General features: G+C 41.4%; 47 protein-coding genes, 2 tRNA genes and 1 pseudogene (1 of these 50 only partly in view). 22 read left to right on the top strand and 28 right to left on the bottom strand.

Going from position 1 to position 48773, the window contains the following annotated elements:
• Positions 1-219: 219 nt before the first annotated feature.
• The 16 genes from ACM2FC_RS17825 to ACM2FC_RS17750 all read right to left on the bottom strand — a co-directional run bounded on the left by ACM2FC_RS17825 (position 220) and on the right by ACM2FC_RS17750 (position 17307).
• Positions 220-1353: a flagellin gene (locus ACM2FC_RS17825; protein ID WP_498482326.1), complete on the bottom strand. Its 1134-nt coding sequence runs from the start codon at positions 1351-1353 to the stop codon at positions 220-222.
• Positions 1354-1754: 401 nt separating this feature from the next.
• On the bottom strand, positions 1755-2357 hold the full coding sequence (locus tag ACM2FC_RS17820) for a helix-turn-helix transcriptional regulator (RefSeq protein WP_498482325.1): 603 nt from the start codon (positions 2355-2357) through the stop codon (positions 1755-1757).
• Between the two features lie 661 nt (positions 2358-3018).
• Positions 3019-4158 carry a flagellin gene (locus ACM2FC_RS17815; protein WP_498482324.1) on the bottom strand — a complete coding sequence of 380 codons (1140 nt, stop codon included), beginning with the start codon at positions 4156-4158 and terminating at the stop codon, positions 3019-3021.
• A 417-nt stretch (positions 4159-4575) separates the two neighbouring features.
• The gene (flgL, locus tag ACM2FC_RS17810; RefSeq protein ID WP_498482322.1) at positions 4576-5769 is read right to left on the bottom strand and encodes a flagellar hook-associated protein FlgL; all 1194 of its coding nucleotides are present in this window, start codon (positions 5767-5769) and stop codon (positions 4576-4578) included.
• An 11-nt stretch (positions 5770-5780) separates the two neighbouring features.
• Positions 5781-7655, bottom strand: coding sequence for a flagellar hook-associated protein FlgK (flgK, locus tag ACM2FC_RS17805; RefSeq protein WP_498482320.1), 1875 nt, complete (start codon positions 7653-7655; stop codon positions 5781-5783).
• A gap of 152 nt (positions 7656-7807) precedes the next feature.
• Complete coding sequence (flgJ, locus tag ACM2FC_RS17800; RefSeq protein ID WP_498482318.1) at positions 7808-8728, bottom strand: flagellar assembly peptidoglycan hydrolase FlgJ; 921 nt, start codon at positions 8726-8728, stop codon at positions 7808-7810.
• Positions 8729-8739: 11 nt separating this feature from the next.
• On the bottom strand, positions 8740-9846 hold the full coding sequence (locus ACM2FC_RS17795; RefSeq protein WP_498482317.1) for a flagellar basal body P-ring protein FlgI: 1107 nt from the start codon (positions 9844-9846) through the stop codon (positions 8740-8742).
• 52 nt (positions 9847-9898) lie between these two features.
• Positions 9899-10681 carry a flagellar basal body L-ring protein FlgH gene (flgH, locus tag ACM2FC_RS17790; protein WP_498482316.1) on the bottom strand — a complete coding sequence of 261 codons (783 nt, stop codon included), beginning with the start codon at positions 10679-10681 and terminating at the stop codon, positions 9899-9901.
• A 20-nt stretch (positions 10682-10701) separates the two neighbouring features.
• On the bottom strand, positions 10702-11490 hold the full coding sequence (flgG, locus tag ACM2FC_RS17785; RefSeq protein ID WP_498482315.1) for a flagellar basal-body rod protein FlgG: 789 nt from the start codon (positions 11488-11490) through the stop codon (positions 10702-10704).
• Positions 11491-11512: 22 nt separating this feature from the next.
• Complete coding sequence (flgF, locus tag ACM2FC_RS17780) at positions 11513-12262, bottom strand: flagellar basal-body rod protein FlgF (protein ID WP_498482314.1); 750 nt, start codon at positions 12260-12262, stop codon at positions 11513-11515.
• Positions 12263-12467: 205 nt separating this feature from the next.
• Entirely contained in the window at positions 12468-13772 is a 1305-nt protein-coding gene (gene flgE, locus ACM2FC_RS17775) for a flagellar hook protein FlgE (RefSeq protein WP_498482313.1), read from the bottom strand.
• A 28-nt stretch (positions 13773-13800) separates the two neighbouring features.
• Positions 13801-14508 (bottom strand): flagellar hook assembly protein FlgD, encoded by a 708-nt coding sequence (flgD, locus tag ACM2FC_RS17770; protein ID WP_498482312.1) that lies wholly within the window; start codon positions 14506-14508, stop codon positions 13801-13803.
• A 12-nt stretch (positions 14509-14520) separates the two neighbouring features.
• Positions 14521-14937, bottom strand: coding sequence for a flagellar basal body rod protein FlgC (flgC, locus tag ACM2FC_RS17765; protein ID WP_498482311.1), 417 nt, complete (start codon positions 14935-14937; stop codon positions 14521-14523).
• Between the two features lie 4 nt (positions 14938-14941).
• Positions 14942-15337, bottom strand: coding sequence for a flagellar basal body rod protein FlgB (flgB, locus tag ACM2FC_RS17760; protein ID WP_498482310.1), 396 nt, complete (start codon positions 15335-15337; stop codon positions 14942-14944).
• 205 nt (positions 15338-15542) lie between these two features.
• Positions 15543-16370 (bottom strand): protein-glutamate O-methyltransferase, encoded by an 828-nt coding sequence (locus tag ACM2FC_RS17755; protein ID WP_498482309.1) that lies wholly within the window; start codon positions 16368-16370, stop codon positions 15543-15545.
• A 10-nt stretch (positions 16371-16380) separates the two neighbouring features.
• A complete protein-coding gene (locus tag ACM2FC_RS17750) occupies positions 16381-17307 on the bottom strand; it encodes a chemotaxis protein (protein WP_498482308.1) in 927 nt (308 codons plus the stop codon).
• Between the two features lie 78 nt (positions 17308-17385).
• Between ACM2FC_RS17750 and flgA the strand changes: the two genes are divergently transcribed.
• The 3 genes from flgA to ACM2FC_RS17735 all read left to right on the top strand — a co-directional run bounded on the left by flgA (position 17386) and on the right by ACM2FC_RS17735 (position 19020).
• Positions 17386-18132, top strand: a complete 747-nt coding sequence (gene flgA / locus ACM2FC_RS17745) for a flagellar basal body P-ring formation chaperone FlgA (protein ID WP_498482307.1) — start codon at positions 17386-17388, stop codon at positions 18130-18132.
• Positions 18133-18248: 116 nt separating this feature from the next.
• The gene (gene flgM / locus ACM2FC_RS17740; RefSeq protein ID WP_498482335.1) at positions 18249-18587 is read left to right on the top strand and encodes a flagellar biosynthesis anti-sigma factor FlgM; all 339 of its coding nucleotides are present in this window, start codon (positions 18249-18251) and stop codon (positions 18585-18587) included.
• 7 nt (positions 18588-18594) lie between these two features.
• Positions 18595-19020, top strand: a complete 426-nt coding sequence (locus tag ACM2FC_RS17735; RefSeq protein WP_498482306.1) for a flagella synthesis protein FlgN — start codon at positions 18595-18597, stop codon at positions 19018-19020.
• Positions 19021-19143: 123 nt separating this feature from the next.
• Here ACM2FC_RS17735 and flgP read toward each other — a convergent pair whose 3' ends face one another.
• Both flgP and ACM2FC_RS17725 read right to left on the bottom strand, forming a co-directional pair.
• Entirely contained in the window at positions 19144-19575 is a 432-nt protein-coding gene (flgP, locus tag ACM2FC_RS17730) for a flagellar assembly lipoprotein FlgP (RefSeq protein ID WP_498482305.1), read from the bottom strand.
• A gap of 11 nt (positions 19576-19586) precedes the next feature.
• Positions 19587-20222 carry a FlgO family outer membrane protein gene (locus tag ACM2FC_RS17725; RefSeq protein WP_498482304.1) on the bottom strand — a complete coding sequence of 212 codons (636 nt, stop codon included), beginning with the start codon at positions 20220-20222 and terminating at the stop codon, positions 19587-19589.
• A gap of 155 nt (positions 20223-20377) precedes the next feature.
• Here ACM2FC_RS17725 and ACM2FC_RS17720 point away from each other — a divergent pair, with 155 nt between their 5' ends.
• The 6 genes from ACM2FC_RS17720 to ACM2FC_RS17695 all read left to right on the top strand — a co-directional run bounded on the left by ACM2FC_RS17720 (position 20378) and on the right by ACM2FC_RS17695 (position 25192).
• Entirely contained in the window at positions 20378-21511 is a 1134-nt protein-coding gene (locus ACM2FC_RS17720; RefSeq protein WP_498482303.1) for a flagellar assembly protein FlgT, read from the top strand.
• 53 nt (positions 21512-21564) lie between these two features.
• Positions 21565-21641, top strand: a tRNA-Arg gene (locus ACM2FC_RS17715).
• Between the two features lie 220 nt (positions 21642-21861).
• Complete coding sequence (locus ACM2FC_RS17710; protein WP_498482302.1) at positions 21862-22170, top strand: transposase; 309 nt, start codon at positions 21862-21864, stop codon at positions 22168-22170.
• Between the two features lie 11 nt (positions 22171-22181).
• Complete coding sequence (locus ACM2FC_RS17705; RefSeq protein WP_498482301.1) at positions 22182-22358, top strand: hypothetical protein; 177 nt, start codon at positions 22182-22184, stop codon at positions 22356-22358.
• A 143-nt stretch (positions 22359-22501) separates the two neighbouring features.
• Positions 22502-23008: an IS3 family transposase gene (locus tag ACM2FC_RS17700; protein ID WP_498482334.1), complete on the top strand. Its 507-nt coding sequence runs from the start codon at positions 22502-22504 to the stop codon at positions 23006-23008.
• Between the two features lie 924 nt (positions 23009-23932).
• Positions 23933-25192 (top strand): S53 family peptidase, encoded by a 1260-nt coding sequence (locus ACM2FC_RS17695; protein ID WP_498482300.1) that lies wholly within the window; start codon positions 23933-23935, stop codon positions 25190-25192.
• Between the two features lie 187 nt (positions 25193-25379).
• Here ACM2FC_RS17695 and ACM2FC_RS17690 read toward each other — a convergent pair whose 3' ends face one another.
• A complete protein-coding gene (locus ACM2FC_RS17690; protein WP_498482299.1) occupies positions 25380-25589 on the bottom strand; it encodes a substrate-binding domain-containing protein in 210 nt (69 codons plus the stop codon).
• Between the two features lie 177 nt (positions 25590-25766).
• Here ACM2FC_RS17690 and ACM2FC_RS17685 point away from each other — a divergent pair.
• Positions 25767-26126, top strand: a pseudogene (locus tag ACM2FC_RS17685) (IS701 family transposase); the annotation flags it as partial.
• Here ACM2FC_RS17685 and ACM2FC_RS17680 read toward each other — a convergent pair.
• A complete protein-coding gene (locus ACM2FC_RS17680) occupies positions 26074-26358 on the bottom strand; it encodes a hypothetical protein (RefSeq protein WP_498482336.1) in 285 nt (94 codons plus the stop codon). The pseudogene ACM2FC_RS17685 and the gene ACM2FC_RS17680 overlap by 53 nt on opposite strands.
• Positions 26359-26743: 385 nt before the next feature.
• The gene (locus ACM2FC_RS17675; protein ID WP_498482298.1) at positions 26744-27340 is read right to left on the bottom strand and encodes a hypothetical protein; all 597 of its coding nucleotides are present in this window, start codon (positions 27338-27340) and stop codon (positions 26744-26746) included.
• A gap of 307 nt (positions 27341-27647) precedes the next feature.
• Here ACM2FC_RS17675 and ACM2FC_RS17670 point away from each other — a divergent pair, with 307 nt between their 5' ends.
• Entirely contained in the window at positions 27648-28424 is a 777-nt protein-coding gene (locus ACM2FC_RS17670) for a hypothetical protein (protein ID WP_498482297.1), read from the top strand.
• 241 nt (positions 28425-28665) lie between these two features.
• On the opposite strand, the gene ACM2FC_RS17665 is transcribed toward ACM2FC_RS17670, so the two are convergent.
• Positions 28666-30705, bottom strand: coding sequence for a S8 family serine peptidase (locus ACM2FC_RS17665; RefSeq protein ID WP_498482296.1), 2040 nt, complete (start codon positions 30703-30705; stop codon positions 28666-28668).
• A 394-nt stretch (positions 30706-31099) separates the two neighbouring features.
• Between ACM2FC_RS17665 and ACM2FC_RS17660 the strand changes: the two genes are divergently transcribed.
• From ACM2FC_RS17660 to ACM2FC_RS17650, 3 genes are all read left to right on the top strand, one after another.
• Positions 31100-31642 (top strand): YcxB family protein, encoded by a 543-nt coding sequence (locus ACM2FC_RS17660; protein WP_498482295.1) that lies wholly within the window; start codon positions 31100-31102, stop codon positions 31640-31642.
• A gap of 303 nt (positions 31643-31945) precedes the next feature.
• On the top strand, positions 31946-32557 hold the full coding sequence (locus tag ACM2FC_RS17655; RefSeq protein WP_498482294.1) for a hypothetical protein: 612 nt from the start codon (positions 31946-31948) through the stop codon (positions 32555-32557).
• A gap of 282 nt (positions 32558-32839) precedes the next feature.
• Positions 32840-34792, top strand: a complete 1953-nt coding sequence (locus ACM2FC_RS17650; protein ID WP_498482292.1) for a tetratricopeptide repeat protein — start codon at positions 32840-32842, stop codon at positions 34790-34792.
• A gap of 91 nt (positions 34793-34883) precedes the next feature.
• Here the strand turns inward: ACM2FC_RS17650 and ACM2FC_RS17645 are convergent, their stop codons facing one another.
• Positions 34884-36443, bottom strand: coding sequence for a methyl-accepting chemotaxis protein (locus ACM2FC_RS17645; RefSeq protein WP_498482291.1), 1560 nt, complete (start codon positions 36441-36443; stop codon positions 34884-34886).
• Between the two features lie 452 nt (positions 36444-36895).
• On the opposite strand from ACM2FC_RS17645, the gene ACM2FC_RS17640 reads away from it, so the two are divergent.
• Complete coding sequence (locus tag ACM2FC_RS17640; protein WP_498482290.1) at positions 36896-37684, top strand: substrate-binding periplasmic protein; 789 nt, start codon at positions 36896-36898, stop codon at positions 37682-37684.
• 824 nt (positions 37685-38508) lie between these two features.
• Positions 38509-39738 carry an aromatic amino acid transport family protein gene (locus tag ACM2FC_RS17635; protein WP_498482289.1) on the top strand — a complete coding sequence of 410 codons (1230 nt, stop codon included), beginning with the start codon at positions 38509-38511 and terminating at the stop codon, positions 39736-39738.
• Positions 39739-39793: 55 nt separating this feature from the next.
• Here ACM2FC_RS17635 and ACM2FC_RS17630 read toward each other — a convergent pair whose 3' ends face one another.
• Both ACM2FC_RS17630 and ACM2FC_RS17625 read right to left on the bottom strand, forming a co-directional pair.
• Positions 39794-40318, bottom strand: a complete 525-nt coding sequence (locus ACM2FC_RS17630; protein WP_498482288.1) for a TonB C-terminal domain-containing protein — start codon at positions 40316-40318, stop codon at positions 39794-39796.
• A 96-nt stretch (positions 40319-40414) separates the two neighbouring features.
• On the bottom strand, positions 40415-41584 hold the full coding sequence (locus ACM2FC_RS17625; RefSeq protein WP_498482287.1) for an MFS transporter: 1170 nt from the start codon (positions 41582-41584) through the stop codon (positions 40415-40417).
• Positions 41585-41678: 94 nt separating this feature from the next.
• Between ACM2FC_RS17625 and ACM2FC_RS17620 the strand changes: the two genes are divergently transcribed.
• Together ACM2FC_RS17620 and ACM2FC_RS17615 are read left to right on the top strand one after the other, a co-directional pair.
• Positions 41679-42455, top strand: coding sequence for an AraC family transcriptional regulator (locus ACM2FC_RS17620; protein WP_498482286.1), 777 nt, complete (start codon positions 41679-41681; stop codon positions 42453-42455).
• 144 nt (positions 42456-42599) lie between these two features.
• Positions 42600-43106 (top strand): Fe3+-citrate ABC transporter substrate-binding protein, encoded by a 507-nt coding sequence (locus tag ACM2FC_RS17615; RefSeq protein ID WP_498482284.1) that lies wholly within the window; start codon positions 42600-42602, stop codon positions 43104-43106.
• A gap of 80 nt (positions 43107-43186) precedes the next feature.
• On the opposite strand, the gene gltX is transcribed toward ACM2FC_RS17615, so the two are convergent.
• The gene (gltX, locus tag ACM2FC_RS17610; protein WP_498482283.1) at positions 43187-44611 is read right to left on the bottom strand and encodes a glutamate--tRNA ligase; all 1425 of its coding nucleotides are present in this window, start codon (positions 44609-44611) and stop codon (positions 43187-43189) included.
• A gap of 175 nt (positions 44612-44786) precedes the next feature.
• On the opposite strand from gltX, the gene ACM2FC_RS17605 reads away from it, so the two are divergent.
• The gene (locus ACM2FC_RS17605) at positions 44787-45647 is read left to right on the top strand and encodes a TraB/GumN family protein (protein ID WP_498482282.1); all 861 of its coding nucleotides are present in this window, start codon (positions 44787-44789) and stop codon (positions 45645-45647) included.
• 271 nt (positions 45648-45918) lie between these two features.
• On the opposite strand, the gene ACM2FC_RS17600 is transcribed toward ACM2FC_RS17605, so the two are convergent.
• Positions 45919-45995, bottom strand: a tRNA-Pro gene (locus ACM2FC_RS17600).
• A 250-nt stretch (positions 45996-46245) separates the two neighbouring features.
• Between ACM2FC_RS17600 and ACM2FC_RS17595 the strand changes: the two genes are divergently transcribed.
• From ACM2FC_RS17595 to rluF, 3 genes are all read left to right on the top strand, one after another.
• A complete protein-coding gene (locus ACM2FC_RS17595) occupies positions 46246-46386 on the top strand; it encodes a DUF3149 domain-containing protein (RefSeq protein WP_498482281.1) in 141 nt (46 codons plus the stop codon).
• A gap of 177 nt (positions 46387-46563) precedes the next feature.
• Positions 46564-47139 carry a DNA endonuclease SmrA gene (gene smrA / locus ACM2FC_RS17590; RefSeq protein ID WP_498482279.1) on the top strand — a complete coding sequence of 192 codons (576 nt, stop codon included), beginning with the start codon at positions 46564-46566 and terminating at the stop codon, positions 47137-47139.
• An 84-nt stretch (positions 47140-47223) separates the two neighbouring features.
• A complete protein-coding gene (gene rluF / locus ACM2FC_RS17585) occupies positions 47224-48234 on the top strand; it encodes a 23S rRNA pseudouridine(2604) synthase RluF (RefSeq protein ID WP_498482278.1) in 1011 nt (336 codons plus the stop codon).
• A gap of 71 nt (positions 48235-48305) precedes the next feature.
• Here rluF and upp read toward each other — a convergent pair whose 3' ends face one another.
• On the bottom strand, positions 48306-48773 hold the 3' portion of the coding sequence (gene upp, locus ACM2FC_RS17580; protein WP_498482277.1) for a uracil phosphoribosyltransferase. The gene runs 159 nt beyond the window's last position; only the last 468 of its 627 coding nucleotides appear in the window; its start codon lies beyond the right edge, outside the window; it ends in the stop codon at positions 48306-48308.

Below are 48773 nucleotides of genomic sequence, written 5' to 3'. Positions count from 1 at the left end.
ACATCACTCATAATGATGGGGTCACAGGTTCGAATCCCGTCGTAGCCACCATTTCCCACACTTCTATTCCCTGCTAATTCCTTCTTGCACTTCAGCTAAATCTTTCGACAACAACTGATTTCCTGTGTCTGATTACTTTACATCAATTCTGCTTTTTAGCTCTGTTATTAGAAATAGAAAAACCCAGCCGAAGCTGGGTTTTTACCTGTTAGCGTCGTTTTACCCCAAGAGCCCTAAAGCTGTTGTGGGCGCTTGCTTTGCCTGCGCAAGTACCGCACTCGATGCTTGAGATAGAATTTGCGATTTGGTAAGAGCTGTCGTCTCTTTCGCGAAGTCGGTATCTCTAATGCGGCTTCTAGATGCATTAACATTTTCGTTAATGTTTTCTAGGTTACTGATCGCATGAGTGAATCGGTTTTGGAAGGCACCCAATTCTGCACGTTTACTATCAACATAGTTAAGCGCTGAATCGATAATACCAACGGCCTCTTGTGCGCCACCTATTGAAGTGATATCAATGTTATCTACGTCAACAGCTTGAGCTTGCTGCATAGACAGCTCACCAGCTAGTGCACCCGAGAAAGCAACCTCTCCAGATACCTTGTTATTACCGGTATAAATCTGAAGTTGGCCATCTTCATTTACAGAGGCGCTCACCATATCGTTCTGACCATTGATGTAAGTCGCCAACTCTTCTATATCGTCACCTGATTTAGCGTTGACTGTGATAGATTGCTGAACTCCATCAACATCAGTAAATGCCATGGTTAGTTCCGTCGCACCTTCTGGCACTCCCCAGTTAGGACCTTTAGCATTTGCTGCTGTATAGCTAAAACCACCCATCATAGAGTTATCAGAACGCATATTCGCCATATCTAGGATAACTGCCTCACCACTGTTTGCACCAATCTGGAAGGACTGAGTTCCATAGGTACCATTCAACAGCCTTGTACCACCAAATGAAGTTGTTTCAGCGATACGGTTGAGCTCTTTATTCAACGCCGTAACTTCTTGTTGCAACGCCACACGCTCAGATTTCGAGTTAGAGCCATTTGAAGATTGTAACGACAGATCCCGCATACGCTGCAAGATACTTGTACTTTCTGCCATTGCCCCTTCTGCTGTCTGGGAAATCGATATCCCGTCATTAGCATTTCGTACGGCTACGTCTAGACCTCGACTTTGAGATGTCAAACGGTTCGAGATTTGCAAACCTGCGGCATCATCCTTTGCGCTATTAATCCGAAAACCGGATGATAAGCGCTCCATTGCTGTCTGCTGTGCCGATTGAGCGTGATTCAAATAACGTTCAGCGGTCATTGCAGAGACATTTGTATTTACATTCACTGCCATAGTGATTTTCTCCTATTGATTCTCCGATAAATCGAAAGTACCACACGGTTTCCGACGTCTCGGAAAACCAATTAGTTCTCTCAAAGTTACCTTTAATAACGACGTAAGTTGAAAATCCTTTAAGGAAAAAGCTTCACTTAAACAGAAATGTTCTAAAAAACATAAGTAATATGACATCTCTAACAGTTTAAGAAAAAACAGCTAAAGTTTATCTCTTAATGGCCGGGTATTATTGAACAATGGCCCGATTCGACAAGGCTCATTTAAATAAAATAAACCTATGATTTATATTGGGTTATTTCAAAGAAGGCAGGTTGCTAGAATAAGATAATAGAAGTAACTATTACAAAATCAGATAATTCAATATATAGGTTTATTTTTGAAGTTATTTAATCAGGGTATTATTGATACGAGCCATCAAAATATCCCCTCAAGCAATCATTGTAATGAATATTCAAATAAGCATTGAGTTCACTTTTACTCTGTAATCCAAATTTATTTCTAATAGAGCTAAGCGCTTTATCCACACTTCTAGGAGAGCGACTAGAAGTTTGAGATATGGTAGGAATGTCCATACCTAAGCCAATCAGTTTCAAATAGGTAGTTTGTATCGCTGTTAGATGAAACTGCTTCGCTAAGCTTTCAAATGGCGTAAACTTAAATGGGGGTTTCTCTCGGCTCTCCCATTCATCAAGAACCATGGATAATTTCATTTCAAAGGGTTTAAACACCCGATAAAAATACAAGCAGACTTGATGAAACGAGTGGTAGATTTTATCCAATTGGATGTCCATATCAGATGAAATAGTGAAACTAAATACATCTTTAGAAACGCCCAAGTCGTACTCCAAAACAACACAGAAGTATCTATCATTGCCTGACAACCGTGGTAATAGCGAATACATTACATCCTTGTAGCGGCTATCTTCGCTAAGCTTTTCATAAATAGGGCGAATTGAGCCCCTATCCAAAGAAACGTCACCACTTATCTTAATTTTTTTCATGAGCTCTCTTACAAGAGAAGGGTTTATCGACACTCCAGTAATATTTGAGTGTTCAAAAAGCCGATAAAAAGTAAAACTGTGAATCTGACACCAAGGAAGAAGAGAGGCAAAAAGCTTCTTAAAAGTAGGCTCCAAATAAGAAACAAGTTCCTTATGTTTTTCTATATCGCTTTGCGAGCTTTTAGAAATAAAATTCTCTTCGTTAATTAGTTTTACTCTATGCATAGATACCTTGAAGCCACCAATTTTCCATACCGACCAATGTACAATTGATAAAATTAATCATACCACCAATTAATTCTACTCGATTAAAAAAAAAATTAATAGATTCGATATTTGTATCCAAGAAAAGACATAAATATATAAAATTTATATCTTATTTACATGCATTAACAACAAAAAGATATTGAATATAAAATCAGGGAAGGCAGAAAAGAAAAAGCCCCTTCCTTTGAGAGAACCGGGGCTATTTGGGTGGTCAGAGCCAATGTGGAGATCAAGAGAAATGAACCATATCTTGCTGACCGAGTGCTCGATTAACGACAATTACAAAACAGTACAACTGTGAGAGAGTTTTATAATCATTGATAACCTCGCCTTGCCAAAAGGTAGCTCTACAATACTTCACGTCTGAAATATAGGCTGTAGAGGATCCCTAAAACTACTGCAACAACGATAATGCAGAGTTTGGCAACTGTTTTGCTTGGGCCAGTATCGAAGTACCAGCTTGCTGCAATATTTGCGACTTGGTAAGTTGCGTTGTTTCTTTCGCAAAATCCGTATCTTTTATTCGACTATTCGACGCTTCTACGTTTTCTTGAATATTGGCTAAGTTATTAATACTGTGGCTTAGCCTGTTTTGTTTCGCACCGAGCTCAGCTCGTTGAGAATCAATATACCTAAGTGCACCATCAATCACTGCAACACCATTTTGCGAACCACCAACCGTCGTAATGTCAATATCTCTCACCGTGGTTAGCTGTCCAGGTCCACCTTCGAGCCCAAGCTCCGTCGCAAGCCCTCCGGAGATGTTTAAGTTGCCTCGAATATTAGGCTCTGCGAAAAATAGCTGCAGTTTGCCTTCTCCATCAACCGATGCTTTAAACAGGTGAGTCTGACCGTTGATGTAAGTAGCGAGCTCTTCTATATCATCACCTGGCTTCGCAGCGATATCGATAGTCTGCTGTTCACCATCTGGTGTTGTGAATTCAAGCTTTAAATCTCTAGCGTTAGGTGGGACTCCCCAACTCTCTCCTTTGCCGTTAGCCGCAACAAAGGATTGCCCCCCCATTTGCGGTTCATCAGCTCGAATACTGGTTAAACTAATGATCATCGCTTCACCGGAGCTGGCACCAATTTGGAAAGCGGACTCCCCAAACGAACCATTCAGTAGTTTCCGCCCACCAAACGAAGTGGTTTCTGCAATACGGTTGAGCTCTGTTTGCAATGCCCGTGACTCTTGATCCAATGCAATACGCTCTGAAGCAGAGTTAGTACCGTTGGCAGATTGTAGTGCCAGGTCCCGCATACGAACGAGTACGTTTGTTGCCTCATTCATTGCCCCTTCCGCTGTTTGAGCGATAGAGATACCGTCGTTGGCGTTACGCATTGCCACATCTAAACCTCTTGACTGAGCAGTCAAACGGTTCGAAATTTGCAAGCCAGCGGCGTCATCTTTCGCGCTGTTAATACGGTTACCCGAAGACAATCGCTCCATCGATGTATTCAGCTCGCCAGTGGCTTTATTTAAGTAACGCTGAGCAGTTAATGCAGAGACGTTAGTATTTACTGTAATGGTCATAAGTTTGCACTCCTAGTGAGTTCGCAACTCCTTGCGAAGCGGCCAGCTTAATCTCATTTGGAGGTACTGACCGTATTGGCAACTTGTTTTGGCTTTAGCGAAATCAATTGCCGTTTTTAATCACTCTAATCTAGACAATCCAATTAGCGTGCCAACTTTCAAACCTAACGGAATATAATTTTTATTTTATTTAAATTCAAAAGGTTAGTGTTTTATTTAAATTTAAAACCTTTCGCATGACGGCGTTGTTACTACGGTTTGCCGTCTCATTGCCGCTTATAAAGCGAGTTACGGCAAAGTCTCTCGACGGTTTTTATGGTAAGGAAGTATCCTTACATTTTCTTTGCACATACGGCATAGCTCATATGGCGACAAAGATCAGAAATACCTATTCAGAAAGCCCTACAACCTTCTGAGCTAGATATAGTTAAAAAGTGTTAGCTCTTTTGTTTTACCAAAAGCCAATTGAGAAGCTTTTAGAGCTCGCTCGTTCTCATTAAACTCGATAACAGCTTGCGCATAATCCAGATCTTCAAAGGTACTTTTGGACTTTTTCAAAGAAAGCTGAAAGTCTTCATGCTGCTGCTCTTGAAAATCAATGGTGGCAAGCCTTGCTCCCACATCAGAGCGAGATTTATTCAAGTGAATAAATGCCGCATGAAATTCTTGAACAAGCTGCTGAAGCTTTGCAGTGTTTGAAGCATCTGACACTGAGCCTGTTGAAAACTCAATCGCGTCTTTAAAGGTATCAAACACACTGAAAGTGGATCTGGGCTCTAGAGACAGTGAATCTCCCGATGTTACTTGCCCTTTTAACTGAATAGTGAGCTCATTGTATTTAATGCCGATTGAAGAATCGTACTCACCGGACTGAACCGTACTGCCATCTTTTTCCAGTTGATAACCAAATTGGCCATTCGGTAAGTCGGTAAATGTTACCGTATATACTGATTTATCATCTGGGTTCAGATTTCTGGCTCTTTCAAGCAGCAGCTCTGAACCTTCTTGTAATTCATATTCAGGCTCATAATCCCCAAAAGGATTATCGATCTCCATAAATACTTTACTACCAGGATCATTGATCGGGACTTCTAAACTATTCGCAATCTTCATTTTGCGCTGATAGTCATCTCCGTTGTACGTGACTCTGCCTTCGTTATCTCTGAAGAACGGTTGTGTCTTTGGCTTAGTACCCGAAAAAATATAGTTACCAGAAGCATCTTGCACATTCGAAAGCACAAGAAAGTTGTCTGCTAATTCCATCAACTCTCGCTTCATCGCTTCTCTATCTTCTGGAGCTAAAGAACCGTTAATCATTTCCATCAGAGTTCGGCGAGCTTCATCTGTGAAACTTTCGGCGTTATCTAAGATAACTTCATGATTTTCTAGTCGGTTCCGGACTAAAACGATTGCATCTAAATACTGGCGTATCTGCTCTGACTGCTGACCAAGCTCTTGAATATAATGTGCCGCCAATGGGTCATCACTAGGTGAAAGCAATTTTTTACCCGAAGCAAGCTGAGCTTGGTTGTGGTGAATTTTTGCCTCTTGCCGCCGAATGTCATTTTGAACTGACTGATAGTTATGGAAGCTAGAAATTCGATTAAGCATGCTCTACCTCCCTACCTCAACTGCAAAATGGTGTTGAAAGTATCATTCGCTGCCTGCATGATTCTGGAAGAAGCCATGTAGGTCTGCTGAAACTTCATCATGTTCGCTGCTTCTTCATCTAAGTTTACACCAGAGATGGAAGCAATCCGCTCTTGCGCAGATTCTTTTTCCAAACGTGATATATCGGTTAACCGAGATGCTGTTGCTGTTCTTAAGCCAATTTCAGAGCTGAGGTTATGATACACATCGATAACCGTAGACTCATTGTTGTTCAAGGTCTTCTCAGTTTGAATACCTAGCATTTTTAGCAAGTTACCGTTGTCACCTTCTGAAGGAACCAAGTTGGCAGTAAACTTATCGTTTGGTAGCGCACCTGCCGTCAACTCAAAAGTCGTGCCCTGCACGGTCACTGGTCCTGAAGGTGGGTAATCTTGAGGCTGAGTCAAAGGCTTACCTTTTGTATCAGTCACAACAAACTGGTCGCCCAGTGGAGACACTAAAACTTCAAACTCCCTTAACTGCCCAGCTTTTAAAATTTTGAATTTTGCGCTGCCCTGAGCAAAGGTTGTTGAAGCTTCATAACTTTGCGCTGCAATAGCCGTCGGGTCGTTGGTTTCCATTTTGATTTGAGCAGCAGCTCGGCGTGTTGGACGAATAAGGACTCTCTCACCTGTTGCCAGATCATTACGGATCTCAACTCTCATTCCATCGATAAGAATTGCTCCGCCAACCACTGGCACAGTCACCATTTCACCTGAAGGACGCGTTATTGTGTAATCACTACCATCATATTTCAGCGAATACTCACCAGATTTAATTTGGCTGGGATCATCAATAAAAGCGGCAAGCTCAGCTTCAGAATCACCGTACGTGATGACACGAGATTTGGCGATTGTCTCCGAGTTGACATCAGTAAAAATTAATCCACCAACATTGCCGCGCAAATCCAAACCTTGAGATTGAAGCTTATTCACCTGATAGGAAAAGATTGCCGCCATCCGGCCCAATTCATCCATGACTGTAGGAATATCTCTGTCGCGCATATCAAGCATTGAACCAAGCTTTCCGTCGATATCAGTACTGGATATCGCTTTTACGCCTTTACCTTCAATCATAGCGAGGCGACGTTTGTGTACATCTGGATAACCATCAATCATTTTCAATTGGCTGGCTTCGGTACCAGATACCAAAGTGTGTCCATTACCAATTAAAATATTGTAACCATCAGCTCCCTTGCGCGGAGTTACGGTTACCTTGGTATACTCGGAGAGTTCGGCAATAAGCTTTTCATGCTCATCCATCAAATCGTTATGAGGGCCAGGCGTTCTCATCATCAAACGTTGTAGATCACGCAATTCAAGACCTAGCTGGTTTACACGTTCGATACCCATTTCTAGTTTGCTATTGGAAACCTCAGATTGACGTCGAACAGTTTCATAAAATTCATTGAGACTCTTACTGATTAGCTCTGCTTTTTCTAATACGATTTTTCGTGCACCAACATCATTTGGGCTGTCCGCTAGGGTTTTAACGGCATCAAAGCATTCGTTGAAATGCTCAGGAATTTTTTTAGAGGCAACAGAAGAGATCATGTTAACTAACATCTGCAGGTTTTCTTCAACATCTTTCTTATTGGCAAAGTTAGTAGTGGATAGGTTCAACTCGTTAACGGCAAACTGATCCCACGAGCGGCGAACTTTTTCCACATGCACACCCATACCGTAGGTCTCGCCTCCGTATCGCCTCGGCATGTTGGTGCCTTGAACGACGGACTGACGGCTATAACCCTCTGTATTCACATTGGAAATATTGTGACCAGTGGTATTAAGCTGTTTCTGAGCAGTGAGGACGCCTTGCAGCCCCACATTCAGAATATCCGATGCCATATTGCCCCCGAAAGTGTTGCAAAAATCAGTATTTACTGAATCTACTTTAAACTAGAGCAAAATACGTGCCATGGAAGTAAAGACGAAAATAAGGAAGGAAAAATCTAATATAAAACAAATATATAAAATAGAAAAACGACTTAATCGTTAGGTTAGTCCATTTTATCTATACGCTGCTTAATTCTTAAGATTTTCTCTGAATACTGCGGGTCTGTAGCGTAGCCTGCTTGATGGATACCTCTAATGAAGCCTTCCGAGTTTTGCTGGCTAGCCAGCGTGTTGGCATAGCGAGGGTTGCTATTTAGGAAGTGGACATAGTCATTGAAACTATCTTGATAGCTATCATAAGAACGAAATGCTGCTTTTTCCACAACAGGCATTCCATCTTGGTATTCTAGCGTTTGAGTAGACACTTTACCGCCTTGCCAACTTCTATCTGCCTTGATATTAAATAGGTTGTTACTGCTACCCAAACTATTTTTTACTACCTTCTGTCCCCAACCAGTTTCTAGTGCCGCTTGAGCTAACAATAGAGAAGAGTCTACACCTAAAGCGCTCGCCGCTTTCTCAGCGTACGGCCTCATAGACGAAATAAAGGATTCTGGAGAAGAGAATGAAACAGGTGCAACTGTTTGAGTTTTCTCAATCGGAGCAGATGGGATATTCGCATCCACTTGCTGATTATATTGATGCACCTTCTTCATGACATCGTCAAAGTTAGATGAGCGAGCCTCTGCACTAGGGTTATCTATTTGCCCTTTACTGAGCTGAGCAACGATCATGTCCGCTAACCCAAGCGACCCTGAAGAACTCAAATCGCTCGCCATTTGTTCATCCAGCATGCTGCGATAAAACTGACCATTTTGGCTATTGGTCATATCTGACTCAAAAGCAGAATTCGCGCTACGCATTGACTTAAATAGCATTGAGGTAAAGATGGCTTCAAACTGCTTAGCTGCTGCTTTCAATGCGGCTTGTTCACTGTCTTTATCGCCACTCACGCCTTGTTGACGTAACTTGTCTAAACTCGCTAAGTCATGAATAAATCCGATATCATTGCCGTTGTCTATCATTGCCATGCCTCTTAAATGATAATCAACTGGCCTTCAATGGCACCAGCTTGTTTCAATGCCTGCAGAATCGCCATAAGATCCGATGGTGCTGCGCCTACTTCATTAACGGCTCGAACTAGCTCGTCTAGCGTTGGACCAGGAGCAAATTTAAACATCTTGCCTTGTTTTTCCTTTACTTGAATATCAGAGTCTGGTGTGACAACCGTCTGCCCGCCTGAGAATTGGTTTGGCTGACTAACGTTTAAGTTTTCCTTGATTGCCACCGTCATTCCACCATGGGTAACAGCTGCAGGTTTTAATCGCACATGACTACCCACAACAATGGTCCCCGTGCGAGAGTTAACAATAATTTTTGCCGCACCATCTGCCGTTTTAAACTCAAGGTTTTCCACTGCGGACAAAAATGCGACGCGCTGGCTAATATCTCTTGGAGCGCGAACTTTTACTGAGGTTGAATCAACAGCAGAGGCCATGTTAGGCCCAAGAAAGTTATTGACAGTATCTGCTAAACGCTGCGCTGTAGTGAAGTCTGGATCAACGAGGTTAAACGTGATGTAGTCACCACGTCCAAATGGCGTTGGCACTTCTTTTTCAACCATTGCTCCACGAGAAATCAAGCCCACTGCTGGGTTATTACCGACCAATTTGGAACCATCGGCACCGGAAGCACTAAATCCGCTCACGACAAGGTTACCTTGAGCTACCGCATAAACATTACCATCAACACCTTTTAAGAAAGTTTGCACTAAAGTACCGCCACGTAAGCTTTTCGCTGAGCCGATAGAAGACACTGTCACATCAACAGTTTGACCTTGTTTTGAAAAAGGAGGTAAATCAGCGGTAACAATTACAGCGGCAACATTTTTAGTTTTGGGTTTCGTCCCCGGAGGCAATTGAATGCCGAATCGTTCCAACATCGCGTTGAAGCTTTGATCGGTAAAGGGAGTCGACTCCCCTGTTCCAGGAAGCCCCGTCACCAAGCCATAACCGATAAGTTGGTTGCTACGAACGCCAGATATTTCCGCAACATCTTTTATCCTAGCTGCGCTTGCTGTTGCCACGACAGTAGCAGAAAGAAAGGCAAGAAATCCTAGTATGAGTAGTTGTATTCTTATCATCGTATATCCCTTACCTTGTATTATTTATTCAATCAATGTCATCAAACCGACACTATAAAGCGACATTAAAGAATCGTGCCAAGAATCCCGGTTCCTGCATATCTTGATTCGTTCCAGTGCCAGAATATTGAATTCGCGCGTTGGAAATTCTATTTGACGCGATGGTGTTGTCGAAAGAGATATCATCTGGACGAATAGTGCCACTTAAACGGATATATTCGTCGCCAGCATTTAAGGTCAGCCACTTTTCCCCGCGGATAACTAAATTGCCGTTCGCTAGTACTTCGATAACTTCAACAGTAATCGAGCCACTGATGCTATTGCTTTGGTTTGCAGCCGCGCTGCCACTGAATTTATTGTCGCTTTTTAAGTTATAGGAAAAGTTATAATCTTGAATTTTTAACTCTTGCCCACCAACGCTAAGCGGGTCCATTGAGTCATCATTACTTTTCGAAAGATCCGCATCGGCACTTTTCGCGGCTTTGGTATTCTCATCTAAGGTAACGGTAATAATATCTCCGACCCCTCTGGGTTTTGAGTCGTCGTACAAGCTATTGGCAGATACTGAGCTAAACAAAGATCCTGTCTCTGCGATATAGTGAGCAGGTTGGTGCTTAGGATGAATAGGAGCCCACGCAGGGTCACCAGCAATAGGGTCAGTTCTACCTCTAAGAGTATCAACAATACCTGACTGGCTCTCTTCTTCCGCTTTATCCCCTTCGACAGCATCAACCGTTGTGGTGCCCGCAACCTGCTCTGGTGTTTCAATAGGCCCGTCGATTAAAGTACAACCAGAAAGTAGAGCAACTGTAATTAAAGCTAATAGGCGAAACATGGTGCTACCTCACTCATTGATTAAAGCTGCTGATTAACAAAGCTAAGCATTTTATCTACGGCAGAGATGACTTTAGAGTTCATCTCGTAAACTCGCTGCGCTTCAATCATGTTAACCAACTCTTCTGTCACGTTTACGTTGGAGGTTTCCAACATGGACTGACGAATGTCACCAAAACCATCCAGTCCCGGTACGCCCTCTTGCGGATCGCCACTCGCTCCTGTTGGTAAATACAAATTTTGCCCAATTGGCTCTAGGCCACCTGGGTTAATAAAGTCTGTTGTGGTAATTTGACCAAGTACTTGGTTATCTTGCTGCCCTCGAACGCGAGCAGACACTTCGCCATCGGTTCCGACCGTTATCGAAATAGCATTATCAGGTACGACAATTTCTGGCTGAAGTGGATAACCACTGCCAGAAGTCACTATCGTCCCCTCGCCATTTAATGTAAATTGGCCGTTTCTGGTGTAACCAATATTGCCGTCTGGCATCAAGATTTGGAAAAAGCCGTCCCCTTCAATCATCATGTCTAGTGAATTAGAGGTGGTTTGCGCGTTACCGTTAGTGTGAACCTTTTGTGTTGCGACTACTTTTGAGCCGGCACCAAGCATCAAACCACTTGGTAGCTCAGTATTTTGCGACGACTGCGCACCCGGCTGGTTAATATTTTGATAAAACAAATCTTCAAATACTGCGCGGCCTTTTTTGAAACCAATAGTCGAGGCGTTCGCCAAGTTATTTGAAATAGTTGAAATATTGGTTTGCTGAGCGTCTAAGCCAGTCTTACTTACCCATAATGCTGGTTGCATAATATTCTCCTTAAAGCGCTAACTAGCCCATCCGCAACAACGTATCGGATGACTTATCCATATCTTCGGCAGTACTCATCATTTTCACTTGCATTTCAAACTGCCTTTGTAAATCTATTAAATTGGTCATCTCACCAACAGCGTTGACATTACTGCCTTCAATGGCACCAGTGAGAAGTTTGATTTGCGCATCGGCTTCATAAACCGCGTTGGGATCTTTAGAGCGAAATAAACCCACACTATCTTTATAAAGCGTGCTGTTATCTATCTTGGTTAGCTTGATACGGTCAACGATTTCTATTGCGTCGGCAGGAGCACCTTGTGGAACTACAGAGATAGTGCCGTCATTACCGATTTCAACTTTACTAACAGGCACAGGTACCGTAATGGGAGCTCCCGTTTCTCCTAAAATGGCGTGACCTCGACTATTTACCAAAAGACCGCTCGGATTGATTTTCAAGTTGCCGTCGCGAGTCAATCCTTCCTTTCCAGTCGCATCTAAAACTGAAATCCAGCCATCACCTTGAACCGTCACGTCAAGATCTCGTCCAGTAGTAATCACACTACCCTGTTCGAAGTTGTGCCCTGGTCTTTCTGTCATGCTAAACACACGAGTCGGCAATCCTTGTCCATAAGCCTGCATAGAACGAGCTTGCTCTAAGTCAGCTCGAAACCCTGTGGTACTTGCGTTTGCGAGGTTATTGGCTCGTAGCTGCATAGCCTGCATATTTTGCTTTGCGCCACTCATTGCCAAATACAATGCACGATCCATAAAACGGCTCTCCCTAGTCCTAATAAACTAAGTAAAGCAATTCACATGCCATATTTTATTTGTGTTTTATTTCAAAAAGTTATGTGAAAATTGAGAAATGATGTGGATTAACATCAATAGAGAAAAGTAGAAAGCGGCAGAGAAACTCAGCAATACTTTGCCTGGGGGATGAGTTTCTCTGCCGCCTTGCGTTAACCTAAATGGGTTAACGGATTTGCAGGATGTTTTGTTGTAGTTGGTTGTGTACTTCGAGTGAGCGAGAGTTCGCTTGGAAGTTTCGCTGCGCGGTAATCAAGTCCACCAGCTCTTGGGTCATATCAATATTAGATTGTTCCAACGTACCACTACTCACCGAACCAAATGAACCTTTATTCGATTCACCCCAAATTTTATGACCAGAGAATTGAGTCGCATCCCATTGAGTACCACTTTTCTTATCTAGCCCTTGGTCATTAGCCACCCGAACTAACGCCAAGCGTCCTAGGATTATGTTCTGACCATTCGAGTAAGTACCCAATACACTACCGTTTTCATCAAAGTCGACTTTGGTTAAGAACCCAGTTGTCGCGCCATCTTGGTCGAACTTAGTTAATTCAAATGGTGCGGCAAATTGTGTCGCTGAATCGAGACCAAATGAGATGGTTTGGGCACCATCAGCACCATTTAGATTAATCGGGTTTGCTCCCTCTCCTAATGGCTCAGTCACTACGTTGTTACCGCTGTTAATACTAGCCAGCGTACCATCATTATTAAATTTCAATGTGTTACCAACCTGACCTAATGCGTTGGTCGCATCACCACCGACGATATTTACTGGCTTTTCACCCTCACTATCTGTAACGGTATAGTATGCCTGCCATGTATTCGCCTGACTCTGGTCTTTCAGGTAATAAGCGGTCAATTTATACGAAGAACCCATTGAGTCGTATATTGTTGAAGAAGTCGAACGGTTATAGGTTTCTGGGTCTGTAAAATCAAATAATTGTGGGTTCTTCAATTCACCGTTTGCTGGGAGGTTAAATCCTGCCTCAATATTTGCCGTTTCTTTTGGCTTACCAAACTCTGCAGGAATACTGAGCGGTGACGGCTCGTAAGACAGTACGTCTCCAGTATCTTTGTTTACTTGATAACCTAATACAAACTCATCGTTCGATGTCACCATGTAGTTGTCTTTGTTCAAGTGGAAAGCACCGTTTCGAGTCAGCTCATTTTGCTGAGGAACCAATCGGTCTTTCGCAACGGCAAAGTAACCTGTACCAGCGATACGCAAATCCATTGGGTTGTTGGTGTAAACACTCGAACCCTCGTGGAACTGCTGAGCAACCTTGTTGGCTTGCACACCTTGACCTGGAGTGGTCTTCGCCTGAGTAAACAGCGAGTTAGAATAAACATCACCAAACTCTGCACGTGACTCCTTAAAGCCGTATGTGTTCGCATTGGCAATATTGTTACTGGTCGTATTCAAATCCAGTTGTGCTGCGGATATCCCGCTTAACGCTACATATGACATATTAAAATCTCCTCTCTAGCTAGCGCGATTACGCTTTGCCAACTTCTAGTACTTCAGCAAGTCGAACTGGTGAATCAAAACCAGCCAGATTGAGCAGTACATTTCCATCACCTTTACCAAGAAGGACGCTGTTGACGTTTGCATACGTCGAGACAGGGAACTCTTGGTTTTCTCCATCGGCCATACCTGAGGCTCTCACCTTGTATTTGCCGGCTGGCAATGGATTACCGTTATCGTCGTTACCATCCCATTCGATTCGATTGTCACCGGTTGGTTTTGAACCCACATCGAATGTTCTTACTAATTGTCCAGCTTCGTTTTCCACTCGAACCATCAAGTTGTTAATGGATTGAGGAAGCTTCACTATTGCCGCCATACCATCGTTAGCTTGTTTTACACCCGCCGCTCCGGGTACTAACACATCGCGGCCAACAAGAGTTGAGGCTTGTAGAGCTTGATTCGACGTCATTGAAGCATTCAAGTTTTCGAACTGAGTGTTCATCTTGCCGATACCATCAACGGTTGCGAATGATGCCATTTGCGCAATCATTTGATCGTTACTCACAGGTTTAAATGGGTCTTGCTGTGACAACTGCTTGGTAAGCAGGGACAAAAAGTCTTCCTGTTTCAGATCTTGTTTACCTGTTGTCTCATCTGGCTTATTTTTGTCCTGAAGAGCCTTCAGTTGATCGATATAGGACAAGCCGCTTTGACCTAGGTTATCAATACCAGCCATATGCTAACTCCTTTACTGTCCCATCTGCAGCGTACGCAACAGCATTTGCTTACTGGCGTCCGCTACCTGAACGTTAGTTTGATACGAGCGAGAGGCAGAAATCATATTCGCCATTTCTTCCATTACATTGACGTTAGACTTATAAATATAGCCTTCCTCGTTCGCAAGTGGATGATCCGGGTTATATTCTGCGCTAAGAGGCTTATTACTTTCTACAATGCCTAGCACTCTTACCGGAACATTATCATCCTTGTTGTATCTCGCTTTATTGAGCTCAGCCCCAAAAACTGCATGGCGAGCTTTATATGTTTCTTTTGCCGAGCTAGACACACTGTCTGCGTTAGCTAGGTTACTAGAAGTAGTGTTTAAACGAACAGACTCAGCGCTCATTGCAGAACCAGTTACATTGAATACATTAAACAAGCTCATCTAACTACTCCCCTTTAATCGCTTTGGTTAAGTTCTTAAACTTACTACCTAAAAATTCTATTGAAGCTTGATGGCGAATTTGATTTTGCATAAACAAGTTACGCTCTAGATCCACATCCACTGTATTGCCGTCTCCAGTATCTGGTTGAGTCGGAACGCGATATAGCTTTTCCCCAGTAACAGTGAAGGAGGCAGGAATGTGCCGACCATCTGTGCGACTTAACGAAATGGACGCGCCAGATGTTGCCGCCTGCAAAGCTCTTCTAAAGTCCATGCCTCTGGCCTTAAATCCCGGCGTATTCGCTTGGGCGATGTTCGTGGATATCACTTCAGCATTGCGTTCACGTACTCCCACCGTGTATTGGTGAATACCTAATGCGTTATCAAAAGAAATAGCCATAAACTGCCTCAACTTAAAATCTTTGCCTACTGGTAAAAAGAAAAGCAATATGTGTACCAACTTTAAAATTCACCAAATATTTTTGTTCACACTCTAGTAAAGCAATTGCTAGGCCAGTATCTACCCAACCCGCACTTTATCGATACAAAAAAACCCAACATCAATGTTGGGTTTTAAACCTTCTAATTTAAAAGTTAATCCATTGTTATAACAACTTATAGATAATTCCAGGATTACAGCGAATCATTTCAAAGCGGTCCGTTAGGCCCGTTAATGACTCTGACGCGCCCAACAGCAAATACCCTCCAGGATTTAAACTACTGGCCATTTGATTGAGAACTTGAGACTTCATATCAGGAGAGAAGTAAATCAGCACATTGCGGCAAAAGATGATGTCAAACTTACCTAGCATATGGTAGCTCTCCATCAAGTTTTGTGGGCGAAAGTTAACTAAACGTTTTACGTTGTCTTTCACCTTCATACGGCCATCACCCGCATCCTCAAAAAATGTTCTACGTCTTTCTGGCGAAAGCCCCCGGCCTAAAGCCAAGTTGTCGTAAACCCCGGCTTTACACATATCAAGCATGCTAGCTGAAATATCCGTCGCCGTGATTGAAGCACTAGAAAACATCCCTGGGCGTTTTTGCTGAGTTTCTAATATGGTCATGGCGATAGAGTATGGCTCTTGCCCAGAAGAACTCGCGGCAGACCAAATTTTTATTGGACGTTTATTTGCCGCCACCTCAGGTAACAGCTTTTCCGCCAATACATTAAATGGGTAGGTATCTCGAAACCAAAGCGTTTCATTGGTTGTCATCGCATCAACAGCAGCAACACGCAATTCCCGGTTTCTCCCAGTCGTCACGTCGCGCAATAGTTCAGATAACGAACCTAAACTAAACTTGCTCACTAAAGGACTAAGACGACTTCGAACTAAATATTGCTTGCTGTCCCCAAGCACAATGCCACACTGGGATTCTAAAAAACGACTAAAATCGCGATACTCCTGATCGCTTATAGTGATCGCTGTCATTAATGTCTCTTTATTCGCTCACTGCGGCTTTAACCGCATTCCCCAATTCATCTGGATTAAATTTCGCTATAAATGAGTTCGCACCCACTCTTTCGACCATCGCTTGGTTAAATACACCACTTAATGAAGAGTGAAGAATAACGTACAAATCTTTTAAGTCAGGATGGCGACGAATTTCCGCAGTTAAGGTATAGCCATCCATTTCTGGCATTTCGATATCTGAAATCACCAAAGAGATTTGATCATATATACTGCCTTCCCCTAGCATTTCAACCAACTTATCGTAAGCTTCTTTTCCGTCTTTAACCGCTATACACTCAAACCCAATTGACGTGATTGCTCTTTCTACTTGACGGCGGGCTACGGTTGAATCATCAGCAATAAGTATTCGACGAACAATTTCCTTTTCCGTTTCAACTTTCGCTATTTCCTCACCAATGGTGCTATCCATTGTTTCATCCAATGGCGCAATTTCGGCAAGTATTTTCTCAACATCGAGAATTTCGACCAATTCATTATCGATATTTGTGACCGCGGTTAAATAATTGGCTTTACCAGCACCTTCTGGAGGCGGCAATATTGCTTCCCAGTGCATGTTGATGATTCTTTCTACTGACGTCACGAGGAAAGCCTGAACAGTTCGGTTGAATTCAGCTATAACGACAAAACACTTTTCTACGTCAGTAGTCTGACGCCCACCTATAGCCATACTCAAATCAATCACAGACACTGTTTGTCCACGAATGTGAGCGACACCTCTCACCAATCGGTGTAAATTTGGCATTGAGGTAAGCTTTGGGCACTGAAGCACTTCCTTGACCTTAAATACGTTGATACCATAGCGCTGAGTACCCATTAGCCGAAACGTTAGTAGCTCCAATCTGTTTTGACCAACAAGTTGTGTACGCTGATTCACCGAATCAAGAATACCCGACATAAGCTCATCTCCATCTGAAAACTTGTATAATAAAAGTGATAGTCTAAATTTTGGCGAAGATAAAACCAGAGAAATAGAATGTTCAACTTAACTATACGTTCATATCCTTTGTCCATATCTAAGTGTAGAGCTTTATTGAAAGTTTTTTACTCTTCTGCTGTGTTTTTCTTCGTTTTATTTAGTGCGAGTAGTTATTCCGCGACAAAACAGCAGGTAATTGAGATACAAAAAGCCGCACAAAACCATGTGTTGAACACTGTAAAAGCCGAGCCTGGAACAAATTTAGAAGTCCATGCTGCGAACATCGATAGTCGAGTGAGGGCATCAGACTGCCCAGAACCATTAGAAACGTCTTCCAACACGACCAACCCATCAGCAAGCAATATCACGGTATTAGTCAAATGCCCAAGTGATAACTGGCGAGTGTATGTTCCCGTTAGATTGGCCTTAACAGGCCCTCAAGTCATTGCGAAACATAGCCTCAACCGCGGTCAAATCATTCACGAAAGTGACGTTTATATCGGAATGGTAGATCTACTAAGACAACGCCGACAAGGTTTTTCTTCTGTGAATGGAATTATAGGCGCAAAAATAAAAAGAAACTTACGAGCTGGAGAAGCCATTGAAAATAGTGATATTTGTGTAGTTTGCCGCAACGAAACAGTGGTAATTAAAGCAATTCATAACGGAATGGCAATAACCACAAAAGGCACAGCTTTAACGGATGGGTCACAAGGTGAACAGATAAAAGTGAAAAATAACAAATCCAACCGTATAATTGTAGGGAGAGTGACTGGAATCGCTGAAGTAACCGTACAGTTTTAGTCTTGATTGGCGTATCTAATTCATATAGATGAATTGTCAAGAAAAAAGTACTAAAGTTATTCCTTTCAATGTCGATACTGACTGTACAGGTTCTGATTTTAGCAAAAGGCTTATTTATGGCAGGTATAGATAACATACGTTCTGGCCAATCAATGACATCATCTTCGACGAGGAATACATCTCGTACAGATGCTAGTTCATCGAAAAATACCGATGAAGCAAAAAAGAGTGCTTCAAGCGGTCGTGACGATGCGGTTTCTCTTAGTCGACAAGGCAAGGAAATCGGTGAAATCCAAAATCAAATGGCGGCAAAACCTGCCTTTGATAGTGCGAAAGTCGCCGCAATTAAAGAGGCGATAGCAAATGGTTCGTATACCGTTGACCCTGAAAAACTCGCCGATAACCTTATTAAGTTCGAGAAGGAACTCCGCGGACATTCCGACGGCAATGGATAGATAAGTCATGGCAGCACTGGATAGTTTATTAGATTTTCAGCTAAAGAATGCAACGGACCTGTCACTTTTATTAGAGAAAGAAAAAGTAGCCATTGCGACCAGAGTTGCCAAAGACATAGAAAGCCTTGCTCAAGAAAAACTTGAACTCATATCCCAGCTACACAAAACCGATCAACGCATCGGTACTCACCCAGATATATCGCAGCAAAAAGACAATACTGACATTTCGAATAAAATCGATCAGATCCGCTCGATTGTTCATGATTGTCAGCAAGCCAACTTAGTCAATGGCGAAGCATTAAAACGCGCTCAGCTCAGCTTTAATAAGCTCAATAATTTGATGCAGCAAAGCCAAGGCAAGATTGGTATGACTTATGACTCTGGCGGCCAAACTCAAACTATCTCTACTTTAGGTACGAATATAAAAGCTTAGATAAAACAGTGGTAAAAGAATTGAATAAGAAAACGGCAACTTATCAGGTTGCCGTTTTCTTTACTGCCTAACTCATTTTTGAATCTGACAGATAGAGAATGAAGATAAAATGTTTAGCTGAAGCTAGAATATGGTTTGCTGGCGGTTTTCTGGCACTTGAGTCACTTCGCCATAATCACGCAGCTTATTCATTTTCAAAATGTCTAATCTCAGCTCGGTGACATAGCTGTCCCCTACTTTGTAAGCTCTTACCACTTCCGCACCTCGAATCACACCGTCAACTGCACCAGAGGTTAATTCAGAACCCAAACGCTGATCTTTCAAGTCTGCTCGTCCACTCACCCTCATACCATACACTTGCTCTGCAAGCTCTCGATAAGCATCTATCTTGGACGCTCTCATGGCTCGCACTTGACGCTCTTCAACATTACGCCCTTTCTGCTCGCTGATACTCGCATACCCTACAGCCGTAAGCCAGTTGTCCTTTCGTATCGTCGTCAACGGCTGACAACCAACTAGTGCAAGCATCACTATTACTAAAACAAACTTTTTCATAATGATCCCTCCTATGGACGTAAGATAACCGTATATGGCTGCTTAATTGTTGGATCGGAGCGAATGATGACACCATCTTCAGTTCGCATACTATTCAACGTATCAAGATCTCGGCCAATTCTGTCCGCTGGTAAGAAGCCTTGCGCAGAAGCGACAACAACTCTTGATTGCATACCTACGACGCGAGCGTTTATCAAAACGCCACCTTCTTGACGCAACATGGTTCCAGTTAGCACATATTGAATCTCTTGCTCTTGGGCTAAATCTTTCCAATCTCGGCTAAAAGCAAAGTCACCTTGATTCGTTACTTGAATTGATCCGGTAGTCTTAAAGTCGACAACCTTAAATCCACGCCGTTGGAACTGGTGTATAAATCCATCTGACATGGAGTTACCCAGCCAGTTGGTCGCATCCAAGTTTTGCAAGTCAACAAATGATGTCACAGCAATAGGCGTACGCGCTGAAACACTGGTATTAGATACCATCAAGTCTTCCGTCATACTTTCGACGAAAAAGTCTAAAGTGTGGCGAGGGCTTTCCATCAACATAAATTGCGACCCGCTATAAGGCTCCTTACCGTTATAGATCGGGGCGTAAGCACAAGCAGTCAAAAAGACCACTGATAAGTACGTTAGCCATCTTTTCATTCTCTTCATCTCCAGATTTTCTTAGACACTTTGTTTCAGCTTTCCTTTAGCTGGAACATTAATTGCTTCTATATTTACTGTTACGTTTATAAAAGCTGTGTCTAGAGCCACTGAGATAACTAAAGCAAAAACTATACCCAACTGGATATGATGCGATGAAAAAGTTTCTATTTATCTTAATTTCAATTTGTTACTCACTTGTACACACCACTTCGGTACAAGCAAATTGGTATGAGGTAACCGGCACATCCACTGTTGTTTCTTCCAACGAGATGGCAAAGCTGCATGCTCTAGAAGATGCGATATACCGAGCGGTCAGTTTTTCTGGCGCGGACATCGGCAGCATCAGCAACATTAGGCCCTTGTTACATGCCGATAAGAAGGAATATCAGTTCGCCAACAGCGAGATCCGCTATATTTTGGTCGACCGCTATATCGCCAGCAACAATATTATGTATGCCTCCATCCGGATAGATATCTACCCATCGGCAACAGGTTGCCATGTCGAACAATACAAAAAGACCACACTACTTAGCAATATTGATGTCATTTCTCCACAACAAGCGGTAATGGGACAGATCTACTCCGTTGGCGATGATTTCACCAAAATCATTAACAACCAAATTAATGACCAATCCGTTAGTTTTGTGTCCGTTGGCACCACCGACTTTGCCATTAGTAAAAGTGACCCAACAAGAATTCAAATGATTTCGCAAGACACTGGTGCGCAATATCTAATTAGTGGCGAAATCACCGATCTCACTGCAACCGTAGAAAAGAAACTGATTAAAGATGACATCATTAACCGCCAGTTTGCCGTCGATATCCAAGTCTATGACGGCAAAACTGGCCATGAGGTGATGAGTAAAAAATACCGCGAAGTTGCCATGTGGCCGTTTGCCAAAACCAGCCAAGTAGATACGAAAAGCGCTAGATTCTGGGCATCAACATACGGTGAAATGTTAATCCGTGTAAGTCGCAACATTATGTTGGATATGGAGGCGGAACTGGCTTGTAAAATCACTCTGCCAGAAGTTGTGGCCAAGTTCGGCAACAAAATCACGATAGATTTAGGACGTATCCACGGCGTTCAAACTGGCGACAAGTTAAACTTATGGCATACCAGCTCATTTATCGATCAGAACGGTTTACCACGTACAAAAGTGTCTCAAACCGATATCACTTTGACAGTATCAAGAGTGTATGACAAAGGCGCAGAAGTGACTGTCGATCAACAAGATATGGCAACAAGCGTTCAAATCGGTGACGTAATGAACAAACAGCTTTAAAAGCTCAAATTGAAGGTTAACATCCTGCAAGATTTGAGTATCATATGAGGCACGCTCCCGTGGCACAGCTGGATAGCGCAGCCCCCTCCTAAGGGGCAGGTCATAGGTTCGAATCCTATCGGGAGCGCCATATTTATCAAGGTCTTAGCTATTTTTTAGCTAAGGCCTTTTTCGTTAATGTCCACATTTTGACCACAACTTTCAATTCTATGTAGCAAATATGTAGCAGTCCTTACCTTCAATCACCAACCGAACTTTGCTAGGATTGCCTCCTACCTTAAGATGTAACGGTATGATTTAACTAGAGACTTCGTTAGAGGTAAAATTAGACGAACTAACGAGGTCAAAAAATGCCAAAGAAAATGCTAACCGCAGAATTTAAACGTGAATGTGCAGAGCTAGTCATTATTCACGGTTACAAACACAAAGATGCTGCCGCAGCAATGAGTGTCGGACTTTCATCCATTCAACGATGGGTGAGTCAGTACCGTAAAGAACTCAATGGTGTCACACCTAAAGCCAGCGCATTAACGCCAGAGCAGCTCCGTATTCAAGAGCTAGAAAAACAAGTTAAGCAATTTCAAAGCGACAATCAGCTATTAAAAAAAGCTTCAGCCTTATTCGCATTAGAAATGACCAACGGCAACAAATCGCGGTAAGGCTGAATAAAATGGGTCATCATGTGACCCAAGTGTGTCGTTGTTTATCCATTGCTGCTAGTACATTTTATTATCGAGCTAAACCGAGGCCTATTTGCCCTGAGCGTGTAAAGCTTGATGCTGCTATGAAGCAAATCCATATTGATATGGATGCCACATATGGCAAAGTTCGTATGCATGGTGAATGACGAGCACTAGGCTTTAATGTCGGTATGCACCTTGTCCGTACTTCGATGAAACGATTAGGGTTAGTAGCAAAACGACCCAAACAGCATAAGTATCCGGCTAGTGGTAAACCGTCAGCGATTGCGCTGAATCACTTAAATCGTCAATTCAACCCACAAACCTAAACAGGCTGTGGTCTGGCGATATTACTTATATCCGAACGCAACAAGGCTGGCTATATCTCGCAGTGATAATGGATTTATGCTCTCGAAAAGTGATTAGCTGGGCGTTCTCAGATAAGCCCAACAGCGAACTAACGACAAGGGCCTTGAGATTGGCGGTCAATAAACGGCAACCTACTAATGGAGTATTATTTCATTCAGATCAGGGAGTGCAATATACGTGTGAAGCATTTCAGCACTCACTGAAAAAGCATGGCTTAATCTCAAGTATGAGTCGAGCAGGAAATTGTTTAGACAATGCTGTAACCGAAAGGTTTTTCCGTAGCTTAAAATCAGAGCGGATTAGTTATCGTTGTTATCAAACAAGGCGTGAAGCGATGGCTGATATTATTGACTATATCGAGCCGTTTTATAACCAAAAGCGACAACATTATAAATTAGGAAATATCTCACCAGTAGAGTATGAAATGAAATTGAGAAAAAGTGCCTAAAGAAGTCTCCAAGTTTACTTGACCGTTACATTTTTGCTTGGGATGCACACTTCGTCATACGTTAGTGGTACATCATAACGCTATGCGCAATATGCCCGAATTAATATAGCGGCCTGATACCGCTGGTTGCTTTCTAGGACTGCGAACTATTGGGTTCTTCCTTTGATAAAATTGTGAATGAAATGTCCATTTTTGTTTAATTATAAGAATTTCTTCTTATAAAAATATTACCTAATTTACATATTTTATTCTTATGCATAATTCATTCCGCTCCAAATTAATTATTTGTTAGTTTTGTTATTAAATTTCAAAGCGAAAAGTCAAAATAATTATTTTTATAGTGTTTTATACTAAAATTTTGACGTTTTTGTCCATTTATTCAGTTTTATTTTATTTTATGCTAACAAAAGTATAACTGATATTTATATAATCATTTTTTTGGAAAATTAGTATGCGATATTGTATGGCTATTTTATGAATATTTTTTGTTTTTAATTTGTTCTATTTCGTTAAGAAATATTAACTTAATCTTATTTTTTATGGGATGCATATTATTTGTTAATGTCTTTTCATAGGAATGATTACTCTTGCAGTATAATATATGTTAAATAAAAACTTCATTCAATGTTGATCAATATATTTCTTGGCGATAGCATCTTTTTGAACCAAAAATATTTCATATGTTAACACTTATTCTATTTATCACTCAGGATATAGACATCCAATACGAGTGGACGATGGATTCGTTCGGAGATCAAATAAATGCGCCGTTCTTCATCTATGAATTAATTAAAAATATCAAACTTTAACATCATGGTTACTTGCATAAAAATTCTAAAGTTTAGCTTTTTAATTCTATTTTCCTGCTATTCTAGTGAGTTTTTATTTGGAAGTATACTATATTAGTCAGTCAGGAGTATATAAATGAGAAAGTCACCGATTACTGTCAGTATTGGTATTGCGTTAACTGTCGCATGCTTTAATACATATGCTGCAGATCAAACAACATCGCAATCGAAATCACAATCGGATCAACAATCGTTATTTGCTTATGGTACCTATAAAGAAGTAGATGGCCTGCGTGTGTTTAGCCCAAGCACTAACGAAAGTCAGGTTCCGCCTAAGGCATTAACAGCCAGCAATGCCCCAGCTGAACAAATGGCACACACAAACACCTTATATGTTGCTCCTTTAGTAGGTGCCAATACTTCTACTCCACAAGGAGTTAGTCCTAGTAGGCTTCGTACTGTATATCAAATAAACTCTCCGAGTGGAGCGGGGAAGACAATAGCCATCGTTGACGCTTATGACGACGTTAACGCGGCTGGTAAATTAAGTCATTATTCACAAACGTTTGATCTACCAGCAGCAGACTTTCAAGTAGTGTATGCATCAGGCTATAAACCTCAGGCAAATGCAGGCTGGGCGGGTGAGGCAGACCTTGATGTTCAAATGGCGCATGCCATGGCACCTGACGCCAAGATTATTTTAGTTGAGGCGGCTTCGGCTAGCTTCAAAGATATGTTTGATGCTGTTCAACTTGCAACGCAGTATGTAGAGAAAACAGGTGGTGTTGTGTCTATGAGTTGGAGCGGCTCTGATTCTTATAGTGATACAAGTAATGATAGCTACTTTGATAATCCAGCTATTTATGTAGCGTCTACTGGAGATGATGGTGGCCAATCTGGCTATCCAGCAACGTCACCAAATGTTATTGCGGCTGGTGGTACCAGAATCCAGTCAGACAATAGCCAAATAGCGTGGAGTTTCAGTGCGTCCTCTAATTGGGGGGGCAATGGTGGAACCAGCTCTTATGAGTACGAGCCTTCTTATCAGAAAAATAATCAATATGCGGATGCTATTGTCAATGGCATGCGAGGCACACCTGACTTGTCTGCGGATGCCGATCCAGCAAGTGGTGTTTCGGTATACACGAGCAGTGGCTGGCAGGTAGTTGGTGGTACCAGCGCCGCAGCGCCAATACTGGCAGGTATCATTGCGAATGCAAATGTGCCTTCGAGCCTAACATCTTTCCAAATGCTTGATAGAATATATAGTGCTCCTGAATCCCGTTGGTACGATGTTACCTCTGGAACCAACAAACTAGGTGATAAAGCGTCAGCACATTATGACTTAGTTACGGGCCTTGGTGCGCCATTGGGTGTTAAAGGTTTTGAAGGTTAATGCTTAACAGATTAATATAGCGTTAACTAACTGCACTTTAATTGGCTTATAAATGCCCAACCATCTACCTTTTATATTCTTAGATCGGTTGGGTATTTTTATTTTTAAAGTGCTAGCTCAAGCAGCGTACAGAACTTCTATCAATTATCGTCGGTATATTAGTTTTAATCGGCGAGTCGGGCACCACTTACCGACGCGTTGCATCACGCGCCATGGCATTGATAGGAAAATGGAGGCTGGTTAATTTGGGTGTAACAAAGTTAGCTCTTTCACCGCTGTCATAACAAATCACCGAGATATCATCAGGTACGCGCAAACCATGCTCTGATATGGCGAGTAGTGCGCCAACGGCCATTTCTGCGTTGAAACAATGTATAGCCGTTGCTTTCGACTTCAATATTTGACAAGTGAGTTGATAACAACTGGGCAAATCATATTCACCCTCTAAACAATGAGTCGGTATCAAACCTTCATGGAGACCTATACTCTTAGGACTTACGCATTGTCAGCGTGCTTAAAATTTGATATCAGATAGAATGGCTATTTTTAGGTATAGAGCAAATTTAAGTCGAAAATGAGAAGTACTACTCGTCCAACTACAGCTCGATGCACCCTTCCTAAATACATGGGATTTTTGATTAGTGAACCCAAATCACCAACATGCACTAGGTTTGAAGAAGTGACCGGTGGTTCCCATGATAGTGTTAATCGATTTCTTCATCGTGAGAGCTATCAACCCAAAGATTTATTCGACGAGGCCGCTCAGCATTTATGTCTGCTTGGTGGAACTCTAAGCATTGATGACAGTGTCCTTGATAAACCTTACAACCACTATATCGAGCTAGTGAGTTATTACTGGTCAGGTAAACATCATAAGACAGTTAAGGGTCTAAACCTGATAAGCCTTTATTATACCGACCCTTATGGGTTCTCCAATCAGTTTGAGTAAAGTTTGTTACAATAACCATAACTGGAGTAGCGTATCGTGTTACCCAAATACCCAGCTCATGTTCGGCGATCCTTTTTATCTCAGAAACTAATTCCTGTTCATAAACATGAATTTCTAACATAGCAAAGCCTTGACCTGTGAATACAGGGCTGTAAACAACAAAATAGCCTTGCCTCTTTTCTTCGATATCTTCGTACTTAATCCAACTTTCTTTCATATGTTTTTATTTTCGCGCAACTAACGCTTTCTATACAGCGATAGGCCGTATTTATACGTTGATTTATGCCTATTTAATCTTTCATAGTCAACATAAAATCAAAGAGTTAAAGCGATTTTTTGAATATTAAACGGCAACATGTAGCTTAATGTGAGGAACTGAATTTAACGTCACTTAAAATGAAACAACTTGAAATTTTAGGAAATACAAAAACTCAGGACTCATAAGGGGCAGGTCATAGGTTCGAATCCTATCGGGAGCGCCATATTTATCAAGGCCTTAGCTAAAAATTAGCTAAGGCCTTTTTTCGTTAGTGTCCACATTGGAGCACAACCCTATAACCATCCTTTAATATTGCACCAAGTTCATTGCATAGCTATAACCCCTACTGATTTATAATTTCCCAATTTAAAGCTTTGGATGTCATTTGACTTTTGCCGCTATTATTCGTTTCTTGCTCGTAAAATTGCCAAGAGTTATTTTCAGATACACCAATGATTGTTTTTGTGAAGCCTTTTTGCGATTTCACTTCTATCACACCATCAACCAGTTGGGATATTAAATTGGTGTGTGCGATGTTACCCAATATCGGTTGTGTTATATCTAAGATTGAGTTGAGGCATGCATATCCTGTTTGAAATGGCTGAAGATGTACCATTGAGTATTTGTTTCCTTTTTTCACAATGCTCAAATAGCACCCGGTTAAAGGAGGAGTGATCCAAATATCCGCAATACCGGGAGTAAAGGCTTTGGTCCGTTCTGTTTTATCGTCATACCCTTTTCGCATAGGTGTTGTGATCGTTTTTATTTTTCCCCCCTTCAGTAAACAGAAATTCGGATCCTTATGCGTTCCGCCTTTGGTTAATTTGAGATTTTCAATTTTCGATTCAATGGGATGATATGAACTAAATAAATTGATGCATTTATTTGTGCTTAAAAATTTCAATGGATTGGACTTCAATTCTTTCAATACATTACACATGATGTCTTACCTCACTAGCCTGCTACTTTTTTGTTTAAAGTCTGTTGTTGTGTACATAATAAAAACAAATAAGCAACAATACACATATTCACCATAAAAATTGCATTGCATTTGTAATCAAATTGGAACTTGTGTCCTAGCTAAAGGCAATTTGTATTATTACTGTCACTGACAAAGTGTGAACTAACTAAATCGGAATTCCTTCATACTAAGCAGTTGAGTTCATCTCAAGGAAACAAGACTGGACTTGAACAGTACATTGTTCACGAGTAGAGTGTCGCGCTTGTCTCTCCACTCATTAAGCTCAATGATCAAGCTAATTCACAAGCCAAGCCTTACCAAAACTGCGCTACCATTACTATTTTTATTGCTCTCACCAATGGCTTCAGCAAATATTTCACAACATCAAGCAGATACCCTTCTACAAATGGCTGGTGTAACGCAAATCTATCCTAAGTTTTCGCAAAACTTAACTTCCAACGTTGAGCACTCAAAGTTTCTAAACGCTTATGCGACACCAAAAATCATCGACCAACTTGTTGAGAACGCGCATACCTATTTCAACCCAGCTCTGTTTGAGAAGAGTACGGTGTCTTCGGTCCAAAAAGGATTGAGTGAACACGATTATCAAACATTAATGGCTTGGTATAATTCAAGTCTCGGAAAAAAAGTGACCAACTATGAGATCACACGTGGAACGCCTTTGCAGGTTGAAAAAGAAATCTCAGAAACTAAGCAGCTACAAGAAACATCTAGCTTCAAACGAATCCAGCTATTAGCCAAACTCGATACGTTGTCGAAAACTTCTGAGTTTTTGCTTGAGACATTTAAGTTTACAATTACGGATGATTGGACAGCACAAGCTAAGCTTCTTCATACCTATAACCAGAGATCGAAATCGCTGTTTGAGCATAACTATCTATCGGTTATTCTTGATCAAGATAAGTATATGTTCCGAAGGCTTACGCTCGATAAAAACCTATACAAATACCAAAAGCTAAGTGATGCTTCTATTAAGAAATATCTTCATTTTCTGGCGTCCCCTGAGTGTCAAAAGTTCATCACCTCATCGGAGATGGCTTGACAAACACTGCAAAGCCTGGCGCTAAACTATATAGCCAAGAATACGCAAAATTGGTATTTGGCGATCACCATAAAACAAGCTGAAGCAGAACATACGTATTGGCGGCTATTATTAAGCACAAGCAGGCTAAGCTTGATGCGTTAGAGTTTTATAAACAATCTCAATAAAAAAACGAGTAGCCGGCAAAGCCAGAGTAGCCCGATCAGCCACCTAACTTTGCCTGCGACTATAAACCGAAGAACTAGTCCAAACTTAGCTCTGAAAGTGACTCACTCGATGCTAAAGCGATAGGTTCAGACTTTGCTCCTTCAATCTCACCTTGCGTCGTCACAACAACATGTATTTTACCAGAGTAGTTTTGAGGCACCGATACCTGTAGGACGTTGTCGATCTTGGAGTCATCTATAGTCGATTCATACACTAACCCGCTTTCATCAATGAATTCTTCACCATTGGCATCAAGCAGCTGAATGGAGAGTGGTGTCAACGCATAGCTACTGAAACGATCCCCACCTTTCTTCTTGAAAAACGTTCCTCTACGTTGCCAAACCAAGGTTAATTTCTGATTCGGCTGTGCCTCTCCCACTAACTCCCAACGCGTTTTCCTATTGGTTAATTTCGCTGAATAGAGAAAGTCTTTTTGTTGAAAGGCGTTGTCTAGGTTCATGTACCCCCAACCATAAATAGCATTCCACTCGCTTGCCCTAGTCGATGGTCCATGAGCTGCCATGTTTGTTGGATCATCCTTATCATAACTCCATGCATCAGCACTGTTAATTAGTAACGCTTTTATGGCATTTGGATCTTCAATACCAGCACTTTGAGCTAATGCTATAGCTCCGGTTACATGAGGTGTCGCTGCAGACGTTCCACCCATCAGCCGAGTTTGCCCCCACTCGCTAGGCCGATAGAGCACACTAGTCGAATAAGGTTTAAAGTACACATTGTTTTCAGTAGCATAAACCTCTTCCGTCGGCGCTATCGTACGAGTATCGTTTCCGGGAGCGGATAGGTCGGGTTTACGTCTTCCATCTAAAGTCGGGCCATGTAAGCTTGACGCTTTTATTACGTGCAATTTCCTTGAACTTTGCCTAACTAGAGGGGGATCGGATTCTGGATTTTTTTCCACAGTTAGGTTCATGTTCGCAACCGTTATCCCATTGTAGTTATCTCCTGGAGAGGTCATAGGGAAAGAATCTGGGCTAGAACTTGAGCTGTTCCCTGCGGACTTGGTATATAAAATGCCATACTTCTCCGCAATTAAATCAAAAATACGTGCTGTAGGGCTGTAATCAGAGGCAAGTCTGCCATGACCGAAGCTGTAGTTGATAATAGTCGGCTTGGGGTGGTGAGAAGATTGGCTGGATAACTGCCAATTTGAGGAATATTCCTCCAAGGTTTGATAGCATCTATTTAATGCAAATGATCCTAGGTTTTTTCCGCGAAACATCCAAGAGAGGCTAGTAAACGTTTTGCAGATAGCTTCCCTATCTGTTTCAGAGCCAAGCCCAGTATCCCCTGCAAAGCTCACTAACGCTTTCTCTATACCTGGAGCCATTCCCGGTAAATAAATGGCGGAGTTTAAATCACCCAGAATAATCCCAGCAACACCTGTTCCATGAGCCGTTCTTACGTCGTTGTAATATAGGCCTGATTCTGGGTGCTTGGTATTCACGTAAAACCGAACCTTTTCAAGACCGTCCATTTCAGTTGCTACGCCACTATCAAGAATTCCTACTATGGCCCCTTTACCTTTGTAACCATTTTCCCACCAGCTTTCGGCTTGCCTATCATCAATAAAATTAGACCCGCTATCATCTTGATATAAAAATTGCCGGCTGAATTGTGGATACTGATTTTGAGGCTTGCTGACTTCAAATTCTTCACTACCTCCTAGAATAGGAGCGATATACGCTATATGATCTAGCGCTGACAGTGAGTTCAAGTTCTGTGAGTTCACTGGGAGCTCAGCCAAAATCACATTATTGTATTGTGCGACAAAGCTTCCACCAAGCTCTGCCAGACCACTTGCAATAGACTCTGAGTTTTGGACCTCAGTACCTTCAGAAAGAAAAATCAATACTGTTTCTCTCTGGGTGCTTGGTATTTCTGCAGTAAGAGTTTGCGGGTCCGTTTGAGCGATATTTATTAATCGTTGATCAACTATAGTAGAGCCAATATATTCATCTGCTAGCACCTTGTTTGCGGTTGAAAAATTGCTAGCCAAAACAAACAATATCACCGATTTATATTTTACAACTTTCCGTAAATTGGTATTCATAAGTTCCCTTTACTGAAAAATAAAACTGTTTCCATACAAACAGTTAACAATAAATCCAGCCGAGTTTACTAGGAAAAAACACCCCGTCAAGAATTAGACTTTCCCTTAAATCAATATTCATTTACAGGGTTATTTTTGAGAGTTTTAGAAAAATTAATTAAATATAAAATAAGTGAAGAGCTGTAATTTATTAAGGCTAACAGCACTGCGAAACCACTATGATTATCCTGCTTTATTTTTATCTCTCTAATCTAGGTGTCACTTTCAGGTACGTAAATCCCTTAACCAGCCTAGCAACCTACATCTCTTTCTTAAAACAATGATTTTTTGTTAAAGTAGAGCCTCATCACAAATCCACCTCCACCAGTTGGAAAGGTGACATGGGACAGTAAAGATGCATGAAGAAAACACCATTGTATGTAAGTTCAAACTTTCCAAGCGTGATGTAATCAACGCAGCGCAATATCATTCATTGTTGTTTAATCGCTCCCGCTCATTTAGAAAGTACACGATGATATTAATGGTGATAGTCGCAGGGCTTTGTATTTACTATAAAGTGAACGAAAGTATTAGCTATGCGCTTGTATTTATAACCATCATGACTGGGTATCTATCGAATAGTGCCGAGTACTATTTTATTGCTCCATTCAAAGCTCAGCGTCTCCTTAAAGAAGGAAGAGTAGACATGAGTGGAACCGAAGTCACGATTCAGGAAAGTGGTATCAGTGTAAAAAATGACTCAGGTACTAAACACTTTAACTGGGATGGCATACATCATTGGCACTGGGGACAAGCGGCATTCTTAATCTATATCGAAAGTCACGACTACATAGTGTTACCCACTCATGCCGTACCAGACGAAAATCGATTTACCACACTGCTACGAAAACACGTTGGCCAAGGCAGCAAATCTGCTTGGGATCCAATAAAAAAATAAGCATTAAATATATCGCTACCAATAAATCTATTGCTTATACACACCACCTATAAAGTGTCTCTGACAAAAAGCTTAGAGCACCATACCCACTAGTAAATGTGACATTGGGCGAGAGACTCTGCATTTTTGCTGTCTCACCTATTTTTAAAGCTCTTAACTTTATAAAAACTGCCACTAAGAAAACACATAAAACCTACTAATTATTAGTCGGTTAAATAACTTTATAGCTATAAAATATAACGCCCATACTATATATGTATTGCCAATACCTTAAATGTAATAGATACAGCAAAGGAAAAGGCAATGGCAGTAGGAGACAATTCGAAAAATAAAAACTCAAATGGAAGCTACAAGGGTATTCAGCTGACGACAGGAGGAGAATTCAGTTATTCAGCAAGCAATGAGCTAGGTATTATTACGGGTAGCAAAAACACCTTTGTTGCGGGCAACTACCTTTCAACCGATGGGCCTTTTACCAACAAGCTGCACGGTGGTGAATACATTCAGTATTATCCAGGAGTAAAAACGGACATCGTCTACTGGGCAGAAAAAGTGACATGGAACAGCTCACTCATCACTTGGGCTAAAGACCACTTTTACATGAATAAAATTGAAACGGTACAAAAACAAATAAAAACAAGCCAAGAAGATTTAGTCGTTGCGCAAAATAAATTGGATCTCGCTCAGAACGGAATGGTCACATACAACAGCCTTGCGGAAGCCATTGGTGATGTGCAAGCCCGAAAAGTAGCGACAACATTAGCTGAACAAAACATCAATATAACCAAAGATAAGGTCACTGTGAAAACGGAGGAACTCAAAAAGAACATCTCGAAAGGCCAACTTGACCAAGGGTCGTCCAAATTAAACAAAAGCAAAATCAATTTAGATGATTCGGATCTAATGATATTTTAGGGAAAAGAGTGCATCAGCCCTATTGGTGCATTCCATCACCATTAAATCAAGGGTATAAAGCCATTTCATCAACACTGAGAATGCAAGTAACACAAATCAATAACCATTAAATATGAGCCGTCACTCCACGTAGGCAAAAAAGCGTTGCTACATAAGAAAAGCGACTAGATCTGCAATAATTATTTGTTACTATTCTTGCAATAGCTCTTATTATCCTTTCCAGCTATAGAAAAGGCTAAATAAAAGACCAATCTATCTTCAGCACTAATCGCTAGGTTCAGAATGAAACGAAAACTTCTTGTCGTTGCACTATCAATGTGTTTCCTTGACGCTTGTTCCTCTCTCTCTCAAAACTCCTGTCAAACCGACATTCTGATAAACCATGCGAAATCTGGTGACGCTTCCAGTCAAGCGAAATTAGGCAATCACTACTACAGTAGGCAAGAATTCAGCCAAGCAAAGTTTTGGTATGAAAAAGCAGCGCAGCAAGGCAACGCTCACGCTGAGGAAGGATTAGGAAACCTGTATTACTACGGTGATGGGGTCAAACAAAACTATCGCCTATCTGCAAAGTGGTACGAAAAATCGGCCAAGCGAGGTAACACTCAAGCTCAAATAGTGTTAGCGCATCAATATATCTCTGGCGAAGGGACGCCAATCAACTACGCAAAAGCCTATCACTGGTATTTGGAATCAGCGAAACATGGCCATGCTATCGGCCAATACAATATCGGCGTTATGTATGAAAATGGCGAGTACGTAGAGCAAAACAATGACTTGGCATTTACGTGGTATTTGAAGTCTGCGTCAAACGGAAATGCTGATGCAGAAAACAGCCTAGGGCTGATGTATCTATATGGAAAAGGTAGAACACCTGACTATTCCAAGGCTTTGTCTTGGTTCGAGAAATCCGCCACGCAAGGTAACCAATATGCGGAAAACCACCTCGGCAATATGTATAAGTTGGGCAGAGGTGTGACTCAAAGCGATAAGCTGGCTTTAGATTGGTATAAAAAGAGTGCCGCGTTGGGTAACGCTCGCGCTGAGTACAGTCTAGGCAATTTCTATCGAGATGGCCTCGTTGTTCCACAAAATTATAAAACAGCAGCGAGCTGGTACAATAAGTCAGCCCTTCACGGCAATGTGGACGCCATGCTACAGGAAGCGAAGTTGTATCAATACGGCCTCGGTGTTAGCAAAAACGAGAATACGGCGACAGGTTTATACGTGTTAGCCGCAATGCATGGAAGTCGATATGCTGAGTTACAAGTCGGCTGGGCTTACGACAAGGGAATTGGCTTCACTCAAAACAAAAAACAAGCGTTTATTTGGTATAGCTTAGCCGCGCAACATGGCAACTCCAATGCTCAAAATAACCTAGGCTGGTTTTACCAACATGGCATCAATGTTAAACAGAATTATACTAAAGCACTTTATTGGTATCAACAAGCCGCTGAGACCAATTTGCCTACGGCTGAAACCAACCTAGCGAGTATGTATTACCTCGGTCAAGGAGCTGAGAGAAATTACAACAAAGCGTTCAAACTATACTCTAAAGCCGCGCAAGCGAACTACGTAGAAGCACAGAATCATTTAGGTGATATGTACCGAAAAGGGGTAGGCATAAAAACAAACTATGACGAAGCGATGCACTGGTACTTTAAAGCAGCAAATCAGCCAAAACCTTCTCCTTACGCAGAATATCAGATGGGTCGAATGTACCAAAAAGGCCTAGGGGTCGAGCAAAGCAATCAGATTGCATTTAAGTGGTATAGAAAATCAGCAAACAATGGCTTTGCTGACGCTCAATATCAGCTAGCTAACATGTATCGACAAGGTATCGGTGTAAAGAAAGACTTCAGCAGTGCCTTTCATTGGTATCAGCTATCAACACAACAAAACAACTACGCTGCGCAAGTTCAATTAGGGAATATGTATCGCTATGGGCTGGGAGTTGAAACAAACCCAAGCGCCGCCATTGCCGATTATCAATCTGCGGCAATTAATGGCAATGTAGACGCCGCGATCGATTTGTCGGAGATGTATATCAACCCTCCAGCTATGGTCGATAAAGATTATGTTAAGGCTTACGCTTGGTTAGAAGTTGCTGCGAAACAAGGCAGTATTATCGCCAAAGAAAAGAAGCTTTTCTGGCAACCACAATTAACCCAAACACAGCTAAGCAAGGCAAACTCCTACGCGGAATCAATCGAAAGAGCTTTATCACGCTCATAATGGCTAATATCAAGAAAAATAGCGGCATTTTGCCGCTATTTTAAAGCTGTCACTATCTCATAAAGCTCACTGTTTCAAACTATTTTCAAACTCAAATCGCTTCGTGCAAGTTGTAGCTTGCCAAATGCTGACTGGTATCATGAGCTCTGGAATGTAATTCCGTGCTGCTCGTTGAAATCTCAGTGGTCTCATTCACTAAACTATCAATTTGTTGATCAATCAAAGAGAGGTTATACAACAAGGACTTCATAGCGTCGCTTTGCGATACCGATGAGTCGACAATACCGTGGTTCACTTCATCAGCTTTGGAAATATCTTCGAGTGCCGTCTCAATATCAGCAACTGACTCCTCAATCGATTCAACGCAGTGCTTACTTGCACTCAACCCTTCATCAGTAAAGCTTATCAATTGCTCTGAGACTGCTGTTAAGTCTGACAATATACTTTCTACTTGGTCAGTCGACGTTGAGGTTTTCTCTGCAAGCCCACGAACTTCATCGGCAACGACGGCGAAGCCACGTCCGTTTTCTCCCGCACGGGCGGCTTCGATGGCAGCATTCAATGCCAGTAAGTTAGTCTGCTCGGCGATATTACGAATAATGCCTAAAATCTCACTCACTTTATGCACCTGATTACTCAACTCAGTTGCAGATTCTGACGTTGATTGGCTCTTTTCAGACAGCAACTTAATGTCACGCATGGCCTTAGATAGCCTTTTTTGCCCGTTATTCGCACTTTCTACTGCTTTGGTTAACGTACTCGAAGAGTGGTTAGCGTTTTCTTTCACAGACTCAACCGATTCCTTGGTCTGCTCACCGATTAACACTGTCTCTTTAATATCACTACGCTGCGAGCTCACTTTCGATGTCAAAGACTCTATGTGATTTTCCAAGTTGTCAGCAATGCCTGTGACTGCCATGGAACCTTTATGTATCGGGTTAAGGGTCTGCTCAATTTTACTAATGAACATATTGATGTGCTCAGCAAGTTTACCCAATTCATCTTCTCTCTTGAGATGGATTCTCTTTTTCAAATCACATTCACCCGATCCTAGCTCTTCACATAAAGATGATAAGTTATTTAACGGTTGAACCAGCACTTTACGTAAAATGATTAATAGCACTGCGATAGACAGTGCAATACAGGCAAAGCCAAGCATAAAGGATTGCTGCCCTAGAGACTGGCTCAGCATGTGAAGGTCTTTAAAATGCCAGTAGGAAACCGCAAAACCAGTCAATGTTTTCTTTTTTCCGGAGTAAATGGGAACTGCGTAAACAAAATTATCGCGGTCATCTAGCAAGACTTGAGCATCAGACCACTTAAATTGATTCAGTTCTGTTCGACTGCTTGTTTTATCGGTAGAGAATAGTAATGACTTGTCTGGTAAATAAATGTCAAAGCGAGTTAAGTTGCCCTCACTAGCCTTGGAAGCAACAGACACTCTTTCATCAATACTACTTTGCTTTTTAAAGCGAACAGCACTACCTAATTGCTCACTAACAGATTGTGTTGCTTGCTCAAATGACTTTTTACTCAGCTGATGGATCGCATTAGTACTACTCACCCAAATGCTGTAAGAAATCGCAGTGATAGCTACTAGCATCAGCACCGATGAACTGATGATGACAAGTTTGTTTATTGTTAAACGCATATAAGTCCTATCTCACTAAAAATTCGGTACAACATTTATGGTTGTTTTGTACCTATCAACTATTATTTATCTAAGTAATTAGTAAATAAATCATGCTGTTTCAACATAGAAGATGGGAGTTTTTGCTAATGTATTAACTTTGAGATTTTAGAGTAATTACTAGGCAAGAGACTTCATCTAAATAAATAGTGGGGAAGGAAAGTGAACAAGCTGCTCATTTTTCTATTACTTTTATCTTTCTTTTTTGCCTGTGTCGGTATTGTTTACACTGACAGGCACACTATTGAGGGACATAGCAAAAATACGACACTAGAAGATAAGTAAGATGACATCCACTTGAGTTGGGCAATAAATTCACCTCAAAATATTAAAACGGCTTTAAGCATTTAAGTCCCTCTCTATCCTAATTTGACTACACTTTAGAGTATCCACTCACTGGTTTACTTCTTAATATGAAACGAAACTTGCTTTTTATTCTGACCTTAGGCTTCTTTTCCTTTACTAGCTACGCTGAAGATATTGATGAACATACCCCAGTAAGAATTTGCATGGGTAACGGAGGGGAATGGATACCATACGGCATGTGGGAGCGTAAAGATGGCGTGGTAATAAAAGATAAATTTGTTGGCTTAGTCCCTGATGCTGTAGAGGCAATATTTGATAAAATTCCTTACCAATATGAATATTCTTACATGCCTTGGAAGAGGGTAATGAAGAATATGAAATCAAATGAGGCGGCGTGCGAAGTTGCTTTATCCGTCAGTTATAAACCTGAGCGCTCTGAATTTGTTTATTATACCTTCCCTTTCTACAAGGTTAGTATCGGTTACTTTTACTCAAAACGTTTTAGTAGCACCTCTCCTAAGTTAGACCAACTTAAAGACAATGAGGCCTGTGGGATACTTGGCTACAACTACTATAGTTACAACTACAATCAGCACATTAAGAAGTTTGAAAATGCGGTTAAGACACTCCAAATGGTGAAGAAAAACCGGTGCAAGGTGTTTCTGAGTGAAATTGAACCTATTCTTTTTGGCATGTTGAAAGGCTATTACGACAACTCTCCTGAACTATCATACGTCGTGGTGAGTGAAAAAGTGTTTCATATAGCTATTAACAAGAAAAGTCCTCGCGCCAAAGACTTACTCTCAGATATAAATCAAACCCTTATTGACTTTCACTATATGGGGCAAATGGATGAAATAAAGAAGCGCTACTTGGGTGAGTTTCATCAGCCATAATAACTGACTGATAGTAGATTCAATCATAGAAACAGCGAAATTCTAACCACTTAATCTGCCGGCTCATATTGTTATATAATGTTTGAGCAAAGAACGTAGTATCGCAGCAAATATGCATGCTCGACATATTTATTCTTTGCATGCTTTCAGAGTGGCGGTTAATTACTCTTCTTGAGCAATCAGCAAAGATAACACTGAAACGATGTTAGTGGTTTTCTTTTAACCGAATACAAAACAGCACGCATAATGAAGAGGTTGTAAAGTGTGATCCAGACGGAACCTCTTATATACCTACAATTAAATAAAATATAAAACTGTGCGGCAATAACTTGATATTCTGATATTTTTTCGCCTCGACTTTACTATCTCACTATTCGGTATAATCATAATTGACTACGGTTAGCGAATACTCAAGAGAATATGCATTCTTGCCTATGGCATTTTCAACAATGCTATTAAATTCTTAATAACCTTAGAACTCATTTTTGTCGATTGCTGTACGGTTAAAAATATTACAAACTCGCGCCCCGAGGTGCTTCGTCACGATAAAATGTTGGAAAGATGCAATTAAAAATTAACCAAAAGCAATCTTTCAGAAAAAACGAACTGATTTCATTAACAAGCCAAAAGTTCTATTTTTTAGACACTTACTGAAAATCACTTAGTTTAACATTCTAATTTTACTCACTGATTTACATATTCTTGTTGCTTTTTTATTTCAAGTTCCTCATCGAGCAAGATAAGCAACGGGAAAATATTTTCGTGTAAAAGTGAATCAGTTATTGCTGCACCTCACTATAACGTTCAACATCAGGAGTAACTTAATGAATTCAAACGCATCAAATCCTCCCTCATTTGGCAAAATATTTTCGTCTTCACTACTAGTATTTGGCAATGTATTGGGTGTTGGCGTTTTAGCCCTCCCTATAACGGCTGGATTAGGAGGGTTTGTTCCTGCCTTAATTGGAATTGTCGGAATTTGGTTTGTCATGCTTTTTGCTGCATGGATAATCGCCTCTCGCATCGATCCGACGAAGAAGAATTTTGACTTACCTTCATTCTACGGCCAAGAGTTAGGGCAATCCGGCAAATGGATAGCGATAATATGCAACTTAATTATCCTTTACGGAGTATTGGTCGCTTACTTGAGCGGAATATCTTCAATGATAACTTCGCTATTTCCTGCCCTAGCACACCATGAAACACTGATTACCTTAATCTATTTTTGTATTACCACTGCACTCATTATCTTTGGACTAAAAGCCTTAAGAAGTGGAATGGTATTTTTGGTTGCAGCGACATGGATTTGTTTTATTTTGATGGTCGCTACTGGCTTTAGTCACTTTAACCCACAAAATTTAACCTTCACCAGCTGGAAATACGTGCCAATTGTATTGCCTATCGCCGTTTCAGCATTCCACTTTCATAACATCATTCCAACTGTTTCTAAATCATTAAACCACAACCAATCCGCGACTCGAAAATCGATCCTACTCGGTGTATTTATGGGGTTGGTGATCAATATGGTGTGGGTTTTAGTTGTGCTCGGTACTCTACCTGAGAATGGTGCGGGCGTTCACTCAATTGTTTATGCGAACTGGCATGGACTTACTGCGAACGTGCCGATGTCAGAAATACTAAATAGCAAAGTCTTTTTATATTCAGGCCTATGTTTTGGGCTTCTTGCGGTAACCTCTTCATTTATGACAAATGGAGCGGGCCTATTTGGCTTTATCCAAGACCTAACAACTAACTATTTGAATACCGAAAATAAGTTATTGGTTGGCGCTTTATCATTTTTACCGCCTCTAATCGTAACACTTATCTACCCAAGGCTATTTCTGGCGGCGTTGTCCATTGTAGGTGGCGTTGGAGAAGATATTCTTTTCGCAGTATTGCCAGCCATTGTTTTGATTAAGCTCACTCGCAGTACCAATCGTCAATATCAGGCTGTAGGCTACGTCATGCTGATTGCTGGCTTATTTATTTGCCCATTTGTTATTGGACAAAAAGTTGGCCTCATTCACCTACTCCCACCGGCAGTTGTAAGCTAATTCATATCATCTCCAACAGCTCTAAAAATATGAGCTGTTGGAGGCTTCTTAAATGTTATTTCTCTGGTTTTACCGTCAAATCAATTTCTTTTAGATAGTGATACTGGCTATCACTGAGTGGTGCAATATCTGAGATTGGAAAGCTTTTAAATACCGCTATTTTTACTCGATTATCAAACTCTGGGCTTCCACTGCTTTTCACAATTTTTACCGACGTTAACTGTGTTTCCTGATCAAGATGTAGTTGTACTTCTGTACTAAGCTTTCCAACTGCGCCATTGGGTACGTACATATTCTTTTCAATACGCTCTAAAATTGTATTAGCTGCACTTTGTACTGGCTCTGGTAGGCCATTGTTTTTCTGTTTGCGTGCAGGAGTGACGGCCTTAACGGGAACCACTTTTTCGACGGTAGCTTCGGGCTTGTTAGTTTGCTTCGCCGTTTGATGATGGGCGCAGCCACTTAGCAATAAGGGAAGTGTGATAAGCAGTGAATAAACAACTCGCTGACGCTGAGAACATAACTTCTCTCGCTCTTTAGCCAGCAAGTGAAAAAAATTGAAGTGTGGTTTTACATCCATAGGCTTCTCGGGTCAACATGTGCTTGTCACCTAGCCTATCGATAAATTAGGGCTAGTCAAGCTAGCCCTAAAACGTGTTTCTATCGCTCACTGCTTTTAAGAAGCAGTAAGAACGGACTCATAACCTTTAACTGGTGCTTTTGGTACTAGCGTCGCAAGGCATAGAGAAATCACTGCCATTCCTGCTCCGATATAAAAAACCCATGAAGGATTAATCATCCAAACCATACCTAACAATACTGGCAGAACGACTGCAGCGATATGGTTGATGGTGAATGACACTCCCGCTGTTGACGCAATATCCTCGGGATCCGCAATTTTCTGAAAATACGTTTTTGTGGCGATAGCCATTGCGAAGAATAGGTTGTCTGTAACATATAGGCCCGACGCCACCCAATGATTGTTGATTGCTGCATACGATACAAACACACAAATCAAGCCAACATATTCGATAAGCAAAATATTGCGCTCACCGATATTCGCTACCAACTTACCAATTTTAGGTGCAAGCCACATCGTGGCGAGTTGGTTAACGATAAATAGTAGCGCCATGTTCTCTACGGTAAAGCCGTATTTATCTACCATCAAGAACCCTGCAAATACCACAAATATCTGACGGCGAGCACCAGCCATAAAGACTAAGGCATAGTACAACCAGTATCTTTTTCTCAGCACTAAGTGTCTATGTTGTTTAGATTTTTTCGGCAGCACTGGAAAGTGAACAAACATGTACAGAGCTATCAAGCAACCCACTACGCCACCAATAAGATAAACATACTCAAATGATATTTTAAATAGATCCATTGCAACCCAAATACAGGCAAAAGTCGCGAGTGCTACCATCGCACCGCGACTGATCAAGGCGCCCATATATTTTGGCGCTTCGTCCTTACCTAACCATTGAATTTGCAATGAAGTATTCATGGTTTCGTAGTAGTGAAACCCAACGGACATTATAATTGTCGTCGCATATAAGCCGTAAGTTGAAGGGAAAAAACCAGTTAAGGCAACACCTATAGAAAGTACAGCCAACGCTAATACGGCTAAGTATTGCTCCTTAATAAGCAACAATAAAAACACAGCCCCGAAGGCCAGAAATCCTGGCACCTCTCTCAACGACTGCAGTAGACCAATTTGAGTACCTGCGAAATTGGCTTCATCAACACTGAAGTTATTCAGCAGTACTCGCCACACAGAAAACGTTACCGCTGCGCATATCGCGCTCAGTAATAAAAACTGCTTAGGCTTATTAATGTTATCCGACATCATATCTCCAATAACTACAATTGAAATGACACGGACATATTCTATAGATAAAATGGATGTCTTAATTTATCAATACTGACACATTATTTAGCCAATGCGCCAATTTGTAGAAAAAGAACAATTGTTCCGGCCAATTGAAGCCATCACTGATGAAAGAGCTGCAAACTCTGTTGGTGTTGCTCACTCCCATGAATGGTGTCAGCTACAGTATGCCACTCAAGGGGTCATCAATGTAAAAGCTGGAAACCACAGCTTTATCATTCCTCCTCAGCGCGCGGTTTGGATTCCAACAGGCATCGTTCATCAAGTCAATAATATCGCCCCAGCCAGCTATCGAAGCTTTCATATTGATAGCAAGTTAGGTGAAAAAATTGGTAACGAAGTTAAAGTCATCCAAGTCTCACCTTTTTTAAAAGAACTTATTCATCGAGGCTGCAGTGCTTGGCAGGATAAATACCAGATGAACGACGTGAATTCAGCTCTAATGACCATCCTGATTGAAGAAATCTATCAAGCACCAATTAGCCCACTGCACCTCCCTTGGCCAACAGATCCAAGGCTTAAAAAAGTCTGTGAAATTCTCCACAATAACCCTAGCGATAATAGAAACCTTTCCGATTTAGCCAAATATTCTGGTGCCTCTGTTCGAACCTTAAATCGACTTTTTTCCAAAGAGTGCCAACTCAGCTTTACTGAATGGAGGCAAAAACTCAGAATATTAACGGCACTTGAACACCTACAAAATAACCGTTCGATAACCGACATTGCTTTAGAGTTGGGGTATGAATCAAGCTCGGCTTTTATCACTGTATTTAAAAAGCACCTTAATTCTTCTCCCAAAGCCTATATTCGAAATTTAGTTCAGATGTAATTTGGGGTTAATACTGGTTTTTATAAAATTTGGCTAAATATTATCGTGCTAATACCCATTTTCTCTGTAAAGCATGGTATTCATCGCAAGAATTTAATCTAATTGACCCAGTGGCAATATTGATTAAATTTTCAACAAAACAAAATGAACAAGAGCAACCTTAGTACAAACACTGGACATCGATTTATATCCAAAGCAAAAACTGCGTATAAAATTCATATACATTGTCCCGATGACACTGTATTACATAGATCAGTTGGTTATATTCGTATTGGTGAAAGAAAGGGACTGCAAAAAGCAATTAAACTTCGCAACGAATTAGGCCTTGAAATGTGGGGGAAGTTTTGGCGCCGTCTGCTAAAAGATCCATACTTAATGACTCGGCTACCGCACTCACTCGAGCCAAAAATCATTTATAAACCAAGGCCTACTAAAGATGATCCTGAATTTAAGGATGAGTGTTATATTGCAGCTTGGCGTAACTACGACACTCAAGGGAAACTTATTTATAAAAGTGTAGTTTGCTCCGTAAATAAGCACGGAAAACTGGGCGCGTACACGAAAACAAAAAAAGCCTTGTTAGAAGCCAATAAAGACAATTTAGAAATCCTAGAATATATGGGTCGTGTTGCGAGTATTGATTTAAAATAAAAAAATGACTTGTTAACTAATACCTATAAAAAAGCGGCTTTAACGCCGCTTTTTTATTATTTATAGAGCCAATAACCTAATCAAGCATTGGCTTCGCGCTGTCGAATAAACTCTAACGCCATTTCAATTCGAGACGCCACTCTCTCTTTACCAATAAGCTGCATCACTGCATCAACCGAAGGCGATTGGCCTGCTCCAGTGACCGACACTCGAAGTGGCATTCCGATTTTACCCATACCGATGTCTAGCTCTTCACAAACCTCTTTAATCACGTTGTGAAGGTTTTCAGTTGTCCATTCTGTTAACTGGTTAATTTTCTCCAATGCCAATTCAAGTGGCGCTTTTGCTACTCCACGTAAGTGCTTTTTAGCTGCAGCAGCATCAAACTCTGAAAAATCTTGGTAGAAATAACGAGACTGTTCCGCTAATTCAACCAGCGTATTGCAACGCTCTCCAACAAGTTTAATCACTTCTGTAATCGCCGGGCCATTTTCTAGCGAGATACCTTGCTTATCTAAATGCCATTGCAAGTGCTCGGCCACATACTCTGGATCAGAGGTTTTGATGTAATGGTTGTTTAACCAAAGCAGCTTGTCAGTATTAAATGCCGATGCTGATTTGCTAATTGCACTCAAGCTAAATAGCTCAATCATCTCTTCTTGAGAGAAAATTTCTTGGTCACCATGAGACCAACCTAGGCGAACTAAGTAGTTGTTTAGCGCATTCGGCAAGTAGCCTTCATCGCGGTATTGCATCACTGAAACAGCGCCGTGACGCTTAGACAGTTTGGCACCATCATCGCCTAGAATCATTGCGCAATGCGCGAATGTGGGTACTGGAGCACCAAGGGCTTCATAAATATTGATCTGACGAGGCGTATTATTGATGTGGTCTTCACCACGAACAACATGAGTAATACCCATATCCCAATCATCGACTACAACACAGAAGTTGTATGTTGGAGAACCATCAGTACGTCGGATAATCAGATCATCAAGTTGGTCGTTACCAATTTCAATTCGGCCGCGAATTTGATCTTCAAATACTACGCTACCTTCTTTTGGGTTACGGAAGCGAATGACGCAAGGTTCTCCATCGTTCTCAGCATCATTTGCAGCTTTAATTTTAGGATGGTTTGCATCGTAGCGAGGCATTTCTTTGTTCGCTTCTTGCTCAGCACGAACTTCATCTAGCAACTCTTTGGATGCGTAGCACTTATAAGCCTTATCTTCTGCTAAAAGCTTATCGACCATTTCATTGTAACGGTCAAAACGTTTGGTTTGATAGTACGGGCCTTCATCCCACTCTAATCCCAACCAAGTCATACCTTCCAAGATAGCGTCAACAGCCTCTTGAGTTGAACGTTCTAGGTCCGTGTCCTCAATACGAAGAACAAACTCTCCTCCTTGGTTTTTCGCATATAACCAAGAATAAAGTGCCGTACGAGCACCACCTACGTGAAGATAGCCTGTTGGGCTAGGTGCAAAACGCGTTTTAACCGTCATTTGATGAATACCTATACTTATAAACTGTTGCTGATTGCTTCAGTAAGAAGTCAAATTTGCGCGCCATTCTACCACTCACACATCTAAGACTACAATTGTCCCCGCGTTATTTATTCGCCACAATTGGGTATACACTGAATAAACAGATTTTGTTAATCATACTTAGGTAAACATTTTGACTAGATTCATAACATTACTGCTCGTATTGGTGAGTAGTTTGTCCTATGCCGAGCCTCTATTTTGGAGTGCACAACGAGGTGAGACTCACTTGATGCTCATGGGGTCAATTCATGTCGGCGAGCATAATATGTATCCATTACCGAAACCAGTTATCCAGTTTTTAAAAAAGAGTGACGGCCTCATCGTCGAAGCAGATATTAGAAAATTTGCCCCATCAGATCTTCCGCCCCCAACAATAACAACCAAACAAGTACTAGATTCAAAAGATACTCAACAGCTTAAGAAAATTAGCCATAAACTTGGGTTAGAAATGAGTGTATTAGAGAAGTCGCCGCCTTGGGCAACCGCCTTAACGCTTCAAATTGGTCAATTTCATCAACTTGGGTTATCGCCTGAACTGGGTGTCGATCATAGAGTCATGACCCTCGCTGAACAGAACAATATTCCTATTATTGGCTTTGAAAGTGTTCAGTTTCAGTTCGGCCTTTTAATTAATTTACCTAAAGGGGGCAAATCCTTATTAGAAAATACATTGGATGAATTTAATAAAAGCTCAGCGTACAGCCAGTGCCTAGTGAAGGCATGGAAACAAGGTGATGTCTCCGCCTTAGAAGGCTTTGCCAAGCAAACTTCATTTTCAAGTGACTTTGACAACAAGTTTATATTCAAGCGCAATCATGACTGGGCAAACAAACTGACTTCCAACAATTTCCTACCAAACAAAAACGGCAACTACTTGATTGTAGTTGGTGCTCTGCATCTAGTCGGAAAAGACAACCTATTGAGTCTGCTAAAACAAAAAGGCTTCACCATCAAAAAGCTATCTGCAAGTCAGCCCGTGAAATGTCAGATTTAAAACGTAAAAAGGCCCCAGTATTTCTACTGAGGCTTTAAAAGTGGTCGGTGAAGAGGGATCGATCGGACTGGCGCTCCAGCCCCCGACTCTCTGGGCCCAAATTACTATCAAATAAAATGCAAAAAGGCCCCAGCATTTCTACTGAGGCCTTAAATGTGGTCGGTGAAGAGGGATCGATCGGACTGGCGCTCCAGCCCCCGACTCTCTGGGCCCAAATTACTATCAAATAAAATGCAAAAAGGCCCCAGCATTTCTACTGAGGCCTTAAATGTGGTCGGTGAAGAGGGATTCGAACCCCCGACCCTCTGGTCCCAAACCAGATGCGCTACCAAACTGCGCTATTCACCGAATCTGCTGAATCGCTTTATCAGCAGCGCGTATAATACGGATTGCTTCACCAAAATCAAGCCATTTTGCTTACTTCAATAAAAACACATCATTATGCGGTCAATATTACAGCAAAAGTTATCGGGTGTGACTAAAAACACAGTTACTCCTACATATTGATAACTAAACACATACAATTGATCCAGATCAGTATCAGTTTGATGATTAAGTTTTAGTCTAATTTTGTCTTCAAAACTTTATAGGGGGCAATATGGACTTTTGGCTTAATCTTCTTTTTGGTAACGCAATTGGGCTCTCGTCCATGATAGTGATCCTCTGTGCACTAAGCCTTATGCTTTTTTTTAGCGTGTTTTTTATCTATAAAGTTAAGAATGACAAATCTCCTCACTAGATCGCTTAGCTTCTATTTATTTGACTTGGGTAAATAGAACTGTGCTTTGCACCGAAGTAGATACTTTATCTACTTCGGTTTTTTATTACCTAAGAGTAATAACCAGTAACCACCCTGCCAAATTCACTTGATATTGGTATACTCAGCCTATGTAGTACCTGCATAGTGAGCTTATCTATGTCTGAAGATTCTGACTTGTTCCAAGAAATGATGGCCGATGTAAAGCCGTTGCAAAATGATACCGCTGAATTAAAAAAACAATTTCAAGCTACCGAGTCTCATGCTGCTAAACGTCAAGCGGCGATGTCATTAGACAAAGATGATCCTGAATATTTGTCTATTGACCATGCACCAATGCTTAAGCCCGATGATATTGTGGAGTTCAAGCGAGATGGTGTTCAAGAAGGCGTATATCGAAAATTGAGGTTGGGGAAATACCCTATTCAGGCCAAACTCGACTTACATAGGAAAACGCTTAAAGAAGCCAGAGATGAAGTGGTGAAATTTCTTAAGCAATGTATCCGACTCGATATTCGTACGGTCATCATCATCCACGGTCGTGGAGAAAAATCGAACCCGCCTGCACTAATGAAAAGTTACACTTCGAATTGGCTCGAACAAATCAAAGACGTTCAATGTGTTCATAGCGCACAACGGCATCATGGTGGCAGTGGCGCAGTTTACGTGTTGCTTAGAAAAAGTAACGAAAAGAAGTTAGAAAACCGAGAAAGACACCAAAAGAGAATGAAGTGATTAATGATGCTCTATTCCCTTTAGTTGTAGAAACGTATACTATTCGCACACTTTCATTCCGTTGTGAAACGTTAAGAGAACATAATGACCCAAAGTAATACCAAAAGACTGAACAAATTCATTAGTGAAACTGGCTTTTGCTCTCGCAGAGAAGCAGACAAACTTATCGAGCAAGGCCGAGTTACCATCAACCAACAGATTCCTGAAAAAGGCACCCAAGTGAACCCAGGAGATGACGTCTGTATCGATGGTAAGCCCGTTCGCGCTAAAGAAAAACCTATCTACATTGCCCTGAATAAACCAACAGGCATCACCTGCACCACGGAAAAAGACGTGCCAGGTAATATCGTTGATTTTATTGGTCATCACAAAAGAATTTTTCCAATTGGCCGCCTAGATAAACCTTCTGATGGTCTGATTTTTTTGACCAATGATGGAGACATCGTCAATAAGATACTGAGAGCCGGAAACAACCACGAGAAAGAATATGTGGTGCGAGTAGATAAACCTATCACTGCATCTTTTCTTAAACAGATGGGCTCAGGCGTGAATATTTTGGATACTGTCACTTTGCCATGTGAGATTTCCCAAGAAACCAAATTTTCCTTTCGTATCGTGTTAACTCAGGGCCTAAACCGTCAGATACGCCGTATGTGTGAAGCACTAGGCTACCAAGTTCTTAAGTTAAGGCGTGTTCGTATCATGAACATTACAATAGATGGTATCCCTAACGGAAAGTGGCGCTATCTATCCAATGAAGAAATAGCTGAGATACTCGCGATGTGCGAAGGCTCGGTTGGAACAGAGGAAGCTTCTCGCGCAGACCAGAAAGGCAAATATATAAAGAAAGCCACAGATGCGAAGTTATTTGATAGTAGAGAAGAGAACCAAGCTTCTAAAGCAAGACGAAATCAGAAGCAGAAAACTTACGCAGGCCATGATGCAGATAAGTTTCGTAAGAGCCCTCACTCTTCTAAGAGCAATAAAAACAAGCAAGCCAAGAACATCACTAAAACTTTTAAACGTGAAGAAAACGGTTCTTCTAAATCGTCAAACCAAAACCGGGTAAAAGGAACACTCAAGCTAGGTAAATAAGTGGGAACATCCCCTCCTAAAAAAGAAAAGAGGCGAATTTATCGCCTCTTTTCTCTTTATCTAGCGGGTAATTACTTCGTGCCGAAAATCTTATCGCCAGCATCACCTAAACCAGGGACAATGTAGCCATTTTCATTTAACTTTTCGTCTATTGCAGCAGTGTACAATTCAACATCTGGGTGCGCTTTTTCTAGCGCTTCAATGCCCTCTGGCGCAGCAACTAACACCAATACTTTGAAGTGCGTACAACCTTTTTCTTTTAGCAGATCGATAGTTGCAATCATCGAACCACCCGTCGCTAACATAGGATCAACGACCAAGGCAATCCGCTCATCTATATTCGAAGCAAGCTTGTTAAAATAAGGGACAGGTTCAAGGGTTTCTTCATCACGATAAACGCCTACGACACTAATTCTTGCACTTGGAATATGCTCCAATACACCATCCATCATACCTAGGCCAGCACGAAGAATAGGCACCACTGTTACTTTTTTGCCTTTTATTTGATCAACTTGAACTGGGCCATTCCACCCTTCTAT

The organism is Vibrio sp. A37 (assembly GCF_059777565.1).
Note: the sequence above shows the minus strand (reverse complement) of the source record. Positions and strands in the feature narration are given on the sequence as shown.

Bases quoted from the DNA above. Each gene is read 5' to 3' on its own strand.
- ACM2FC_RS17825 (WP_498482326.1), bottom strand. From the start codon at position 1,353: ATGGCAGTGAATGTAAATACAAATGTCTCTGCAATGACCGCTGAACGT.
- ACM2FC_RS17820 (WP_498482325.1), bottom strand. From the start codon at position 2,357: ATGAAAAAAATTAAGATAAGTGGTGACGTTTCTTTGGATAGGGGCTCA.
- ACM2FC_RS17815 (WP_498482324.1), bottom strand. From the start codon at position 4,158: ATGACCATTACAGTAAATACTAACGTCTCTGCATTAACTGCTCAGCGT.
- flgL (WP_498482322.1), bottom strand. From the start codon at position 5,769: ATGCTTAATCGAATTTCTAGCTTCCATAACTATCAGTCAGTTCAAAAT.
- flgK (WP_498482320.1), bottom strand. From the start codon at position 7,655: ATGGCATCGGATATTCTGAATGTGGGGCTGCAAGGCGTCCTCACTGCT.
- flgJ (WP_498482318.1), bottom strand. From the start codon at position 8,728: ATGATAGACAACGGCAATGATATCGGATTTATTCATGACTTAGCGAGT.
- ACM2FC_RS17795 (WP_498482317.1), bottom strand. From the start codon at position 9,846: ATGATAAGAATACAACTACTCATACTAGGATTTCTTGCCTTTCTTTCT.
- flgH (WP_498482316.1), bottom strand. From the start codon at position 10,681: ATGTTTCGCCTATTAGCTTTAATTACAGTTGCTCTACTTTCTGGTTGT.
- flgG (WP_498482315.1), bottom strand. From the start codon at position 11,490: ATGCAACCAGCATTATGGGTAAGTAAGACTGGCTTAGACGCTCAGCAA.
- flgF (WP_498482314.1), bottom strand. From the start codon at position 12,262: ATGGATCGTGCATTGTATTTGGCAATGAGTGGCGCAAAGCAAAATATG.
- flgE (WP_498482313.1), bottom strand. From the start codon at position 13,772: ATGTCATATGTAGCGTTAAGCGGGATATCCGCAGCACAACTGGATTTG.
- flgD (WP_498482312.1), bottom strand. From the start codon at position 14,508: ATGGCTGGTATTGATAACCTAGGTCAAAGCGGCTTGTCCTATATCGAT.
- flgC (WP_498482311.1), bottom strand. From the start codon at position 14,937: ATGAGCTTGTTTAATGTATTCAATGTAACTGGTTCTGCAATGAGCGCT.
- flgB (WP_498482310.1), bottom strand. From the start codon at position 15,337: ATGGCTATTTCTTTTGATAACGCATTAGGTATTCACCAATACACGGTG.
- ACM2FC_RS17755 (WP_498482309.1), bottom strand. From the start codon at position 16,370: ATGACAGCGATCACTATAAGCGATCAGGAGTATCGCGATTTTAGTCGT.
- ACM2FC_RS17750 (WP_498482308.1), bottom strand. From the start codon at position 17,307: ATGTCGGGTATTCTTGATTCGGTGAATCAGCGTACACAACTTGTTGGT.
- flgA (WP_498482307.1), top strand. From the start codon at position 17,386: ATGTTCAACTTAACTATACGTTCATATCCTTTGTCCATATCTAAGTGT.
- flgM (WP_498482335.1), top strand. From the start codon at position 18,249: ATGGCAGGTATAGATAACATACGTTCTGGCCAATCAATGACATCATCT.
- ACM2FC_RS17735 (WP_498482306.1), top strand. From the start codon at position 18,595: ATGGCAGCACTGGATAGTTTATTAGATTTTCAGCTAAAGAATGCAACG.
- flgP (WP_498482305.1), bottom strand. From the start codon at position 19,575: ATGAAAAAGTTTGTTTTAGTAATAGTGATGCTTGCACTAGTTGGTTGT.
- ACM2FC_RS17725 (WP_498482304.1), bottom strand. From the start codon at position 20,222: ATGAAAAGATGGCTAACGTACTTATCAGTGGTCTTTTTGACTGCTTGT.
- ACM2FC_RS17720 (WP_498482303.1), top strand. From the start codon at position 20,378: ATGAAAAAGTTTCTATTTATCTTAATTTCAATTTGTTACTCACTTGTA.
- ACM2FC_RS17710 (WP_498482302.1), top strand. From the start codon at position 21,862: ATGCCAAAGAAAATGCTAACCGCAGAATTTAAACGTGAATGTGCAGAG.
- ACM2FC_RS17705 (WP_498482301.1), top strand. From the start codon at position 22,182: ATGGGTCATCATGTGACCCAAGTGTGTCGTTGTTTATCCATTGCTGCT.
- ACM2FC_RS17695 (WP_498482300.1), top strand. From the start codon at position 23,933: ATGAGAAAGTCACCGATTACTGTCAGTATTGGTATTGCGTTAACTGTC.
- ACM2FC_RS17680 (WP_498482336.1), bottom strand. From the start codon at position 26,358: ATGAAAGAAAGTTGGATTAAGTACGAAGATATCGAAGAAAAGAGGCAA.
- ACM2FC_RS17675 (WP_498482298.1), bottom strand. From the start codon at position 27,340: ATGTGTAATGTATTGAAAGAATTGAAGTCCAATCCATTGAAATTTTTA.
- ACM2FC_RS17670 (WP_498482297.1), top strand. From the start codon at position 27,648: ATGATCAAGCTAATTCACAAGCCAAGCCTTACCAAAACTGCGCTACCA.
- ACM2FC_RS17665 (WP_498482296.1), bottom strand. From the start codon at position 30,705: ATGAATACCAATTTACGGAAAGTTGTAAAATATAAATCGGTGATATTG.
- ACM2FC_RS17660 (WP_498482295.1), top strand. From the start codon at position 31,100: ATGCATGAAGAAAACACCATTGTATGTAAGTTCAAACTTTCCAAGCGT.
- ACM2FC_RS17655 (WP_498482294.1), top strand. From the start codon at position 31,946: ATGGCAGTAGGAGACAATTCGAAAAATAAAAACTCAAATGGAAGCTAC.
- ACM2FC_RS17650 (WP_498482292.1), top strand. From the start codon at position 32,840: ATGAAACGAAAACTTCTTGTCGTTGCACTATCAATGTGTTTCCTTGAC.
- ACM2FC_RS17645 (WP_498482291.1), bottom strand. From the start codon at position 36,443: ATGCGTTTAACAATAAACAAACTTGTCATCATCAGTTCATCGGTGCTG.
- ACM2FC_RS17640 (WP_498482290.1), top strand. From the start codon at position 36,896: ATGAAACGAAACTTGCTTTTTATTCTGACCTTAGGCTTCTTTTCCTTT.
- ACM2FC_RS17635 (WP_498482289.1), top strand. From the start codon at position 38,509: ATGAATTCAAACGCATCAAATCCTCCCTCATTTGGCAAAATATTTTCG.
- ACM2FC_RS17630 (WP_498482288.1), bottom strand. From the start codon at position 40,318: ATGGATGTAAAACCACACTTCAATTTTTTTCACTTGCTGGCTAAAGAG.
- ACM2FC_RS17625 (WP_498482287.1), bottom strand. From the start codon at position 41,584: ATGTCGGATAACATTAATAAGCCTAAGCAGTTTTTATTACTGAGCGCG.
- ACM2FC_RS17620 (WP_498482286.1), top strand. From the start codon at position 41,679: ATGCGCCAATTTGTAGAAAAAGAACAATTGTTCCGGCCAATTGAAGCC.
- ACM2FC_RS17615 (WP_498482284.1), top strand. From the start codon at position 42,600: ATGAACAAGAGCAACCTTAGTACAAACACTGGACATCGATTTATATCC.
- gltX (WP_498482283.1), bottom strand. From the start codon at position 44,611: ATGACGGTTAAAACGCGTTTTGCACCTAGCCCAACAGGCTATCTTCAC.
- ACM2FC_RS17595 (WP_498482281.1), top strand. From the start codon at position 46,246: ATGGACTTTTGGCTTAATCTTCTTTTTGGTAACGCAATTGGGCTCTCG.
- smrA (WP_498482279.1), top strand. From the start codon at position 46,564: ATGTCTGAAGATTCTGACTTGTTCCAAGAAATGATGGCCGATGTAAAG.
- rluF (WP_498482278.1), top strand. From the start codon at position 47,224: ATGACCCAAAGTAATACCAAAAGACTGAACAAATTCATTAGTGAAACT.